Origin of the sequence: Caballeronia sp. GAWG2-1 (assembly GCF_023631405.1) — a bacterium.
Lineage (GTDB): Bacteria > Pseudomonadota > Gammaproteobacteria > Burkholderiales > Burkholderiaceae > Caballeronia.
The window spans coordinates 171,400-227,310 of record NZ_JALQDD010000007.1 but is presented as its reverse complement, the minus strand read 5'-3'; the positions used below and the strand labels follow the sequence as shown (position 1 = coordinate 227,310).

Below are 55,911 nucleotides of genomic sequence, written 5' to 3'. Positions count from 1 at the left end.
GCGAGAGCAAAAGGCCGTCTTGCGAGGCCACCGCCTGCACGTAGTTGGCCGACCACGGCGCGCCGTCGGACAGGATATTGATGGAGAGCTGCGCGTCGCACTGGGCGGCGAAGGCGTCCAGCTCGCGCGCCATGCCCACGGTTTCCATCATGTCCGGAAACTCGGGCGAACCGTCGATGGCATCGGCCAGACGCTGCACGCCGGTCACGAATTCGGAAAACTCGAGTTCGTTGAGCGGGCCACTGCGGTTTGCCAGTTGCGCGGCGGCACGCAACTCTTCATAACGCGCGCCGTTGCGCAGCAATTCCCAGGTCGAATCGCCCTCGGGCTTGCCTTCGATCGTCACGGGCTTGGTGCCCGCGCGACGCAGACGCTGCGCCAGCGGCAACACGCGGTCTCCCGCAACGGGTCCACCAAGGCGAATCGGCACGACGCAATCGATGCGGCGATCGACCAGCGCCGGCGGCGCCGACGAAATGGTGTTCGTGGCGGGCAAGGTCGGCTCGTTGCGTTCGTCTTCGTCGATGCTCTCGAGTTCCGCTTCATCAGCGGCGGTGGCTTCAGCCTGCAGATCGACGGCGGTATCAGCCGGAGCGATAGGCGCGGGCGCGACGGGCGCCGGCTCGGCCGCAAGACTCACGCCGCCAAAACTCGGCTCGACGCGCGCTTCGCTCTCGCTCGAAACCGGCTCGCGACGCGGCTGGCGCACCGGTTCGATAAACGGTTGCTCGTCGTCCGTCTCCTGACGCGCGAGCGCGTCGGCTGCCTCGTCGGGCATCGGACGCGGCATCTTGCGGCGCACCTTGGCGCTCTGCCACGCGTTGTACACCACCACGCCGCCCACCACCACGGCTCCTGCTCCGATTAAACCGAGTGTCAACTCGTCCATGCACGCTCCATCGTTCTTTTGGGTTACGAAGCGCCGCGCGATCTGTCGCACGCATCGGACCGCGTTCCGGCATCACGCCTCGGGTCTTTTGCGCACCACTCCGCGCCTGCGCGCCTGGCCGGATCAGCGTCCGGCCTGCCACTCATTCAAATCCTGGTGCTGCGTCGCGCGCTTCAGCCGTTTTGGGCGAAGCCCGCCGCCGACTCCATGTCCACCGCGACGATGCGCGATACGCCCTGCTCCTGCATCGTCACGCCGATCAGTTGCTGCGCCATTTCCATCGCGATCTTGTTGTGCGAGATGAACAGGAACTGCGTCTTGACCGACATCGCGCGCACGAGATTCGCGAAGCGTTCCGTGTTGGCGTCGTCGAGCGGCGCGTCCACTTCGTCTAGCAGACAGAACGGCGCCGGGTTCAACTGGAACATCGCAAACACGAGCGCGGTCGCGGTAAGCGCTTTCTCGCCGCCTGACAGCAAGTGAATGGTCGAATTCTTCTTGCCGGGCGGCTGCGCCATGACCTGTACGCCAGCGTCCAGGATTTCGTCACCCGTCATGATGAGCTTGGCCTGGCCACCGCCGAACAGCCGCGGGAACAGTTCGCCGAAGTGTCGGTTCACTTCGTCGAACGTGCCTTGCAACAGCGCGCGCGTTTCCTGGTCGATTCGCTGGATTGCATCTTCCAGCGTACCGATGGCGTCGTTCAGATCCGCCGATTGCGCGTCGAGGAACTGCTTGCGCTCGGTGGCCGCGACGAGCTCTTCGAGCGCCGCCATGTTGACCGGCCCAAGCGCTGTGATCGCGTTGTTCAGACGCGTGACTTCGCCTTGCAGATACGAAGGCTTCATGTCCGGCGTGAGCTTCGCCTGCAGTTCGGCTTCGTCGACGCCCGCTGCTTGCAACTGTTCGACGAACTGTTCGCCACTGATGCGCGCGGCCTGCTCCTTCAACTGCAATTCGTTGATGCGGTCGCGCAGCGGCTGCAGCGAGCGTTCGGCGAGTAGCCGCTGTTCGTCGGAGGCACGCAGACGCGCCGTCAGATCGTCCAGTTCGACGCGCGCGGCGTGCAGCGCTTCCTCGCGTGCCGCGCGGACTTCGAGCGCGTCCTGCAAGCCCGTCTGCGCCGTCTGTTCGTTGATGGTTTCGAGTTCGGCGCGCGCATCTTCGAGCGATGCCGCCACGCGTTCGCTTTGGTCGTGCGCCGTGTCGATGTTGCGCTTGTATTCCTCGATCTTCGCGGCAAGACCGCGCGCGGCGAAACCCGCGTCGCTCGCGGCGCGTTCCAGTTCGCGCAGTTCCTGACGGGCGGCCGTGAGCGTTTCGTCGAGCGCTTCGAACGCCATCTGGTTGTCCTCGAAGCGCGCCTGCAATTGCGCGAGCTCCGTGTCGTGGTGTTCGAACGCCGCCTCGGATTCGGCCCGCAGCGCGCGTTGTTCCTCGATCTGCGCGACGATTTCCTCGAGTTCCTCGCCAATCTGCGTGCTGCGCTGCGTGTAGCGCTCATGCGCCTGCGCGAGCTTCAGCACATCGAGTTGCAGCGCGTGGACGCGTTGCGTCGCGCGTTCGGCGGCGGCGCGGGCATCGGCAAGAGTTTGCGAGCCTTGGGTATGCGCGGCTTCTGCGCGTACCGCGTTGGCCTTTGCTTCGTCGGCGAGCAATGCCTGCGCGCGCACTTGCCGCGTGAGATTTTCGATATCCTGCGAACGCGCGAGCATGCCCGACTGCTCGGAATCGGCGGCGTACAGCTGCACGCCGACACGCGTCACCACATGCCCTGCCTTCACGATGAACGCGCCGCCTTCCGGCAATTGCGTGCGCGCCGCGAGCGCCTGGCCGATGTCGTCGGCGATGAAGGTCGTGGCGAGCCACTCGTTCAGCACCGCGCGCAAGCCCGGGTCGTCGATGCGCACGAGCGACAGCAACGGCCGCAAGCCTTGCGGCGTGTCGAGCGGCTTGCCGGCGACGGGCGGCGAATAGAACGCGAGCTTGGCGGGCGGCGCGTCGGCGGCGAAAGCCTTGATCCAGTCCAGATTCGATACTTCGAGCGCCGCCAGACGCTCACGCAGCACCGATTCGAGCGCCGCTTCCCAGCCCGCTTCGACATGCAGCTTCTTCCAGAGGCGCGGCAGCGCGCCGAGCTCGTGCTTGTCGAGCCACGGCTGGATCTTGCCTTCGGTCTGAACGCTTTCCTGAAGCTGCCGCAAGGCAGCAAGCCGCGCTTCGAGCTGATGATTCTGCGCGCTTTCGGCCTGTACGCGCTCCTGCGCCGCGCGGCGCTCGGCATCCAGACGCGGCACGGTTTCCTGCGCATCGGCGAGACGCGCCTGCGCTTCGCTCTGTACTTCCTCATGCTCGGCGAGCTGCATGCGCAGTTCTTCGAGTTGCGCTTCGTCGGGTGCGTCGAGTCCTTTCGATTCGGTCCTGAGCCGCTCCTCGCGCTGCTGCAACTGCTGAAGCTGCTGATCCGCGTTGCGCTGATGCGCCGCTTCGAGCTTCAACGCCTGCTCCGCGCGCGCGATGCCTGCGCGTTCTTCGTTCAGATGCGTCTGCGCGTCGCGCCAGCGGGCTTCGAGCGCCGGCAGTTCGTCATGCTTTGCGGCAGCGTTTTCCCGCGCGATGACTGCTTTCTCTTCGCCTTCCGCGAGCGCTTCCGATGCCGTGTCGATTGCGTCGCGCGCCTTTTGCGCCTGCATCTGCCATTGCTCGCGCTGCGCGTTGAGCGCGGCGATCTGAGCCTGCACGCGATTGCGCGATTCGACGATGAAGCGAATCTCCGCTTCCAGCCGGCTCACTTCGCCGTTGGCTTCGTAGAGCGCGCCTTGCGCGCCTTGCATGGCGTCGCTCGCGCTGTAGTGCGCGACACGCAGCGTCTCGAGTTGCGCTTCCACTTCGCGCAGACGCGCGGTCTGCGCTTCGAGTTCGATCTGCGCGTCGCGGATAGCGCGTTGCTGCCGCTCGGCTTCGTTGCCCGCTTCGTTCTTGCGCAAAAGCCACAACAGGCGCTGCTTTTCCTCGCCTTCGGCCTGCAGATCCTTGTACTTCGTCGCGACGACCGCCTGCGCTTCGAGCTTCTCGAGATTCGCGCCGAGCTCGCGGACGATGTCTTCCACGCGCGTCAGATTCTCGCGTGTATCGTGCAGACGATTCTCCGTCTCGCGGCGGCGCTCCTTGTACTTCGACACGCCCGCGGCTTCTTCCAGAAACACGCGCAGTTCTTCAGGCTTGGCCTCGATGATGCGCGCGATCATGCCCTGGCCGATGATCGCGTAAGCACGCGGACCTAAGCCCGTGCCGAGGAAGATGTCCTGGATGTCGCGGCGTCGCGCGGGCAGGTTGTTGATGTAGTAGCTGGAGGTGCCGTCGCGCGTGAGCACGCGCTTGACCGCGATCTCGCCGTAAGCGCTCCATTGCCCGGCGGCGCGGCCGTCGCCGTTATCGAAGATCAGTTCGACGCTTGCCCGGCTGCCCGGCTTACGCGCCGTGGAGCCGTTGAAGATGACGTCCTGCATCGATTCGCCGCGCAGTTCGGACGCGCGCGATTCGCCGAGCACCCAGCGCACGGCATCGATGATGTTTGACTTGCCGCAGCCATTCGGACCGACCACGCCGACTAACTGGCCGGGGACCTGGAAATGCGTGGGATCGACGAAGGACTTGAAGCCAGCGAGTTTGATCGAGGTCAGACGCACGGCGATTTCGCTGTTTGAGATGAATACGGAGGTAAATAGCAGACAGGCCGCACAGCGGCCCGTCGATCATGCTCGCCTTGAAGGCAGTCGAGGCCCGGGCATGAGCTTAAAGCCCTACCCGGCGAGCGGTCACCATCATACCATCGCCCGTCTCGATTTCTTTTTGCCTGCGCCTTCATCGCGCGATGTATTTTCAGCGGCTTCTTTTCGCTGCCGATGCACCCATGCCGACAGCACGCAAGCCGCCACGATGCACGCGCCGCCGGCCCACTCGCGCGGGCCCGGCACTTCATGCGCGAAGAGCCACGACGACAGCGCGGTGACGACGAGTTCGAACAGCATGATGATCGACGCGCGATTGGCGGGCACGCGCGCCAGGCCGATCTGCACGATCATGTTGTTCACCGCGAGCACGACGCCGAGGCCCAGCACGATCGACGCGACCGTGCCCAATTGCGCGGCTGAAGGCGGCGCGGGCATCGGCTCGAACACGGTGACGAGCGAAGCGACGATAGCCGCGCCGCCGAAGATCACCGCCGTGCGCATCTCCGGCTTCATTGCCGGAAGCGTGCGCGTGATGCGCACCACCAGCACGTTGCTGATGGAAAAGCCCATGCCGCCCATGAGCCCCGCCCATTCCGCGAGATTGGCGGGCAACGGCAGGCCGAGTTCGGGCGACCACAGCATGGTGACCGCGCCCGCGAGCGACAGCAAGGACAGCGCGGCATCCACGCGAGTCAGGCGTTCCTTCAGGATGAAGTGCGCGAAGATCGCGGTCCAGGCGGGCGTGAGATAGAACAGCAGCAGCACGCGCATCACCTGGCCGTGAATAGCGCCCCAGACGAAGCCGATGCTCGTCACGCCCGCCGCGAGTCCAAGCGCGACGAGCAGCCAATGCCACGAAAGGCTCTTGATCGAGCGATGCCGGAACAGCAGCACGAAGAGACAGGCGACCGCGCTCGTGCTTGCGCTGGCGGCGGTGCCGGAAAGGCCCATGGCGGCGAGCATGCGCATGGGATACCACACGAGGCCCCAGACCGATGCGCCGATCATGATGGCGAGCGTCGGGCCGGCGTCGTGGAAGCGGCTGCTCATCGTGTTACTCCGGCCGGCTGCGCGATTGCGCGCATCTCATCGTGATCAACCGGCTGTACCAGTGCGCCTTTCATGAGGCTCATTATTCGTTTGTCCTTTGCTGCAACGCGTCCGGCATAAGGCCGCGCGCTATAATATCGTGTTCTTGCGTGTGCATTTCGCGTGTTCGTCGTGTCGCGACGAAGCTCTTCTTCAAGCCCGCTGCACGCATGCGTCGGATGCCGTTCGCTCATACATACGTACAGACGCTTAACCGCAAAACCGGTCACGCCGTGAATCCACTACTCCAGAAACTTCAGTCGTATCCGTTCGAAAAGCTGCGTCTGCTTTTTCAGGGCATCGAGCCGCGCGCCGGATTCACGCCGATCAGCTTCGGTATTGGCGAGCCAAAGCATCCCACGCCCGCGCTGATACGCGACGCCGTCATCGATTCGCTCGACGGCATGGCGAGCTATCCGGCAACGCTCGGCAGCGCGCCCTTGCGCGAAGCCATCGCCAAGTGGGTGATGACGCGCTACGGTCTGCCTTCGATCAATCCCGCCACCGAAGTGCTGCCCGTTTCCGGTTCGCGCGAAGCCTTGTTCGCGCTGGCGCAGACCGTTGTCGACAGCCGCGGCGCGAGTCACGCGGCGGCGTCGGGCGAGCCGCCCATCGTACTCTGTCCGAACCCGTTCTATCAAATCTACGAAGGCGCGGCGCTGCTCGCGGGCGCCGAGCCTTACTTCGTCAATAGCGACCCGTCGCGCAACTTCGCGTGCGATTACTCGACGGTGCCCGAAGCAATTTGGGCGCGCACGCAACTGCTCTACGTGTGTTCGCCGGGCAATCCGACAGGCGCCGTGCTCACGCTCGACAACTGGCGCGAACTCTTCGCGCTGTCGGACAAGCACGGCTTCGTGATTGCCTCCGACGAGTGCTATTCGGAAATCTATTTCGACGAAGCCAATCCGCCGCTCGGCGGCCTCGAAGCCGCGCACAAGCTGAATCGCGGTTTCGAGCGTCTCGTCATGCTGTCGAGCTTGTCGAAGCGCTCGAACGTGCCCGGCATGCGCTCGGGCTTCGTCGCTGGCGACGCCGCTATCCTCAAAAGTTTCCTGCTGTATCGCACCTATCATGGCGCGGCGCTTTCGACGGTGTTTCAGAAAGCGAGCGTGGTCGCGTGGCAGGATGAAACGCACGTTCGCGACAATCGCGCGAAGTATCTGCGGAAGTTCGAAACCGTCACGCCCATGCTCGCCGAGGTGCTCGACGTGCGTCTGCCCGACGCCGCGTTCTATTTGTGGGCCAACGTCGCCAAGACCGGTCTCACGGATACCGAGTTCGCCGCACGTCTGTACGCCGACTATAATGTGACGGTCCTGCCGGGGTCCTTTCTCGCCCGCACGGCGCACGGCACGAATCCGGGCGAAGGCTTCGTGCGCATCGCGCTCGTCGCCGGCGTCGAGGAATGTGTCGAAGGCGCCCGCCGCATCGTCGAATTCTGCCGCACGCTGTCGCCGGTCACGGCACCCGCCTCGCCGTGACGGGCGCGGCCAGTCCATCTCTCCATCATCCTCGATACCAACTATGTCGCAACAACTTCAGAGCATCATCGATCAAGCCTGGGAAAACCGCGCTGAACTGTCGCCCAAGGCCGCGCCCGCGGAAGTCCGCGAAGCCGTTGCCCATGCCATCGAACAACTGGACAAGGGCGCGTTGCGTGTCGCCGAAAAGCGCGACGGCGACTGGGTCGTGAATCAATGGCTGAAGAAGGCGGTGCTGCTGTCGTTCCGTCTGGAAGACAACGCGCCGATGCCCGCCGGCGGCTACTCGCAGTTCTACGACAAAGTGCCCTCGAAGTTCGCGAACTACACGCCCGAAGACTTCGCGGCAGGCGGTTTCCGCGTGGTGCCGCCGGCCATCGCGCGGCGCGGCTCGTTCATCGCGAAGAACGTAGTGCTGATGCCCTCGTACACCAACATTGGCGCTTATGTCGATGAAGGCACCATGGTCGATACCTGGGCCACCGTCGGTTCGTGCGCGCAGATCGGCAAGAACGTGCATCTGTCGGGCGGCGTGGGCATTGGCGGCGTGCTGGAACCGTTACAGGCGAATCCGGTCATCATCGAGGACAACTGCTTTATCGGCGCGCGCTCGGAAGTGGTGGAAGGCGTGATCGTCGAGGAAAATTCGGTCATTTCCATGGGCGTGTATCTCGGCCAGAGCACCAAGATCTATGACCGCGAAACCGGTCAGGTGAGCTACGGCCGCATTCCGGCGGGCTCGGTGGTGGTTGCGGGCAACCTGCCTTCGAAGGACGGTTCGCACAGCCTGTATTGCGCGGTCATCGTCAAGAAGGTCGACGCCAAGACGCGCGCCAAGGTTGGCCTGAACGAACTGCTGCGAGGCGACTGATCGTGGCGAAGACAACGGTCGTGTACGGCATTCCCAATTGCGACACGGTGAAGAAAGCACGCGTGTGGCTGGAGGAACATGGCGTGCCGTTCGAGTTTCACGACTTCAAGAAAGCCGGCGTGTCGAACGCGCTGGTGCAGGACTGGCTGAAGGACGTGCCGCTCGACCAGCTCATCAACAAGCGCGGCACGACCTGGCGCGGGCTGTCGGACGTGCACAAGGCCGAAGCGGATACCACCGCGGGCGCCATTGCGCTCATGATCCACAAGCCGTCGATCATCAAGCGGCCGGTCGTCGTCGTGAACGGGCGCGTGAAGACGCTCGGCTTTTCGGCCGAGCAGTACGAGACGATCTTCGCATGATCGCGTGCGGTGACTTCGCTCTTCCGAGTCACTGACGCGCCACGAGTGCCGGCCTCCAGCGCCGGCATTTTTTATCGCATCAACGTCAAGACACCATGTCCGGCACCTTATCCCTCACCGAAGCATTGATCGAACGCGCGTCCGTCACGCCCGACGACCAGCATTGTCAGGCGCTGATGATCGAACGCCTCGCCGCGATCGGCTTTCACTGCGAAACCATCGCCTCGGGCGGCGTCACGAACCTGTGGGCGGTCAAGCGCGGCACGGACGGATCGCAAGGCAAGCTGCTTGCCTTCGCCGGCCACACCGATGTCGTGCCCACCGGCCCGCTCGAACAATGGACCTCTCCGCCGTTCGCCCCGGCGCAGCGCGACGGCAAGCTCTACGGGCGCGGCGCGGCGGACATGAAGGCCTCGCTTGCGGCGTTCGTCGTATCGAGCGAAGAGTTCGTCGCGAACCATCCGCTGCATCGCGGCTCGCTCGCCTTTCTCATCACGAGCGACGAAGAAGGCCCCGCCACCGACGGCACCGTGAAGGTCGTCGAAGCCTTGAAGGCGCGCGGCGAGCGACTCGATTACTGCATCGTCGGCGAGCCGACTTCGAACGCCACGCTCGGCGACATGGTCAAGAACGGCCGGCGCGGCTCGATGACAGGCAAGCTCGTCGTCAAGGGCGTGCAAGGGCATATCGCGTATCCGCATCTCGCGAAAAATCCGGTGCATGCGCTCGCACCGGCGCTTGCCGAACTCGTGGCGGAGCGCTGGGACGACGGCAACGAATACTTTCCGCCGACCACGTGGCAAGTCTCGAACCTGCATTCCGGCACCGGCGCGACCAACATCATTCCCGGCCACGCGGACCTGATGTTCAACTTCCGCTTCTCGACCGCGAGCACGGTCGAAGGTCTGCAAAGCCGCGTGCAAGCCATTCTCGACAAGCACGGCCTCGATTACGACCTGACCTGGACCGTGAGCGGCCTGCCCTTCTTGACGCCGCGCGGTGAACTCTCCGAGGCGCTCGAAAAAGCGATCCGCGACGAAACCGGCGTGGCGACGGAACTGTCGACCACGGGCGGCACGTCGGACGGGCGCTTCATCGCGCGCATCTGCAAACAGGTGATCGAATTCGGTCCGCCGAACGGCACCATCCATAAGATCGACGAACATGTCGAAGTGCGATTCATCGAGCCGCTGAAGAACATCTACCGCCGCGTGCTCGAACAACTCGTCGCTTAAAGCCTCTACCCGTCACACAAGGAGCCATTCGATGGCGCTGCCCTTCACCACCCTGCGCGACTTGCTGCGCTTTGGCGTTACGCGCTTCACAGAGGCCGGACTCTCGTTCGGCCACGGTTCGACCAACGCCTATGACGAAGCCGCGTATCTGATTCTGCATACGCTGCATCTGCCGCTCGACACGCTCGACCCGTTTCTCGACGCGCGCCTGCTCGACACCGAAATCGACGCCGTCATGAAAGTGATCGAGCGCCGCGCGAAGGAACGCGTGCCCGCGGCCTACATCACGCAGGAAGCGTGGATGCACGGACACCGTTTCTACGTCGATGAGCGCGTGATCGTGCCGCGTTCGTTCATCGGCGAATTGCTGCAGGACGGCTTGCAGCCTTACGTGGCCGACCCCGACCAGGTCACTCGCGTGCTCGAACTCTGCACGGGTTCGGGCTGCCTCGCCGTGCTCGCGGCGCAGGCGTTCGAAAACGCCGATATCGATGCCGTCGACATCTCCGCCGATGCGCTCGCGGTCGCGCGCCGCAACGTCGACGACTACGAACTCGACGAACGCATCTCGCTTTACGAAGGCGACCTGTATGCGCCGCTGCCGCAAGACGCGCGCTACGAAGTGATCATCACGAACCCGCCATACGTCAACGCCACCGCCATGCAGTCGCTGCCCGAGGAATATCGCCACGAGCCGGCACTCGCGCTCGCGGGCGGCGCGGACGGCATGGACGTGGTGCGGCGTATCGTGCACCAGGCGAGCAAGTGGCTGACCGAAGACGGCGTGCTCGTCGTCGAGATCGGCAACGAACGCGCCAATGTCGAAGCGGCGCTCGGCGGTCTCGATCTAATCTGGCTCTCGACCAGCGCCGGCGACGACAACGTGTTCCTGATCCAGGCCGCCGACCTGCCGGCCTGAGCCTTCAGCGGCGTTGTTTCAACGCAAGCGCGGTCCTTTTCGGGCCGCGACTTGCGCCCAAGGTTCGGTAATATGACGCATCCTCGCGGCAGCGCATTTGCTGTCGCGCCGTGCAGGCTGCACGCGTCGTCATCGGACCAACGGCATTCCATGCAAGCAGCAGACTGGCTACACCTCGGCACGCTCGTGATAGCCGCGCATGTGCTCGGCGTGATCGCGGCGATTCACGCCATCATCAATACGCGCACCTCGCAGGGCGCGGTGGCGTGGGCGGTGTCGCTCGTGGCCATGCCTTACTTCACGCTCATTCCTTATCTGTTTCTCGGCCGTAGCAAGTTCGCGGGTTATATCGACGCGCGTCGGCTCGAAATCGAGATTCTGCGCAGCCGCTCGAAACCCGCCGAATGGGACTCGACGGATCGCAGCGACGCGCCTCAGCCGCTCCCGATTCATCGCGACGAAGCCGGCGCGCTGCTCGACGCGTCGGGCGTGCGCGGCGAGATCGCGCCGGGACCGGCGAGCTATCTCGGCAATCCGACCATTCGCACTTTGCAGCGCCTCTCGGGCATGCCGTTCCTGCGCGGCAACTCGGTGCGCGTGCTCGTCAACGGCGACGCCACGTTCTCCGCGATTCTCTCCGCCATCGAAGCGGCCGAGCACTATGTCGTCGTGCAGTTCTTCATCGTGCGCGCCGATGCGCTCGGCGAGTTGCTCAAGGAAATGCTCATCGCGCGGGCGAAAGCGGGCGTGCGCGTCTATTTTCTCTACGACAGCATCGGCAGCTTCGACTTGCCGCATCGCTACGTGAATGCGCTGCGTGCGAGCGGCGTACAGGCGCATCCGTTCGCGGCCAAGCGCAAGTTCGTGCACCGCTTCCAGATCAACTTCCGCAATCACCGGAAGATCGTGGTGGTCGACGGCAAGCGCGCGTTCGTCGGCGGACACAACGTGGGCGTCGAGTATCTCGGCGGCAATCCACGCCTCACGCCCTGGCGCGATACCCACGTCGAGGTGCGCGGCCCCGCCGTGGCGAGCATCCAGTTCGTTTTCACGGAAGATTGGTACTGGGCCACGCAACGCCTGCCCGAGCTCGGCCCCGCGCCGCATTCGGACGAAAACATGCACTGCATGGTGTTGTCGAGCGGCCCGGCCGACAAACAGGAGACCTGTTCGCTCTTCTTCGTCGAGGCGATCAACGCGGCGCGCCAACGTGTCTGGATCACCTCGCCCTATCTGATTCCCGACGAAGCCGTGTTCTCCGCGCTGCGCCTTGCCGTGATGCGTGGCGTCGATGTACGCATCCTGATTCCGAGCCGGCGCGATCATCGCGTGGTGTTCGCGGCATCGAAGCTGTATGCCTACGATCTGTTGCAGGCGGGCGTGCGCATCTTCCGCTACAAGCCGGGTTTTCTGCATCAAAAGGTCGTGCTCGTCGACGATGTCGGCGCGGCCATAGGCAGCGCCAATCTCGACAACCGCTCCTTTCGCCTCAACTTCGAGGTCATGGTGCTGACCGTCGACAACGCTTTCGCGCGTGAAGTCGAAAGCATGCTGCTCGCCGACTTCGCGCTCTCGTATGAGATCGACCGCGAGGACTATCGCGGCGCGGCGTCCTGGCGACGCATGGCCATGCATGTCGCGCGCCTCTTCTCGCCTATCCTCTAAGGCGCTACAGCAGTTTTTCGATGTCCTCGGCAATCGACTCCGGTTTCGTCAGCGACGCGTAGCGCTTCAGGATGTCGCCGTTGCGGTTCACGAGAAACTTCGTGAAGTTCCACTTGATGACCTCGGTGCCGAGCACGCCCGGTTCCTTCGATGTCAGATATTTGAAGAGCGGATGCGCATGCGGCCCCTTGACGTCGATCTTCGCGAACATCGGGAACGTGACGCCGTAGTTCTTTTCGCAGAAGCTGCCGATCTGCGTGGCATCGCCCGGTTCCTGCGCGCCGAACTGGTTGCAGGGAAAACCGAGCACTTCGAAACCGCGCGCCGCGAAGCGCTCATAGACTTCCTGCAGACCCTTGTATTGCGGCGTGAAGCCGCATTCGCTCGCGGTGTTCACGATCAAAAGCACCTTGCCGCGATACTGGTCGATGTTCACCGTCTCGCCGCCCAGCGTCTCGGCCTTGAACGCGTAAATGTCGTCGCTTGCTGCACTCATGAGTTGCTCCCGCTGGAAAGATTCGAAGAAAGGCGATGCTACTACCGCGCGCCACTTACCGCCATTGGCCGAACGGACGAGCCCCGGCGCTTCGTGGCCGCAGTCTAAAATAGCGGTTTCCCTCATGCCGCGCCGCCATTTCCCGTGATTCGCTTCAACCAGTTCAGCCTCTCCCGCGGCACCAAGCCGCTTTTCGAAGAGACCAGCTTCACGCTCAATCCGGGCGAGAAAGCCGGTCTCGTCGGCGCGAACGGCGCGGGCAAATCCACGCTCTTCTCCGTGTTGCGCGGCGAGTTGCACGCGGACGGCGGCGATTTCGCGCTGCCGCCTTCGTGGCGCATTGCGCATGTCGCACAGGAAACGCCCGCCGTGGACCGCACGGCGCTCGACTACACGCTCGACGGCGACACGCGACTGCGGGCTATCGAGGCACGCATCGCGGCGGCTTCGGCGGCGCATGACGGCGCGGCCGAAGCCGAAGCCCACGCCGCTTTCGCCGATGCCGACGGCTACACCGCGCCCGCGCGCGCCGAAACGCTGTTGCTCGGCCTGGGCTTCACGCTCGCGCAGACACGCGAACCGGTGACGAGCTTCTCGGGCGGTTGGCGCATGCGCCTGAATCTGGCGCAGGCGCTGATGTGTCCGTCCGACCTCTTGCTGCTCGACGAACCCACGAATCACCTGGACCTCGATGCAATCATCTGGCTCGAAGACTGGCTCGGCCGTTATCCCGGCACGCTCGTCGTGATTTCGCACGACCGCGAATTTCTCGATGCGGTCTGCAATGTCACGCTGCATCTTGAGAATTGTCAGATCAAGCGCTACGGCGGCAACTACAGCCAGTTCGAAGTGCTGCGCGCGCAGCAGCTCGCCTTGCAGCAGAACGCCTACGAAAAGCAGCAGAGAACGGTGGCGCATCTGCAGAGTTTCATCGACCGCTTTAAGGCCAAGGCGACCAAGGCCAAGCAGGCGCAAAGCCGTGTCAAGGCGCTGGAGAAGATGGAGCTGATCGCGCCCGCGCATGCGAGCTCGCCGTTCACGTTCGAGTTCCGCGCGCCCGACGCCGCGCCCAATCCGATGATGGTCATGGAAGACGTGCGCTGCGGCTATCGCACCGAGGGCATCGAGATTCCGATTGTCGAAGGCGTGACGCTGTCGATTCAAAACGGTCAGCGCATCGGCTTGCTCGGCGCGAACGGGCAGGGTAAATCGACGCTCATCAAGACGCTCGCCGGCACGCTTGCCGCGCTGTCCGGCAGCGTGCGGCAAGGCAAGGGCTTGCAGATTGGCTACTTCGCGCAGCATCAGCTCGAAACGCTGCGTCCCGACGACTCCGCCATTCAGCATCTCGCGCGGCTTGCGCCCGACACGCGCGAGCAGGAACTGCGCGACTTTCTCGGCAGCTTCAACTTTTCGGGCGAAATGGCGACCGCGAAGATCGCGCCGTTTTCCGGTGGCGAAAAGGCGCGGCTCGCGCTGGCGCTCATCATTTGGCAGAAGCCGAATCTGCTGCTGCTGGACGAGCCGACCAATCACCTCGACCTCGAAACCCGCCACGCGCTCACCATGGCGCTCGCGCAGTTCGAAGGCACGCTGATCCTCGTGTCGCACGACCGGCACTTGCTGCGCGCGACGACCGACACCTTCATGCTGGTGGCGAAGCATCGTCTGAGTCCGTTCGACGGCGATCTCGACGATTATCGCGACTGGCTGCTGCAACACGCCGCCGAAACGCGCGCGGTGGCAAAGGACGCGAATGGCGCGTCGTCCACGAACGCAGACACGCAGGACAGCGCGCAGAACCGCAAGGAACAGCGCCGTCTGGAGGCGCAGGAGCGGCAGAAGCTCGCGCATCTGAAGAAGCCGCTGCAGTCGCGCATTGCGAAGATAGAAAAGGAAATGGATGCGCTGAATGCGGAGAAAGCCACGCTCGATGCGTTCGTGGCCGATCCCGCGAGTTACGAGGCCGCGATGAAAACGAAGCTAACCGACACCATTCGCCGGCAAGGCGAAGTCGGCGCGCGGCTGGAGGCGCTCGAAATGGAGTGGCTGGAAGCGCATGAAGAGCTTGAGCAGATCGGGTGATGACTTTGCGGCGTGCTGATCGAGCGGCAGGTTCACGTAGCTTCGCGTGCCTGGCGCGCCGCAAGCCTTCGAACGCCACCGTGCTTCGTAGGAAGCGCAACCCTTCACAGATCGACACGCAACACGTTCACCCACGCCGCCGCCACGAATTTCACCTTCGCGGCAAGGTCTGCCTTGGTTGCCGTTCGTCATCGACGAGCACGTGCTTGCGCCCCGTCACATGGCGGCGGATAGTCGCGACGACTTCGTCCTCGGTGGCATCGGCCGCGACGACACGGCGCGAAATCTGCCCTTCACCGTCGATCCATTCGACGATCCGGCATCCGCCACCGAAAGGCTGCTGCAGCGGCGCGGAGACACGGCACCCGCGCAGATGAAACGCGGGCTTGGGCCGCGTTGATTTGATGTGGTTCAAAGCGTGGTCCTCTCGATCCTTGCAATCACTTCGCCTGTGTCGAGACAGCAGACGAAGCCGGCCGGTTCCGTAGCCTTGTAAGGATAAGAAGATCGCGCGCGAATCAGGTTACATATCGACGCGACATTTTTACGCCGCATTACGAAGCTCTGACCAAGCGCGCCAGGAGCTCACTCCAGGTCGCGCACGCGGTCGATCGCTTCCTCGATCCGATCCACCGCGATCACGTTCAGCCCGTCGATAGGCTGCTTCGGCGCGTTGGCCTTCGGAATCAGCGCGGCCGAAAAGCCCAGCTTGGCCGCTTCCTTGAGCCGGTCTTGTCCGCGCGGCGAAGGCCGGATCTCGCCGGCGAGTCCCACTTCGCCGAACGTGATGAGGCCCTTCGGCAGCGGCTTGTTGCGCATCGACGAATGGATGGCGAGCAGCACGGCGAGATCGGCCGCGGGTTCGGTGATCTTCACGCCGCCGACGGCGTTCAGGAACACGTCCTGATCGAAACACGCGATGCCCGCGTGCCGATGCAGCACCGCGAGCAAGAGCGCGAGCCGGTTCTGTTCGAGCCCGACCGCGAGGCGTCGCGGATTGGGCACGTGCGCGGTGTCGACGAGCGCCTGTACCTCGACGAGCAAGGGCCGCGAGCCTTCCTGCGTCACCAGGACGCACGACCCCGGCACGCTCTGCTCGTGCTGCGACAAAAAGAGCGCCGAGGGATTCGCCACGCCGCGCAAGCCGCGCTCGGTCATGGCGAACACGCCGAGTTCGTTGACCGCGCCAAAGCGGTTCTTGAAGGCGCGCACGAGCCTGAACGACGAGTGCGTATCGCCTTCGAAGTACAGCACCGTATCGACGATATGTTCCAGCACGCGCGGCCCCGCGAGGCTGCCTTCCTTGGTCACGTGGCCGACCATGATGATCGCGGTGCCGGTCTGCTTGGCGATGCGCGTCAACTGCGCCGCGCACTCGCGAACCTGCGCGACCGAGCCGGGCGCGGAGGTGAGCGCTTCGGAATAGATGGTCTGAATCGAATCGATGACCGCGACTTCCGGCCGTTGCTCGTCGATGGTCGCCTGGATTTTTTCGAGCTGGATTTCCGCGAGCAAGCCGAGGTCGCCGACGGCGCTGTCCCGCGCGCCCGTCAGGCCGAGCCGCGCCGCGCGCAACGCGATCTGCGCGCCGGATTCCTCGCCGCTCACATAGAGCGCGCGCCGCTCGCGGGCGATTTCCGCAAGCGACTGCAAAAGCAACGTCGATTTGCCGATGCCCGGATCGCCCCCGATCAACACCACGCCGCCCGGCACGAGACCGCCGCCGAGCACCCGGTCGAACTCGCCGACGCCCGTGGTGAAACGCGGCACGTCGGAGGCCTCGATGTCGGCGAGCCGCTGCACCGGCGAACTCTTCGCGAGCGCCTGGAAGCGATGCGCCGAAGCGCCCTGCTCCACCGACTCCACGAGCGTATTCCACGCCCCGCACGCGGCACACTGGCCGGTCCATTTCGGCGCTTGTCCGCCGCATTCGCTACAGATATAGAGCGTCTTTGCTTTCGCTGCTTTTGCCACGCGCTGCCTTGCTATAAGTCCGGTTGAAGTTCGATGCCTGGGTCATTCCGCGCGCACCGGCACGCGTTGCGCGATCGCGCACATCAACTCATAGCCGATGGTGCCGCACGAAGAGGCGACATCGTCGATAGGCAGATTCGGGCCCCACAGTTCGACGCGCGAGCCGATGCCCGCATGCGGAACCGGCGTGAGATCGACCGTGAGCATGTCCATGGACACGCGGCCGACGAGTTTCGTCCTCACGCCATCGACGATAACGGGCGTGCCTTCCGGCGCCACGCGCGGATATCCGTCCGCATAACCGCACGCCACCACGCCGATGCGAATGGCCTGTCCCGCCGTGTAAGTGGAACCGTAACCGATGCTGCTGCCCGCCTCGACCGTCTGTACGGCGATCAGCTCCGACGAAAGCGTCATGGCCGGACGCAGCCCGAGATTCGCGACATCGGCCGTCACGCCCGACGGCGACGCGCCATACAAAATGATGCCGGGCCGCACCCAGTCGAAGTGCGCGGCCGGATGCCACAGGACCGCCGCCGAGTTCGACAGGCTGCGCGCCCCCGCAATGCCTTCCGCGCCGCGTTCGAACGCCGCCAGCTGATGCGCCACGCCGCGTTCGCTGTCGGCATCGGAAAAATGGGTCATGAGCGTGATCTGTCCGATGCCCTGCACCGCCCGCGCCCGCTCCCACGCGGCGCGGAACCGCTCGGGCACGTAGCCGAGCCGGTTCATGCCGCTATTCATCTTCAACTGGATATTGATCGGCTTGGACAGCCGCGCCATTTCCAGCATGCGCAATTGCTCGTCGCAATGCACGGCCGTGGTCAGGCTGTAGCGGTCGATCACGTCGATATCGGTCGGCCGGAAGAAGCCTTCGAGCAGAAGAATCGGCCCGGCCCAACCCAATTCACGCAACTTTACGGCTTCTTCGAGGTCCAGAAGCCCGAAGCCGTCCGTTGCCCGAAGTCCGGGGAACGCTCGCGCAAGTCCGTGGCCATAAGCATTGGCCTTGACGACAGCCCAGATTTTGGATTTCGGCGCGTGCTTTCGTGCGACGGAGAGATTGTTGGCGAGTGCGGCGGTGTGAATGGTGGCGGAAAGGGGGCGCGGCATGAGCGTGTGTGGAATTGCGGTTCGGGCAGTCGGAAGGGCGAGCATACGCCAGCGTGGCATTGCGTGCTGCGGGTCTCAAAGACGCCTTGCGAATCAGTATCTTAAGAACAAACTCGCGGACGATCGTCTGTTTTTCGAGCGTCATCGAGATTACTGCTAGTCAGAATGCGCCTATTTTCGTGTTATAAAGCCGTGCGCACAACCCATTTCGAAAGGCATAAGCCCGATCGCAAGACAAGCGGCATGTCCGGCGGGCGGGGCGGATCACCCGCAGTGAGGAAAGCTTCGGATCAGATGAAAAAAGGTTTTTACACCATCATGGCCGCGCAGTTTTTCTCATCGCTGGCTGACAACGCTCTCCTGATTGCTGCCATTGCACTGCTGAAAGACCTTCACGCCCCGAACTGGATGACGCCGCTCCTGAAGCTGTTCTTCGTGCTCTCCTACGTGGTACTCGCGGCTTTCGTCGGCGCTTTCGCGGACTCGCGGCCCAAGGGCCGGGTGATGTTCGTCACCAATTCCATCAAGGTCGTCGGCTGCATCACCATGCTGGTGGGCGCACATCCGCTACTGGCCTACGGCATCGTGGGCTTCGGCGCGGCGGCCTACTCTCCCGCGAAGTACGGAATTCTCACCGAACTGCTGCCCGCCGACCGGCTCGTTGCCGCCAATGGCTGGATAGAAGGCACCACGGTCGGGTCGATCATCCTGGGCACGGTCATGGGCGGCGCGCTCATCAGTCCGCATATCGCCGGGCATCTGCTCAGTCTGCACATTCCGAAAGTCAATACGCCCGCCGAAGCCGCCATGCTCGTGATCGTGCTGATGTATGTGATCGCCGCGATCTTCAACCTGCGCATTCCCGACACTGGCGCGCGTTATCCGAAGCAGGAAACGCGGCCGATCAAGCTCATCACCGATTTCGCCGGTTGCTTCGTGACGCTCTGGCACGACAAGCTCGGACAAATCTCGCTCGCGGTCACCACGCTTTTCTGGGGCGCGGGCGCGACCTTGCAGTTCATCGTGCTGAAATGGGCCGAAGTGTCGCTCGGCATGACGCTCTCGCAGGCCGCCATCTTGCAGGCGGTGATCGCGGTGGGCGTCGCGGTCGGCGCGGTGCTCGCGGCGGCGCGCGTGCCGCTCAAGCGCTCGCTCTCGGTGTTGCCGGTGGGCATCATGATGGGTATCGCCGTCATGCTGATGGCGTTCTACACGCGCCACCTCTTTCCCGCGCACTGGGGCATCTACTTCGGCAAGATGCACTTTCCGGGGTATCTGCTCGTCGCCTATTTGTTCCTGATGATCGTCGGCGGCTTGTCGGGCTTCTTCGTCGTGCCGATGAACGCGCTGCTCCAGCATCGCGGGCACGTGCTCTTGTCGGCGGGCCATTCGATCGCCGTGCAGAACTTCAACGAGAATCTCTCCGTGCTCGTCATGCTGTGCCTCTACGCCGTGCTGGTGTGGCTCGACGTGCCGATCCAGTTCGTGATCGTGCTGTTCGGCACCTTCGTGTGCCTGATGATGTACTTCGTCATGCGGCGGCATCAGGCGAATCAGCGCGCGTTCGATTCCGTCGCGCTGATCGGCGAAGCGCGGCATTGAAGGCGCGCGGCACGCTTTGCTCGTAGCATCGGCTAATCTTCTTCCATCATGCTTTCCGCCGATCTCTATTCCTTCGTCACGCGCGTGCGCGGTCATGCGCCGCTCGTGCATTGCCTGACGAATCTCGTCGTCACCAACTTCACGGCCAACGTGCTGCTTGCCATCGGCGCCGCGCCGGCCATGGTCGTCGCGCGCGAGGAAGTCGGTGAATTCGCGCCGATCGCGGGCGCGCTCTCCGTCAATCTCGGCACGCTCGATGTCCCGCAGTCCCGCGCGATTCGTGCCGCCGTCGATGCCGCCAACGGCGCCGGCACGCCGTGGGTGCTAGACCCGGTCGCGGTCGGCCCGCTTACGTTCCGCACGGAATTCGCGCTCGAACTGCTCGATCTCACGCCAGCGGTCATACGCGGCAACGCATCCGAGATCATCAGTCTCTCGGGCGGCGCTGCAAGCGGACGCGGCGTGGACAGCACCGCCGCCACCGACGCCGCGCTCGACGCCGCCCAGATCCTCGCGCTCAGGACGCAGGCAGTCGTCGCGGTGACGGGCGCCACCGACTACATCACCGATGGCCGGCAGGTCGTCGCGCTTTCGAACGGCTCGCCGCTGATGACGCGCGTAACCGGCGTGGGCTGCGCGCTCTCGGCGACGGTCGCGGCGTTCATCGCCACCGCGACATCGCGCGATGAACACTTCGCGGCGACGGTCGCGGCCATCGCCCATACGACGATTGCGGGCGAACTCGCCGCGCGCGATGCCGCCCTGCCCGGCAGTTTCGCGGTCGCGTATCTCGACCGGCTGGCCTCACTCGACGAGAACGCGTTCGGGCAGACGCTCGTCATGCGTGACGTCGCGCTTTCCTGATCGCTCGGCAAATGCGACCTTCCTTCGATCTTTCGCTTTATCTCGTGCTCGATCCCGTGCAGTGCGGCGGACACGCTGCGGCGCTTGCCGTGGCGCGCGCGGCGCTCGAAGGCGGCGCGACCATCTTGCAATTACGCGCGCCTGAGTGGCACAAGCGCGCGTGGTACGAGCTCGCGCGCGATCTGCTGCCGCTCACGCGTGCGCATGGCGTGCCGCTCATCATCAACGATCAGGTGGATGTCGCGCTCGCAGTCGGCGCCGATGGCGTGCATGTCGGGCAGCGCGATCTGCCGGCCGACGCCGTGCGGCGCTTGCTGGGCGCGGATGCGATCATCGGTTTGTCGGTGGCCGATCGCGCCGAACTCGACGCGGCGAACGCGCTACGAGGAACCGTCGATTACCTCGGCGCGGGACCGGTGTACGCCACGCCGACGAAGACCGATGCATCGGCGCCATGCGGTATCGATGGCCTGGCTGCGCTCGTCGCCGATGCGCGTTTGCCCACGGTGGCGATCGGCGGCATTCAGACGCACAATGCCGCGGATGTCATGCGCGCGAAACCCGCGGGTCTTGCCGTCGTCTCCGCAATCTGCAAGGCGGCCGATCCCCGCGACGCGTCGCGCGTCTTGCGCGAGATCATCGAACGCGCCTGAACCTCACCGTCACCTTATGGCCGATACGAAAACCATCCCCAACGTGCTCACCATCGCCGGTTCCGACTCGGGCGGCGGCGCGGGTATCCAGGCCGATCTGAAAGCGTTCTCCGCGCTCGGCGCGTACGGCGCAAGCGTCATCACGGCGCTCACGGCGCAGAACACGTGCGGCGTCACGGCCGTGCATGCGCCGGAAGCGGCGTTCATCACCGCGCAACTCGATGCCGTGTTCGACGACATTCGCATCGACGCGGTGAAGATCGGCATGCTGGCGAACGCGGATATCGTGCGCGCTGTCGCCGATGCGCTCAGGCGGCATAAGCCGACGCATGTCGTGCTGGATACCGTGATGATTTCCAAGAGCAATCACGCGCTCCTCGCGCCGGAAGCGGTGGCGGCGTTGCGCGACGAACTGCTTCCGCTTGCCACGCTGGTGACGCCGAATCTGCCGGAGGCGGCGGCGCTGCTCGGCTCGACGCCGGCCGTCGACGAAGACGAAATGGTCCGTCAGGGCGAAGCGTTGCGCTCGCTCGGCGCGCGCGCGGTGCTGATGAAAGGCGGCCATCTTGTTTCGGCCGATAGTCCCGACTGGCTCGTCGAGGCAAGCGGTTCGATGCGGCTTAACGGTGTGCGCGTGCCGCTCAAGAATACGCACGGGACGGGATGCACGTTGTCGTCGGCGATTGCGGCGCTGATTCCGCAAACGGACGATCTCGCGAGCGCGGCGGCTGAAGCGAAGCGCTATCTCACGGGCGCGATCGAAGCGAGCGCGCGGCTCGATGTCGGGCACGGCGTCGGGCCGGTGCATCATTTTTATCGCTGGTGGTAGCGGTCGGCGCGCGCCTGAACGCTCTATAACCGCGCCGCCGCAAAGATCCGCGCGCGCTCCGGCCAGTCGTCCGGCACGATGAAGCCGCGCGATTCCTCGCTCCAGTTGCCCGCTTCATCGCGTCGATAAGCCGCGATCATCGTCGGCATGGCAATCTCTTGCAGACGCGCATGAATCACCGATGCCTCGGCCAACAACGCGTTCGCATCGTCTGCGCGGAGCCGCCGCGAAGCCAGCCACGCGAGTCGTGGCTGCACGATCCACGCGCGCTCATCGTGGGCATTGCTTGCCGTGCCACGCTTCTCGCGCCAGTCGGATGCCGTCATCCACCAGCCGCGCAAATGCTGCTCGCCGATCTCAGGCGCGCTCGCGACGCCTTCATCACGATAAAAGAGACGCCCCTTGATGAACAAGCGCGGCTCCCACGGTCCTTCGTAACCCAGCGCGATGAACTCAGGGCGCGCCGTCAGCGTGGACTGATGCGTCAGCAAGCGCGCATGTTTCAGATCGAAGCGATCCTGCAAGTTCGGTCCCACGTAGTCGGAGAGTCGTGAACTTGGCGACGCGGCGTCAGCGTCGCCGTTTTGCGCGGCGCGTTCACCGACGATGCGATCCGGCAGACGCGCACCGGACGGCGCGTCGATCTCGCCACCGCCTGGCGCGGCGCGTTCACCGACGAAGCGATCCGGCAGACGCGCACCGGACGGCGCGTCGATCTCGCCACCGCCTGGCGCGGCGTGTTCACCGACGAAGCGATCCGGCAGACGCGCGCCGGACGACGCGTCGATCTCGCCACCGCTTTGCGCGACAGGTTTGCCGATATGCAGATAAAACTTCACCGCGAGTTCCCAATGCAGCCGCGCGCCGTCCGCCGTTTCGAGCAGAAAATCGCATTCGCCGATGGTGCGACGCTGGCGCCGTATCTGCACGTTCGCGGCGATCAGGCGCGCCGCCGGCCCGTGCGCCAGGAAGAATTCCAGCAGGCTTTCCGCATAGATGCCGAGCCGCGTGCTCTTTGGGTTGCGCGTGTGGGTGTGGAGCGCGTCGGGCGCGGCATCGAGTTCGGCGAGCCACGCGAGCGTCGTTCGCCGCATTGCTTCCGAGTCGAAGGGATGAGCGAGCCGCGCGCCCGCATGATGCTCGTCGAGCAAGTCCGGCGAGAGTAGCAGCCACGCCAGATCCCGCACCGTCGTGTCGCCGAAACCATCGACGATGCGCGCGAAATCCGGCGATGGCGCCGACATCAGCGGCCGCCCTTTCGTCCTTCCTGCGCGCCCGCCTCGACGCCGAGCGCGGCGAGCGCATCCCGGTACGTGCCGCGCGCGAGGCACAGATCCGCCCAGGCCTTGGCCTTGTCGGGCAGGCTGCGCAGCAGATACGCGGGGTGATACGTGACCACCACCGGCACGCCGCGATATTCATGCACGCGGCCGCGCATCGACGCGATGCTTCCGTCCGTCTTGAGAAGACTCTGCGCCGCAAAGCGCCCGAGCGCGACGATGATCTTCGGCTTGACGAGCTCGACCTGACGTTGCAAATAAGGCTCGCAGCGCGCGACTTCCTCGGGTTCCGGATTGCGATTGCCGGGCGGACGGCACTTCAACACGTTGGTGATGAAGACGTTCGACTCGCGCGACAGTTCGAGCGCGCGCAGCATGTTGTCGAGCAGCTTGCCGGCCTGGCCGACGAACGGTTCGCCTTCCTTGTCCTCGTTCTCGCCGGGCGCCTCGCCGACGAGCAGCCAATCCGCTTCGCGGTCGCCGACGCCGAACACCGTGTTGGTGCGGCGCTCGCACAGGCGGCAACGTTCGCAATCGGCAACGCGCGCGGCGAGCGTGTCCCAATCGAGCGTATGGATGTCGCTCGGGGCGTCGGCTGCGGCGGGCGACGGTGCGTAAAACGGCGCATCGTCGGTCCACGGGAGATCGTCGTAGGCTTCGAAAGGGGCTTCGTGGTCTTGAGGCGGGCTTGGTTCGCGTGCGGCGCGTGCCGGTTCGCGATCGGCGCGAGTGACGGCTTCGGCTTCGGCTTCGGCTCCGGCTTCGCGTAAGCGCGGTTGGTGGGCCAAGGCATCAGGCGATGCGTCTTGCGCAAGACCCTCAGGCGCTTGATTCGGCAGCGAATCGCGCGAAGTTGGGCTCGCCACATCTCCCCGACGCGCCGCTGATGCGTCGCGTGGATTGGCCGCCGGAAGAGGCGTCAACCGCGCCTCCGATGTTTTCGAAGCCAACGATGCCGCCTCGTCCGCATCCGGACTTGCCACTTCGCCACGCGACGAACGCGAAAGCCGCGCCTCGACTGCAACTTCCGATGGCAACGTCAAGGAAGCCGAAGACGCGCCACCCGCGTCGCTCACCCGCCGCCGCACCCACACCGGCCCGAAGCCGAGTTCTTCCACAAGCAGATCATCGAGCGCCATGCGCACTCTCCTTCGGAAACGACAGACGCATGACGATTGCGTCCTCGCGCGAACGGTGCCGCGCGGGATAATAATTTTTCCGGCGCCCAATGGCCACGAAGCCAAAGCGCTCGTAAAGCTGAATGGCACGCGGGTTCGACGGCCGCACTTCGAGCAACACGCCTTCGAGCTTTTCCGTACGCGTGATGCGCACCGCCTCGCGCAACAGCGTGAGCCCCGCTCCAGCGCGCTGCGCACTCGGCGCGACGCACAGGTTGAGCAGATGCATTTCATCGACGACCGGCATCAGCACGCAATAGCCGATGAGCGTGCCCGTCACATGCCGCAAGCACACGCCGTAATAACCATTGCGCAACGAGTCCTGAAAATTGCCGCGGCTCCACGGAAACTCGTACGCCATCTTTTCGACGGCGGCGACTTCGTCGAGATCGGCCTCGGTCATCGGCGTCAGATACCGGTCCGCCAGCAGCACGCCGCTCACCGCAGCGCCCCCTCGCCCGATGCGGCGCGCGCCTGCATGCGCTCCGCCGTCGTTTGCGCCACCTTGTCGCGGATATAGTCGGGCGCGGCCAGTTCAGGTGCAATCGCCCGTCCCGCGCGCCATTCGCGAAACGCGATCAGCGCGACGGGAAGCGCGTGCGGCAAGGCATGACGATCGACGACCGTCGCGGCTGCAAGCGCGGGAAAACGTTCGCCAAAAGCCGTTGCGGCGTTGCCCGCGAGCGCAAAGGGGACATCGGGAAGCGGTACGGCCGCCGGTGCATCGAGCGATGCGGGATGCAGCGTGCGCCATGCGCCCGTTGCATCGTCGAACTCGAAGTCGGCCCAGTAGACTTCGTCCATGCGTGCATCGAGTGCGACGAGCACGCGCGCTGGCAGCGCTGCGTCGTGCAGGCGCGCCGCTTGTGCGCATGCGAAGAGCGTGTTCACGGGCACGACCGGCACGTTCAAGCCGAACGCCAAACCCTGCGCGACGCCTGTCGCGGTGCGCAATCCCGTGAAGGAGCCCGGACCCGCGCCGAACGCGATCGCCGAACATTCGGCAAGCGTGACGCCAGCGTCCTCGCACAACTCGCGCACCGCAGGCAGCAGCCGCGTGCTGGATACCGCGCCCGTCGCCTCGTGGCGATACCAGACGCGTAGATCGTCGTGTGCGTATTGCGGGGCGACGGTATCGGAAGGAGAAGAAGAATTGGCGAGCAAGAGCGCAACGGAGCAGAACTCCGTCGAGGTATCGAGGGCGAGCAGAACGGTGCGTGTCATAGCCGGTATTGTAATGCGGGACCCGCGACGCTTTCGCGCCATCTGAATCGGCGCGACGCGTTTCGGCGATGCGTGGGCTCTGGAGGCTTCGCTCGGTTCGAAGAAAACCTCGACCCATTCGGGAGAATGCGCTTGCTAAGATCGGCAGCCCAAAGACTCGCAGGAGAAACGCGCATGACCGAGATCGATCAGCAATTCGCCCAGGCGCAGAATGATGTCACGCAGTTGACCGAGCGCCCCGGCAATCTCACGCTGCTGCGCCTGTATGCGCTATTCAAGCAAGGCAGTCTCGGCGACGTTCAAGGCGACAAGCCAGGCTTCACCGATATCGCCGGCAAGTACAAGTACGAAGCCTGGGCCGCGCTCAAAGGCACACCCGCCGACGACGCCAAGCGGCGTTACGTGGAATTGGTCGATTCGCTCAGACGCGGCGACGCTGACTAATTCACGAACCAAGTATGCCGGCGCGCTTCGATGCCCGAAATTGGCGCGCAGGTGCTTCATCATGTGGCGCGGTGCAACAAACTACGATATACTAGCGGTCAGCGCTTGACTGTAAGTTGCATCACCCGAGAAAGACCCAAGCAAGATCGGTGATCCTCCGAGCAACAAAGCGTTTCGTAGCGTTTTGCCCCAATCCAGTTTAGAAACTGTCCCCTCCCTGCCAGGCCGTCTGCGTGTTGTATTAGCGCGTTGTGTTGTTCGCATCTATCGGCCCGTCATGCATCAGGCTGACGTCAGCGCCCCTCGGGTCTGCCGTATCCTATACAGCTTCTAAAAAGATTCTCGCCGCTTATGCGTGCGAGTGGCCCCCGTTTTTCGATTTGCTCGCTGTTTCTTCGCTCGCTGAATCCAACGACCTGGGTATGCCGATTGGCGCCGACGCCTCATTTCCCGTTTCAAGGATCGACATGACTTCGAGCATTACCCCCAGCCCGTTGGACAACATCGCAGCACAAGCACTAGACCTCCCCGCAGTACAAGCCGTGGCACAACCCGAAGGCCCGACGTTCGAGTCGCTTGGCCTGTCCGCCGACATCGTCTCCGCGCTGACCGCCGCAGGCTATCAGTCGCCGACGCCGGTTCAGCAGCGCGCGATTCCCGCAGCGCTCGCCGGCCGCGATCTGCTCGTCTCCAGCCCGACCGGTTCGGGCAAGACGGCCGCGTTCATGCTGCCCGCCATCGAAAAATTCGCGCAAATGGAAAAGCTCCAGGCGCAGCAACCGCGCGCCCCGCGTGACCCGAACGCCAAGCCGGTGCGCCGTCAGCAACCCGTCGCGCGCCCGCGTCTGCTCGTGCTCACGCCGACCCGCGAACTTGCCATGCAGGTTTCCGCTGCCGCGACGACCTATGGCCGTCATCTGAAGCGTCTGCGCACGGTCAGCATTCTCGGCGGCGTGGCTTACGGCCAGCAATTGATGCTGCTTGCGAAGAACCCTGAGATTCTCGTCGCTACGCCGGGTCGTTTGATCGATCACCTCGAACGTGGCCGTATCGACCTGTCGACTCTCGACATGCTCGTGCTCGACGAAGCCGACCGCATGCTGGACATGGGCTTCATCGACGACATCGAAACGATCGTTGCCGCCACGCCAGCTTCGCGTCAGACGCTGCTGTTCTCGGCCACCATCGACGGCAAGATCGCTTCACTTACCGGCCGTCTGTTGAAGGACCCTGAGCGCATCGAGATCGTTCAGAAGCTCGAAGCGCGCGACAACATCGCGCAACACGTGCATTACGTCGATGACCGCGATCACAAGGATCGTCTGCTCGACCATCTGCTGCGCGACGAAGGCCTCGATCAGGCAATCGTCTTCACGGCGACCAAGAGCGACGCGGATCTGATCGCCAACCGTCTGTCGGACGCTGGCTTCGATTCCGCCGCATTGCACGGCGACCTGCCGCAAGGTGCACGCAATCGCACGATCCGCGCGCTGCGCGAAAAGCGCGTTCGCGTGCTGGTCGCGACCGACGTGGCTGCACGCGGTATCGACATTCCCGGCATCACGCACGTGTTCAACTACGATCTGCCGAAGTTCGCGGAAGACTACGTGCACCGTATCGGCCGCACGGGTCGCGCGGGCCGCAGCGGCATCGCGGTGAGCCTCGTGCATTACGCTGAAATCGGCGCGCTGAAGCGTATCGAGCGCTTCGTGCGTTCGCCGCTGCCGGTGAACGTCGTGGTCGGCTTCGAGCCGCGCAAGTCGCCGCCTAAGGGTGGTTTCGGTGGCGGCGCTGGCGGCCGTGGTCGTCCGGGCGGCGGCAATGGCGGCGGTCGTCGCTTCGGCAGCGGCGGTGGCAATGGCGGCAGCGGTAACGGCGGTGGCCGTGGGTACGGCGCATCCAACGCCAGCGGATACGGTAACAAGCCGAGCACCGGTTCGCGCGAAGGCGGGTATCGCGGTGAAGGCGGCGGCTATCGCGGCACCAACGCCGGCGGCAGCGAAGGCGGTTATCGTGGCGGTTCGCGCGATGGCGGTTTCGGTGGCCAGCGCGACGGTTTCGCCCGCCGCAGCGATGGTCCGCGCGCCCCGCGCCGCGGCAGCTAAGCCTTGATCGCTTAAAGGGCAGAGCGGCTATAAAAGCCCTTTGCCCGATTGCACAAAAAAAACCGATGCCTCGCGCGTCGGTTTTTTTTCGTCCGCTCGCCATATTTCACGATGTGCAATGATCTTTTGCGTCGCAAAAGACGTGCTGCGCGGCACAACGTCGGGCATTGCAAGATGGAAAACCGTATTCCGCATCGTGAAAATATTGCTACATCTCATTGTATTTTAACGAAAATTATTATCCGAAAATCTCTCTGCAGGGACTGTGCTGCGCGCGGCAATTTGCCTAGACTCTTATATAAGAGTTGAGCAAACGAAACCGCCGACGTCGGCGCACGAAGCTCAAATCGCCAAGGAACTCAGTTCAATCTCAAGGAGAAACGCCATGACCTCACGTCAACAGCAAGCCCAACAACTCCATCAGGAATGGGAAACGGATTCGCGCTGGAAAGGTGTCAAGCGCAGCTATTCGGCGGAGGACGTGGTGCGTCTGCGCGGCTCCGTGCCGGTCGAGCACACGCTCGCGCGGCGTGGCGCTGAAAAGCTGTGGGCGTCGATTCATGAAGAGCCGTTCGTTAACGCGCTTGGCGCATTGACTGGCAATCAGGCGATGCAGCAGGTGAAAGCCGGCCTCAAGGCCATCTACCTGTCCGGCTGGCAAGTCGCGGGCGATGCCAATGTCGCGGGCGAGATGTATCCGGATCAGTCGTTGTATCCGGCGAACTCGGTGCCCCTCGTCGTGAAGCGCATCAACAACACGCTTACGCGCGCCGATCAGATCCAATGGTCCGAAGGCAAGAATCCGGGCGATGCCGGCTACGTCGATTACTTCGCGCCGATCGTCGCGGATGCCGAAGCCGGTTTCGGCGGCGTGCTCAACGCCTTCGAACTGATGAAGGCGATGATCGAAGCCGGCGCAGCGGGCGTGCACTTCGAGGACCAGTTGGCGTCGGTGAAAAAGTGCGGCCACATGGGCGGCAAGGTGTTGGTGCCCACGCGTGAGAACGTCGCGAAGCTGACGGCCGCGCGTCTTGCCGCCGACGTCTGCGGCACGCCGACGCTCGTCATTGCGCGCACGGATGCCGAAGCCGCCGATCTCGTCACGTCCGACATCGACGACAACGACAAGCCGTTCCTGACCGGCGAGCGCACCGTGGAGGGCTTCTATCGCACGCGTCCGGGGCTGGATCAGGCAGTGTCGCGCGGCCTCGCCTACGCGCCGTATGCCGACCTCGTATGGTGCGAAACCGGCAAGCCGGACCTGGAATACGCGAAGAAATTCGCCGAAGCCATCCACAAGCAGTTCCCGGGCAAGATGCTCTCGTACAACTGCTCGCCGTCGTTCAACTGGAAGAAGAATCTGGACGACGCGACCATCGCCAAGTTCCAGCGCGAACTCGGCGCAATGGGCTACAAATTCCAGTTCATCACGCTCGCGGGTTTCCACGCGCTGAACTATTCGATGTTCAACCTCGCGCACGGCTACGCCCGCTCGCAGATGAGCGCCTTCGTCGAACTGCAGCAAGCCGAATTCGCTGCCGCCGACAAGGGTTTCACGGCGGTCAAGCATCAACGCGAAGTGGGCACCGGCTATTTCGATGCCGTCACGCAAACGGTCGAACGCGACGCATCGACGACCGCGCTGCATGGATCGACGGAAGACGAGCAGTTCTTCGACAAAAAGGTCGCGTAAAAGCGGCAGGCTGAATCAGGGAGCGCAGTGAAACCGACGGCGGCCGTGGCGACATGGCCGCCGTTTTTCATTTCACCGTGACCTGTCACCGATAGACGATGACCGGAATCTTGGTATGCGTGAGCACGCGCTGTGTCTCGCTGCCGATCAGGAGACTGCCAAGCCCGCGTCTGCCGTGCGAGGCCATCAGGATCACGTCGCAGCCGTTGCCCTCCGCCGCCTCGATGATGCCGATATACGGCGCCGCGTCGATGCTCGTCACGCTGTCGCACGCCACGCCTGCCGCGATCGCCGCGCGTTCGACGGCGCGCAGATGATCGCGGGCTTCGCGTTCGGCGCGCGTGTGGAAGTCGTCGGGTGGTTCGACGGCGACATCGGCGAAAGGCGAATAAGGGTATTGCGGCAGGCACGCGTAAGCCGTGATGCGTGCGCCAACGGATTGCGCGAGGTCGATCGCGCCGTCGATGGCCTTTTGCGACAGTTCGGAACCGTCCGTCGGCACAAGGATGTGTTTGAACATGGCGTCCTCCTTCGGGCGTCGGTGCGTGTTTTCATTCTAGTGCCGCAAACGCGCGATCAAGGGCGGTTCATCCCCAGTATCCCGAAGCGTTATACGTATGCTTGAGCAGATCGAGAAAGAGACGCACGCGCAACGGCAAGTGCCGGCGTTGCGGAAAAACGGCGTGAATGCCGATAGGCGGCGCGGCGAACGCATCGAGCACGCTCTCGAGGCGTCCCGCGCCGATATCGTCGCCCACCTCCCACCACGACCGCCACGCGAGCCCGCGCCCTTCCATGCACCACTCGTGCAGCACGGCGCCGTCCGAGCACTCCATCGTGCCGGAGACTTTGATCGTCACTACCTTGCCATCTTGCTGAAACACCCAGCCGCGCTGCTGATTTGCCGATGCCCCAAGCGCGAGACAGTTGTGATGCGCAAGCGCCGCGAGGTCCGCGGGTTCGCCGAATTTCGCGAGATAGTCGGGCGACGCCACGCACACGCGCCGGTTCTCGCCGAGTTTGAGCGACACGAGCGACGAATCCGGCAACTCGCCGAGACGCACGGCGCAGTCGAAGCCTTCGTTGACGAGATCGACCATGCGGTCGGTGAGATCGAGGCTCACGGAAACCTCCGGATGCAGCGACGTGAATTTCGGCACGAGCGGCGCGACGTGACGCCGCCCGAAGCCCGCCGGCGCCGACACGCGCAGATGCCCGCTCGCCTTCACGCCGCCCGCCGACACGCTCGATTCCGCGTTCTGCATGTCGTTGATGATGCGCTGGCAGTCTTCGAGGAACGCCGAGCCTTCGAACGTCAGCGTGATCTTGCGCGTCGTGCGCACGAGCAGCTTGACGCCGAGCCGTTCTTCCAGCGCGTCGAGCCGCCTGCCTATTACCGCGGGCGCGATGCCTTCCGCCTGCGCCGCCGCCGACAAGCTGCCTTTTGCCGCGACGGCCGCGAACGTCTCAATCTGCTTGAATCGATCCATGCGTTTTTTTCGTCAAATGCGGGACTCGCGCTCAGATTAGGTATTAAAAAGTAAAAGATCAAGTGATCCGGCGATGCTTTTTCCTTCACTACGATCACCAATACAATCCAACCCGACCTCTACATGGAGCGCACGGCTATGTCGGCCATAACGACACACCCATCTCCCCGCGCAGTGATTTTCGACGCCTACGGCACGCTCTTCGACGTTCACTCGGTCGTCTCGGTGGCCGAGCAACTGTTTCCCGGCAAGGGCGAGCCGCTCTCGCAGCTCTGGCGGCAAAAGCAGATCGAATACACGCAGTTGCGCACGCTCGCCGATCCGTCGGGTAGCCATTACGCGCCGTTCTGGGACATCACGATCGATGCCCTGCGCCACGCCGCCGCCCGCCTCGGTCTTGCTGATGCCCTCACCAGCGCCGCCGAGAAGCGTCTGATGGACGAATACGCCTGCCTGTCCGCGTTCCCCGATACCGTGACCGCGCTCAAACAATGGCGCGAGCGCGCAGGCATTCCCCTCGCGATCCTGTCCAACGGCAATCCGCCGATGCTCGATATCGCCATCAAAAGCGCGGGCATGACGGGCCTCTTCGACCACGTGCTTTCCGTCGATGCGGTGCGCGCCTACAAGCCCGCCGCCGCCGCGTACGAACTCGGCACGCGCGCTTTCGGCGCGGCGGCGCGCGAGATCGTGTTCGTGTCGTCGAACGGCTGGGATATCGCGGGCGCGACCTGGTTCGGCTACACAACGTTCTGGATCAATCGCGCCGGCTTGCCGGTGGAAGAACTCGGGCTCGCGCCACGTGCAACGGGACGCGGCATGGCCGAACTGATCGAATTCATCGAAGGTGGATGCAAGCCACAGGACATTCCCTTACGTGGTGCGCGCCGGGCGCCGCGCAACTGATTTACCGCTTCACCGCTACAAGCAAAACCGTCTGACCGACCAAGGAGATTTGAACATGACGCAGACATCGCAATCGCATCCGCTCTCGTTGCCCGAAGGCATGCGCATCGCGGCCGAGATCAAGCCGGGCTTCGAAACCGTCCTCACGCCCGAGGCGCTCGCGCTCGTTGCATCGCTGCATCGCCGTTTCGAGCCGCGTCGCCGCGAACTGCTCGCCGCGCGTATCGACCGTACCCGGCGGCTCGATGCAGGCGAGCGTCCCGACTTCCTCGCATCGACCGAATCGATTCGCGCAGGCGACTGGAAAGTGGCGCCGTTGCCGAAGGACCTGCAATGCCGTCGTGTGGAGATCACCGGTCCGGTCGAGCGCAAGATGATCATCAACGCGCTCAACTCCGGCGCGGATTCGTACATGACCGACTTCGAGGATTCGAACGCGCCGAGTTGGGACAACCAGATCACCGGCCAGCTCAATCTGATGGAGGCCGTGCGCCGCACCATCTCGCTCGAACAGAACGGCAAGTCATACAAGCTCAACGACCAGGTCGCCACGTTGATCGTGCGTCCGCGCGGCTGGCATCTGGATGAGAAACACGTGACGGTCGATGGCGAGCGCGTCTCGGGCGGCATCTTCGACTTCGCGCTGTTCCTGTATCACAACGCGAAGGAACTGATCGCGCGCGGCAGCGGCCCCTACTTCTATCTGCCGAAGATGGAGAGCCATCTCGAAGCGCGTCTGTGGAACGACATCTTCATCGCGGCGCAGGAAAGCGTGGGCATTGCGCGCGGGACGATTCGCGCGACCGTGCTGGTCGAAACCATTCTCGCCGCCTTTGAAATGGACGAGATTCTGTACGAACTGCGCGAACATAGCTCCGGCCTGAACGCAGGCCGCTGGGATTACATCTTCTCCGCGATCAAGAAGTTCAAGAACGATCCAAACTTCTGCCTCGCCGATCGCGCGAAGATCACGATGACCGTGCCCTTCATGCGCGCATATGCGCTCGAATTGCTGAAGACGTGCCACAAGCGCAATGCGCCGGCTATCGGCGGCATGGCGGCGCTGATTCCGATCAAGAACGATCCCGCCGCGAACGAAAAAGCGATGGGCGGCGTACGGTCCGACAAGGCGCGCGATGCCACCGACGGTTACGACGGCGGCTGGGTCGCGCATCCGGGACTCGTGCCCATTGCGATGGAAGAATTCGTGAAAGTGCTCGGCGACAAGCCGAATCAGATCGCGAAGCAACGTGACGACGTACAGGTGAGCTCACACGATCTGCTCGATTTCCGTCCCGAAGAACCGATCACCGAAGCCGGTTTGCGCAATAACGTGAACGTGGGCATCCACTATCTCGGTTCGTGGCTCGCGGGCAATGGCTGCGTGCCGATCCATAATCTGATGGAAGATGCCGCGACCGCCGAGATTTCGCGTTCGCAAGTGTGGCAGTGGATTCGTTCGCCGAAGGGCAAGCTCGACGATGGCCGCAAGGTCACGGCAGCGATGGTGCGGGAGATCACCATCGACGAACTCGAGAAGGTCAAGCAGTTGGTCGGCGGCGCGGGCAGCGATACCAAGCCTTACGAACGCGCGGCCAAGATCTTCGAAGAGATGTCGACTTCGGCGCAGTTCACCGAATTTTTGACCCTGCCGCTTTACGAGGCGATCTGACCCGCGAAGGTTGAGTCGTTCATCGCGAAACGTGCATTGCGAACAAACGGCCTGCGGGCCGTTTGTTCATTGAAACGTGGCGAACGAATCGCGCATGGCGTGTGCTACATTGCGCATCGTCTTTTTAACGATTCAACCGTGGAGCGCACTGACCGTGCGAACGACAGCATGAGCAATATCCAGCTCGATATCGAATGGACCGAGGCGGCATCGCGCAAAATCGAGAAACTGATGCCGCGCAACGCCAGCAAGGACGCCTATCTGGCACTGCCGCCGGTCGAATGTCTGCCGATGGAAGGCGATGTGCTTTTCCTTGGGCCGTCGGGCAAGCAGCAACCGTTTATCGTGGCCGAGCGTCAATATCATCACGACGGCGATGCGGACTGGACCATCATTCTGATCCTCGACGTCCCGCACGAAACGCACTAACGACCCAACGGCATCCGCGCCGTTCATTCACGCCGCAGTTCAGAGAATCTTGCCTGCGACGTGAACCTCGCCGTGCTCGGCCAGTTCCGGCGACTTGGCGCGAAACGCCTGGATATGCGCGGACTTGCCGTGCTCGGCGAGTGCCTCTTCGCTTTCCCAACGCTCGACGAAGATGAAGCGGCGCGGTTCCTTCACATCGCGATGCAGGTCGTATTGCAACGCGCCGCGTTCCTTGCGAGTCGGCTCGACATTCGCTTCGAGCACTTTCCTGAGTTCCTCTTCCTTGCCTGGCTTCGCGACAAAAATAGCGACGACAGCGACTTCCGACATAAGTGTTCTCCTCGTTTCAATGTTGGGATGGAACGCGAAGCATAACCGCGCGCGGTGCACTCTGCCGTTTTCGATCCACAAAGAAAAAACCCGCGTTCCGAATGAAACGCGGGTAAAAACCGTCGCCCTACGAGGATAGGCGACGGGGCCATCGGGGTTCGCGAGAACGCGAACCATTATTCGTTTGTCCTGTATCGGCGCTTCGCTGCACCGTGTTCGCCGATGACGTAATGTACTGTCCACTCGGTCGTTTTCTATAAGCTTTTGCGCACATAGCGCGATAGAAAGAATCCTCTGCGCAATAAGCGCGGAACGCTCGCATATGCGTTCAATCGCACGACCCATTTTTTCGCTATCGGCTTAACTTGTCGCGCCGAGAAAGGTTGACGAAAAAAAACCGCCTCGATGACGAGGCGGTTTGCACACGATGAGAGCCCGAAGGCTGCGAACGCGATGTTCAGCCGATCTGACCGGCCAACAAGGCCATGATCTGACGCGCTTGCGGCGACGAATCGAGCTGACCTTTGTCGTCGACGATTGCGACGCGTGTTTGCTGTTCGGTGACCGCGCGCACGTTGACCTGATATTGCTTCGCGACCATTTCCTTGCGGCCGTGGAACACTTGGCTCCAAAAGCCCTGCTCGGCCGATGTCTTGTCGTTCGGATCGACGTAACGCACGTAGTAGACGCCACGCCCACGGTCGCGATCGTCCACGGTGAAGTTCGCCCGATCCAGCGCGATGCCCACGCGCAGCCACGCGCGGTCGTAGGCTTCGGGCAGGGTCAGTTCCGATGTCGTGGCTTCGGGTACGGCTTCGTTGCGAATGGGGCTGTTGCCTGCGTTGACCGCGTTCTGCGCGGCAACCGATGCAGCCTTCTTGTCGCCAGCCTTGGCGCTCGCCGCCGCGGCGGTCGCGCCCGGCAAAGACGTGCCGCCCGCTTGACGCGTGTCCGCGTTGGTAAGCGAAGTCATCAAACGGCGCAGGTATTCGTTTTCAAGCGCGGGGTCGTTCGGACGCGCCTGCCACTGGCTCGTGTCGTTGTTTACGCCGGTCAACGCTTCACGCATGCCCTTCTGGCTGATGAACACGTACGTGCCGCCGTTGGGCGCCGCTTCGAGACGCGTGCGGTATTTGTTGCGCTCGGCCGTGACATAGGAATTGCCCGTGGCCTTGGAGAGCGTGTCGCGAATCAGGCCATCTGAAATTTGCGGATGCGTTTCGTTCCAGTCGGTTTCCATCACGCCTTTATCGCGTTGATCGACGACGAGCAAGAAGCCCTGCTCTTGCCAGAACCGGCGGATCTGCGGCCAGACCTGATCGGGCGCGCGGTCGTCGACGACGAGCCAGCGCTCGGCGCCATCGCGCTGAATGCGCATGCCCGTGATTGGCGGCACCACCGTGGGCGCGGTGGGTGCGACCTTCTGGACTTGCTGCAGATCGGAAAGGGATGTCTGCCCGCCCTGTGGCGGCAGCGAACGCTGATCGACGGCTTCGTCGAGCAGGTTCGGCGGATTCGCGAGGGTTTCCTGCTTGGAGCGCTGATCGCTCTTGTAGTTGATCGCGTTAGGTGAAGACGTGCCGCAACCCGCCACGATTCCTGCCACTGCGACGACCGCAGCAACCCGCCTGGTTACACGAAAATCTGTCATGTCTGGAAAGTCCTTCCGCAACGCCACGGGTTCTTCCGTGGATCAACCCAGCATTTTACCGGTCTGGCGGTGTCTCTGGCAAAAAGAGGCCGGTTTCGTTTTCCGCCACGCTCGTCGCGATATTGATCCACGGAAACTGGATGCTTTTTGTCGCCGAGATTTGTTGGCAATTCGCCATCGGCAGCGAATGCGCTTTTGTTGCGGTCAAAAGGCATGGATGCACCCAAGCCATTAAATCGTCTTCGCCTCGAAATGACAATTTATGACAGTCTCGAAAATAGGCGATTTGGCTTTTCGAGCTTCGTAACGTACTGATTTTCAAGGCACCACGCCCGTCTTTCGAAGGCTTTTCGCGGCTTTCGAGTGCCTCGGGCGACGGTATCGCCCATCCCCTTCTTCCCTCTAGAATCGCTCTCAAAATTAAGACTTATCTGAGTGAAACTGAGAGAGGAACACGTGACTACGCCAAGACATACGCTAAGAAATCCTCATTACCTCGCGGCGGCCTGCATCGCGCTCGGCGGATCGATGGCCGCGCCTGCACAAGCGCAACTCGGCGCGATAGCGCGCAGCGCCGTATTTTCGCCAGGTGTCGTCGCGCATCGATCGACGCACGGCCTGCTCGATTACGTCGAAACGACGGACGCGAACGGCATCGTCGTGCGCGAATACGTCGCGGCCAGCGGCGCCGTGTACGCAATCTCCTGGCGCGGACCGGCCATGCCCGACACAGAAGCGCTGCTCGGCGCGTACTTTCAGCGCTTCAAGGACGGCGCGAACGCTTCGTCGGGCGATGCCGGTCTGCACGCGACGCGCATCGCGAATGGCGATCTCGTCGTCGAAAATCACGTGCGGCTGCGTGAGTTCAGTGGCCGCGCATGGCTCGTGAGCGCGCTTCCAGTTGGCGTATCCACCGCCGATATTCAATGACGATGGAGGCACGCATGCCTATTCGCACGCATCTCACGCTTCTTATGGTCACCGCACTGACCTTGACCGCATGCGGCGGTGGCGGCGTTTCCGACAGCGCCACGCCGGCACCCGCGGCACCTGCACAAGCCAGCGCGCCCGCGACGGCCAGCGCGCCGGGCACGGCAAGCGTCCCGGCCGCGGCAAGCGCCGCCAGCAGCGCCAGCGCGGCATCCGCACCGAGCGCCGACTCCACCACCGTCGTGCAATCGACCACGCCGAACGTGCAGACCATCACCGTCACCAGCACGCCAACTCGCACGCGCAACATGCTGCAGACGAGCGTCACTATCTGCGTGCCGGGCACGAATACTTGCCAGACCATCGACAACATCCAGGTCGATACCGGCTCGCACGGGCTGCGCGTGCTGGCGTCGGCACTGAACTCGCAAATCGCGCTGCCGCTCGTCGCGGCAAGCGGTTCGAACGGGTTCGTCGCCGAATGCTCGGTGTTTGGCACGGGCTACACATGGGGCGCCGTGCGCACCGCCGATGTGCGGCTCGCCGGCCAAGTCGCGGGGGCAACCTCCGTGCAGTTGATCGCCGATGCATCGACGCCCACGGCGCCCGCCGATTGCGCACAGTCCGGCCTGCCGATGCTCGACGCATCGAAGCTGCGCGGCAACGGCATTCTCGGCGTCGGTCCGTTCACCGCCGATTGCGGCGCGGGCTGCGCCGCCTCCGCCATGCCGCGCTGGTACTACACCTGCAACGCGGGCGGCGGTTGCACGGCGAGCAGCTTGCCGGTTGCGCAGCAGGTGACCAATCCGGTCGCCAACTTCGCCGCCGACAACAACGGCGTGCTGATCGAACTCCCCGCCATTCCAGCCGCAGGCGCATCCGCGGTCACGGGGACGATGACCTTCGGCATCGGTTCGCAGGCGAACAATCTACTCGGCTCGGCGACGGTGTTGAAATCGAGTTCGTCTTCCGGCTATGTGTCGACGAGCTTCGGCGGCAGTCAGTATGGGACGAGCTTCATCGACAGCGGATCGAATGGGTTGTTCTTCCCTTCGACGAGCATCACGACATGCGGCGCGTGGTATTGCCCGGCGGCGACGCAAGCCTTGAGCGCGACCGTGCGTTCGACGAGCGGCATCACGACCGACGTCTCGTTCAGCGTCGCGCAATCGACCACGTTGATCGCAAGCGGCAATTTTGCGTTCAGCAATCTCGCCGGACCGTCGAGCGGATACTTCGACTGGGGCTTGCCATTCTTCTTTGGTAGACGCGTGTTCACGGCGCTCGAAGGACGCGCGACGCCCGCAGGAAACGGGCCGTATTACGCGTTCTGAAAAGCCGAGGGCCGTTCGCGATGAACGGCCCTCGGCTTGACATGCCGCAACAGGCGGAAAGCTACTTACTTCTTCTGCGCCTCTTCCTCGAAGATCTTCTGCGCCAGATGGAACGCTGAGTTCGCGGCCGGCACGCCGCAATACACGGCCGTCTGCAACAGCACTTCCTTGATCTCGTCCTGCGTCACGCCGTTGTTCTTCGCGGCGCGCAGATGCAACGCGAGTTCCTCGCCACGATTGAGCGCGACCATCATCGCGATGGTGAGAAGGCTGCGCGTATGACGCGGCAAGCCATCGCGCGTCCAGATTTCGCCCCACGCATAGCGCGTGATGAAGTTCTGGAAATCCGTGGTGAGATCGGTGCGGTTGGCAAGCGAGCGGTCCACGTGCGCATCGGACAGCACCGCGCGGCGCACCTTCATGCCGGCTTCGTAACGTTCGTCATCAGTCATGGTTGTTCTCCGAGAAAGTCGAGCACGGCGCGCGTGTAATCGTCGCGCTTCTCGATGTTCGACAAATGCGCCGCGTCCAGTTCGACGTAGCGCGCGCCTTCGATATAACCCGCCAGTTCGCGGCCCTGCTCGGCTGTCGTCGACAGATCGTGCGTGCCTGCGATCACGAGCACCGGCAGCGCGATGGTCTTCGCTTCGGCGCGCAGGTCGGCGTCGCGGATCGCTTCGCAATTCGACGCGTAGCCTTCGCCCTCCGTATGCCGGAAGACATCGCGGATGTTGGCGAGCACGAGCTGTTCGCGCTCGATGAACGGCGCAGTGAACCAGCGCGCGATCACGGCGTCGGTCAGCGACGGCATGCCGCCTGCTTCACGCGCTTTCGCGGCGCGCGGCGTCCACACCGCATCCGAGCCGATGAGCGCCGCCGTGTTCGACAGCACCACGCGCGAGAAACGTTCGGGATGACGCGCGGCGAGCCCGATGCCCGTGAGTCCGCCCATCGACAGACCGCAGTAATGCGCGCGTTCGATACCGAGATGATCGAGCAGCCCGACGACATCGCTGATCAACTGATCGATGGTGTACGGCCCCGCTGGCGCGTCCGAATGGCCGTGGCCGCGCGTGTCGTAACGCACCACGCGGTAGTGCTCGGCGAACGCTTCGACTTGCGGCGTCCACATGGAGACATCGGCGCCGAGCGAATTCGACAGCACGAGCCACGGGGCGTCATGGCCCGCGCGGGCATCGACTCGATAGTGAATCCGGGTACCGTTGATAGCGGCAAGGGGCATGCTGTATCGCTCCTGAATCTTGTGCGCTCACGCGTTCGCGCGATGAAGCTCGAGCGCGGCCTCGACGAAGGCCTGTGCCTGACCGGCGTAGTTCGCCGGATCGAGCAAGGATTTCAACTGTTGTTGCGAAAGATGCTGCGTGACGGTTTCGTTCGCGGCGAGCACTTCGAAGAGAGACTGGCCGCTTGCCACCGCCGCCTTCGACGACTGCTCGACGAGCTTGTGCGCATCCAGCCGGCCGATGGCGTCGCCGAGCGCGAGCATGACCGCTTCGCCGAGCACGAGACCGTTGGTCGCGTCGAGATTCCGCGCGAGCCGCGCGACGTTCACTTCGAGACCCGGCACGATGCCCTTGATATTCGACAACGCGCCCGCCGTAAGCCGCGCGAGATCGGGCAGCGCTTCCCATTCCGCCTGCCAGCCGCCGAGCGCGCGTTCGTGTTCCTGCACCATGCCCGCGAAAACCGTCGCGACGAGATTGGGCGCGCGCGTCGCGGCAGTCAGCACCGCCGCGCAACTCACGGGATTGCGCTTGTGCGGCATGGTGGACGACCCGCCCTTGCCTGCCGCGGCCGGCTCGGCGAGTTCGCCGAGTTCGGTCTGCATCATGAGCGAGATGTCGCGCGCGATCTTGCCAAGCGTGCCCGTGAGCATGCCGAGAAACGCCGCCGCCTCCGCGATGCGATCGCGTTGCGTATGCCAAGGCAGCGCGGGCAGGGCGAGCTGAAGTTCATCGGCGAGCGACTGCGCCACCGGCAAGGCCTTGTCGCGCAGACTCGCCAGCGTGCCCGCCGCGCCGCCGAATTGCAGCACGAACACGCGCGATTTCAGTTCGTACAGACGCCCGCGATGACGCGTCACCGCATCCAGCCATTGCGCGAACTTGAGACCGAGCGTGATTGGCAGCGCCTGTTGCAACCATGTGCGGCCGATCATCGGCGTCGCGTGATGCTTCTGCGCTTGCTGCGCGAGCGATGCCGCGAGTTCGCGCAGATCGGCATCGATCAGTTCGAATGCGGCGCGCAGTTGCAGCATGACGCCCGTGTCGATGATGTCCTGACTCGTCGCGCCCCAATGCACGTACTTCGCGGCCTCGGCGTCGCCGGCCTTCACCACGGCGGTCAATTGCTTGACGAGCGGAATCGCGAGATTGCCGCCAGCGGCCGCGCCGGTCATCAACGCGCCGGCGTCGATGTTGTCGGCATTGCACCCGGCGACGATCGCATCGACCGCGCTCGCCGGAACCACGCCATGCTCCGCCGACGCACGCGCGAGCGCCGCTTCGACATCGAGCATGGCCTGCACCGTCGCGCGCGCCGACCATAGCGCGTTGGCGGCCTCGTTGCCGCAGATGAGATCCGTGAGACGACCGGTCGAGGCGAACATGTCCTTAGACACGCTCGATGACCATCGCAATGCCCTGGCCCACGCCGATGCACATGGTGCAGAGCGCGAAGCGCCCGCCCGTGCGCTGCAACTGATAGCTCGCGGTCGTCACGAGCCGCGCGCCGGACGCGCCGAGCGGATGTCCGAGCGCGATCGCACCGCCGTTCGGGTTGACGCGAGGATCGTCGTCGGCAATGCCGAGCATGCGCAGCACGGCGAGCCCTTGCGAGGCGAAGGCTTCGTTCAGTTCGATCACATCGAACTGGTCGATCGTCATGCCAAGGCGCGCCAACAGCTTCTGCGATGCGGGCGCCGGTCCGATACCCATCACGCGCGGTTCGACACCCGCGGTCGCGATGCCGAGAATGCGCGCGCGCGGCGTGAGGCCATGACGCTTCGCGCTTTCTTCGTCGGCGATCAGCATGGCGACGGCGCCATCGTTCACGCCCGACGCGTTGCCCGCCGTCACCGAGCCGTCCGGACGCACCACGCCCTTCAGCTTCGCGAGCGTTTCGAGACTCGTCTCACGCGGATGCTCGTCCTGCGACACGACGAGCGCGTCGCCCTTCTTCTGGGCGATGCTGACCGGCGTGATTTCCTGCGCGAGCGTGCCGTCCTTCTGCGCGCGCGATGCTTTCTGCTGACTGCGCAACGCGAACGCGTCCTGATCGGCGCGGCTCACCTTGTAGTCGTCGGCGACGTTCTCGGCGGTTTCGGGCATCGAGTCGACGCCATAGAGCTTCTTCATCAGCGGATTGACGAAGCGCCAGCCGATGGTCGTGTCGTAAATCTCGGCCTGACGCGAGAACGCGCTCGTCGCCTTGCCCATCACGAACGGCGCACGGCTCATGCTCTCGACGCCGCCCGCGATCAAAAGGCTCGCCTCGCCCGACTTGATGGCGCGCGCCGCGATGCCGACCGCATCCATGCCCGAACCGCACAGGCGGTTGACCGTCGAACCGGGCGTGCCCACAGGCAAGCCGGCAAGCAACGCCGACATGCGCGCGACGTTGCGATTGTCTTCGCCCGCCTGATTCGCGCAGCCGTAGATCACTTCCTCGACGGCTTCCCAGTCCACTTCCTTGTTGCGTTCGACGAGCGCGCGCAGCGGCACGGCGCCCAGGTCGTCGGCACGCACGGAAGACAGCGAACCGCCGTAACGGCCGATCGGCGTGCGGATGGCATCACATACGAAAGCTTCTTTCATCGGTCAACTCCAGTTATCTCTCAGGCGAAGCGTTTATGCAGCCTCGGACAGCGGCACGTATTGCAGCGGCACCTGGGCCAGCTTTTGCAGTTCGTCGAACGACAGACCTTCCACCATCTCGCGCACGACAAAGCCTTCCGGCGTCACGTCGAACACGGCGAGGTCCGTATACACGCGATCCACGCACTGTACGCCCGTCACCGGATAAGAACACTCGGCCACGAGCTTGCTCTCGCCTTGCTTCGTGAGCAGTTCCATCATCACGTACACCTGCTTGGCGCCGATGGCCAGGTCCATTGCGCCGCCGACGGCGGGAATCGCATCGGGTGCGCCGGTGTGCCAGTTGGCGAGGTCGCCCGTCGCCGAGACCTGGAACGCGCCGAGCACGCAGAAATCGAGATGGCCGCCGCGCATCATCGCGAAGGAATCGGCGTGATGGAAGAACGCGCCGCCCGTCAACAGCGTGACGTGCTGCTTGCCGGCGTTGATGAGTTCGTCGTCCTCTTCGCCCTTCGCGGGCGCGGGACCCATGCCGAGCAGGCCGTTTTCGCTATGGAGGAAGATTTCGCGATCCGCCGCGAGATGATTGGCGACGAGCGTCGGCACGCCGATACCGAGGTTCACATACGCGCCTTCGGGAATGCCCGCGGCCACGCGGCGGGCCATTTCGTCACGGGAAAGTTTCTTCATGGCTTCGATCCTTCAGGATGCAAGTTCAGCTTCGAGTTCGGCGGCATGCACCGCCTGCGGCACTTCGACGACACGTTGCACGAAGATGCCCGGCGTCACGATGTTCTCGGGGTCAAGCTCGCCGAGCGGCACGACCTTCGACACCTGCACGATGGCGGTCTTCGCGGCGCTCGCCATGATCGGCCCGAAGTTGCGCGCCGTCTTACGATAGACCAGATTGCCCCAGCGGTCGCCCTTATAGGCCTTCACGAGCGCGAAGTCGGCGTGTAGCGGCGCTTCGAGCACGTAGTGCTTGCCGTCGATCACGCGGGTTTCCTTGCCTTCGGCGAGCTTCGTGCCGTAGCCGGTCGGCGTGAAGAATCCGCCGATGCCCGCGCCCGCCGCTCGAATGCGCTCCGCGAGATTACCCTGCGGCACGAGTTCGAGTTCGATTTCGCCCGCGCGGTAGAGCGCGTCGAAGACGTGCGAGTCGGTCTGACGCGGAAACGAACAGATGATCTTGCTGACGCGCTTCGCCTTCAGCAAGGCGGCGAGACCCGTGTCGCCATTGCCCGCGTTGTTGTTGACGATGGTGAGATTGCGCGCGCCCTGTTCGATGAGCGCGTCGATCAGTTCCGAGGGCATGCCCGCCGTGCCGAAACCGCCGATCATGATGGTCGCGCCGTCCTGCACATCCGCCACCGCCGACGCGAGCGAGTCGAAAATCTTGTTGATCATTGCCGTACTTTCTCCTGTGTCGAACCGACTTGCGTGTCAGCGGCTGCTTGAAGCAAACGCATCTCGGGGTTTACCTGTGCGCCGACAAGCTTGCTTCGAAATGTTCGATATGCGAACATGGATTCGTTAAGCGAACATCGGCATGTTAGTCCCCGGTTCTTTGTCGTGTCAACGAAGCATGCGCGAAGTGCGGGTTTGTACGGGTCTTCACGCTTTCAATATGTCCACTCCAACGAATGCCGACGCGGATTCATCCGATAACCCCGCGCGTCCCGGCGACGCCTACGTGCAATCGTTCGCGCGCGGGCTCTCGGTCATCCGCTCGTTCGACGCGAACCGCCCGGCGCAGACGCTCACCGATGTCGCCGCCGCGACCGGCTTAACGCGCGCGGGCGCGCGGCGCATTCTCCTTACGTTGCAGGCGCTCGGTTATGTCGAAGCCGACGGCCGCCTCTTCCAGCTCACACCGAAGATTCTCGACCTGGGCTTCGCCTATCTCACGTCGATGCCGTTCTGGAATCTCGCCGAGCCGGTCATGGAAGAACTCGTCGCGCAAGTTCACGAAAGCTGCTCGGCGGCGGTGTTGAACGGCGCGGAGATCGTCTACGTGCTGCGCGTGCCGACCCACAAGATCATCACGCAAAATCTGTCGATCGGCAGCCGTCTGCCCGCTTTCTGCACGTCGATGGGCCGCGTGCTTTTCGCCGCGCTCGACGACGCGCAACTCGACGAAGCACTCGATGCCAGCGAACTCGTCGCGCGCACGCCGCACACCATCGTCGACAAGACTGCGCTCAGGGAATCGATCGCGCTCGTGCGGCGCCAGGGCTGGGCTATCGTCGATCAAGAACTGGAAGAAGGATTGATCTCGCTATCGGCGCCCATTCGCGACCGGCAAGGCCGCGTGATCGCCGCGCTGAACCTCTCCGGCAACGCGCAGCGCAAGAGCGCGAAGCAAATGGTGAAGTCGTTCCTGACGCCGCTGCAGGAAGCGGCGCAGCGCGTGTCGGACATGGTTGCGCGGCGTGGATGATCCGCGAGACACTCCACTATCCGCGAGGCGAATGCCGCATGACGCACTATTTCGCCGGACGATAACGACGGCCGCATGACCGACCTCGACCTGAATCTGATCCCGTTCCTCGTCGCGATAGAGGAGACGCGCAACGTGAGCCGCGCCGCCGAGCGACTCGGCGTGAGTCAGCCGCGCGTGTCGACGGCGCTCGGACGGTTGCGCGAATATTTCAACGACCCGCTGTTCGTGCGGACCTCGCGCGGCATGGAGCCGACGCCGCGCGCCCTGGCGCTCGTGCCGGCGGCGCGCGAGGCGCTCGGGCGGATCGAACGCGGTTTGCTCGATACGCAGCACTTCGATCCCTCATCGAGCACCGACACGTTCTCGATAGCGCTGTCGGATGTCGGCGAGATCGTGTTTTTGCCGCGCTTGTTGCAGGCGTTCGCAACCGAGGCGCCGCAAGCGAATCTGCGGTCTGTGTCGGCTTCACACGGCGATGTCGAGCGCGGACTCGAAGCCGGCTCGATCGATCTGGCGGTCGGCTATTTTCCCGATCTGCGCGGCAACAACTTCTTCCAGCAGCGGCTCTTTTCGCACCGGTTCATCTGTCTCATGCGGCGCGATCATCCCTTCGCGCGCGAGCCTCTCACGCTCGAACGCTTCTGCGCATGCGGCCACGCGGTCGTGCGCGCCGAGGGACGCAGTCAGGAGATACTCGAAAATCATCTCGACAAGGAACGCGTGCGGCGCCGCGCCGTGCTGGAAACGCCGCACTTCATGAGCTTGCCGTTCATTTTGTCGCATACGGATCTCATCGCGACGGTGCCGCATGCGATCGGCTTCGCTTATGTGGCCGAACACGCGTCGATCACGCTCGCCGAGCCGCCGCTCGCGCTGCCGAGGTTCGATCTGCGGCAGCATTGGCATCGCAAGTTTCAAAACGATCCACGCACGAGTTGGCTGCGCGGCGTCGTTGCCTCGCTCTTCAACGACGCACTCGACGAATGGCCGAAGTGACGGGCAGCTTTCCCCCGACGTGCGCCGATGTCTAAGACGCCCGCTCCGGCTTGCGTCCAAGCGGCTCTCATCCGCAGATAAATCCGGCTAACATTGGCGTTTTGTTTCCTCGGAGGAAATGATCGATGGATGCGCTCACCAGTCTTCGCGTATTCCGCGAGGTCGTCGAAGCCGGGAGTTTCGTGAAGGCGGCCGAACGGCTAGACATCTCGACCGCGATGACGAGCAAACACGTCGCCAACCTCGAACGCCATTTGAACGTGCGGTTGCTGAATCGAACGACGCGGCATCTCAGCCTGACCGAAGCCGGCAACGTTTATTACGAACAGTGCAGCGAGGCGCTCGACATCCTGCGCGCGGCAGAAGCCGCGGTCGGCACGCAGACGGCGCAGCCGCATGGCGTGCTCAAGGTGACCGCGCCGGGCTGGTTCGCCAATCGTAAGTTCGCGGATTTGCTGGTGGCTTATCAGGCGCGTTATCCGGATGTGCTCGTCGATCTGCGTCTTGAGAACCGCTTCGTCGATCTGGTCGAGGAAGGCTACGACATGGCCTTGCGCGCGACGTCCGAGCCGTCGCCCTCGCTCATCGTACGGCCGTTGTGCCGGATGCCGTTCGTGCTGGCGGCATCGCCTGCGTATATCGAACGGCATGGGCCGGTGCGGCATCCCAACGACATGGCGCGGCATCGCGTCGTGCTGCCGACTTACACCACTATCGAGACGGTTACGCTGACGGGCGCGGACGGCGCGTTCACGGTCAGGAATCAGCCGGTGCTGAAGACCAACGATACGTCGATGGCGCTCCAGCTCGTGCGCGCCGGGATGGGCCTGGCGTATCTGCCGGCGTGGATCGTCGATCCCGAACTGGGCGCGGGCAACTTGCTGCGCGTGCTGCCGGGCTACGAAGCGTTCGCGCCGTCGGTGTATGCGGTGTACACGAGCCGCAAGTACATGACGACGAAGGTCAGAACCTTCATCGATTTCTTGTCGGACTCGCTGAACGATCAAGAACCAAGGAAGACCGAATCACGACAGAATTCGGATTAGTCGTAGATTAAGAATACTCGTATTCAAGCGCTGCTTGCCGTGTGTGAATATCGCGCCCAATTCCCGGTTTGGCCTTCCACGATCTGGTTATCACGGATTGTGACGATCGCCGCTGGGGAGGTTGGCTCTTTCACGCATCATCATTGGCATAGCGCACATGGACTTCTTTCCCTGGCTCCCCTTGTTGTTCAACCTCTTGCTTCTGTGCGCGGTGATGTTCGTCTGCCGCACGATCAACGCAAGTCACGGCAAGCTGCTGTGGAATGGCGCACTCGTGTTCTTCATCTTCTGCTTTCTGGCAATGGCTCTCGACTTCGTACTGACGATGGTCTTTGCGTCCGCGAGTTTTCATGATCACACGCAGTATGAAAGCATCGCGACGCGGAGCAAGTGGAGCGAACGCGTGCTGAGTTACCTGATTCCTTGTGTCGTGTCGGCGTTGTTGGCACAGCGCTTTCGCAAGCGTCAGCGCGCAGCGCTTGCGCGCAAGCGGCGCGTGCCGACGCTGCGTAACAATGACGCCCCTGTTTCGATCAAGACTTCCCCTTACACGCAGTCTGAACTCAGGCTGTGAGCATTTTCGAGTAGATTCGACGAGTCCGAACACGAATTTCGTCGAAGCAGTTCTACTATTCGTTTCGCTCTGATATACTTTCGCTCTTTCGGGGCGTAGCGCAGCCTGGTAGCGTACCTGCATGGGGTGCAGGTGGTCGGAGGTTCAAATCCTCTCGCCCCGACCAAATTAAGCCCGCGTAATCTTTCGATTACGCGGGTTTTCTCATTTGTATGCCCATGGCGGAAGAAGCGATTCTGACGGCTTCCAAATGAACGCCGCCGAAGCGCATTGCGTACAGTCAAGATGAAACTCCTGCGCGGCTGAATCGTCATCTCGTCTTGCGCGCGCGTGGCGTGTGCTACGGCGGACTGAAGGGCGTCGATGTAGTGGTCGCGCTTTCTCTGCATCCGTTATCGCTTTCGCCCGAATGTCTTAGACCGCGTACGAAATGGAGCTGAAGTCGGCGCGACTTTTCGCCCGCTCAGGCCACTGAACCTCAGTCACGGTCTTCAGAACCGTTCTCGACATCGGGCCGCTATTCGCCGCACCTCTCGGCTAGCCATGCGCGGATCGTTTATGGACGTAGCACGGTATGCCTGCCGTCCTGTCTATTCCTTGCTCTCCGGAAACATACATCCGCCATTCCGAACCAGCGTCTTCACCTCTTCGCTCACCAGCAGGGGGCTTTGTCTTAATCGGGCAATGAAAGCCTTACTTCGCCGAACGTACGACTTTGAATCGTACTTCGCGCTCCATAGGACGATGTTGAGCACGACAGGGATGAGGTCCAAGCCCTTCTCGGTCAGCGTGTAGAAGTCACGGCGCCCATCGTCGGGGCTGGGCGCCCTCGAGAGAATTCCTTGTTCCTCAAGAAACGCAAGGCGGGACGCAAGGACATTGGTCGCGATTCCCTCTTCCGATCTCAGAAACTCGCCATACGTCTTCTTGCCAACAAAGACGATGTCGCGAATGATCAAGAGCGACCACCGGTCGCCAAAGATCTCCACGCCGTAGTTCACCGCGCAATGGGATCGAAGGTCTTCTTTGGATGTCGTCTTCATGGCCGAATATTAACATCGCTTGCATGAAGCAAGTAAATTTCCTCGTTTACTTGTTTTTTGCAAGTTATGTGAATAGGATGGTTGCCAGTGGTTACGAGCACCACCCAACTCACCAGGAGACTGCATGAGCACGATCAGCATCATTGGCACAGGCGGCATGGCCGCAGCGATCGGCGGCCTTGCCGCCAATGCGGGTCACATAGTCGAGGTAATGAGTCGCGACGCTACCAAGGCGCGGGCGCTTGCCGAAGAGTTTGGAGCCAACGCGACGACAGGAACGTTCGGCGTCGCCCCGGCCGGGGACATGGTCATCCTGGCGCTTCCCTACCCAGCCGTTCTCGACGTGGTGAAGCAATACGGGAACGAGCTTGCAGGCAAGGTTCTCGTGGACATCACCAATCCCATCGCCTCCGATCACGTGAGCTTCGTGACTCCGGGCGACAGCTTCGGCGCGCGGGAGATCGCCAAGGCCGCGCCTACCGACGCGAAAATCGTCAAGGCGTTCAACACCCTGTTTTCTCACGTCCTGGCTGCCGATCCAGTAGAGGGCCGCCTGTTGGACGTGTTCATCGCCGGGGACGACGCACAGGCGAAAGCACGCGTCTCGGCATTCGTCGCGAGCCTCGGACTGCGCCCGATGGATACCGGGCCGCTGCTCATGGCGAAGACGCTGGAGCACGTCAGCCTGCTGTCGCTGGGACTCCTCACTCACTCCGTCAAGCACGCCAACTTCTCAATCGGCGTCAGCCTGCTCGGCTGATTGCATCGGTGCCACGACATCTCGCATCACATCTTCTGGAGGGAGCAATAACATGCACGTTTTCGTCACGGGCGGAACCGGCCATATCGGTTCGTACATCATTCCCGAGCTCATTGCCGCCGGCCATGAGGTAACCGGCCTCGCCAGGTCGGACAAATCAGCGGCGGCGGTGTCCGCGCTCGGCGCAAAGGTGCGTCGCGGCGATATATCCGATCTTAGTGAACTGAAGGCCGCGGCGTCGGAGTCAGACGGTGTCATCCATGTCGCGCATAGACAAGACCTGCTTCCCTCTGGCGGGCTCGATGCCGTGGCCGCCGCGGAACTCAAGATCATGCTCGCGTATGGCGACGCACTGGCCGGAACCGGCAAGCCGCTGGTCGTGTCGGCGAGCATCGGCTCACCCGGATGGGAAAGCCTCGGCCGGCCCGTCAGCGAGGACGACCCTGCCCTTCCGGCCGGCGATGCATACAAAGGAACGCTGCGAGTTCGTAACGTCGTGGAGCTCGCCGTGATCGCACTCGCGCAGCGGGGCGTGCGGTCTTCGGTCGTGCGGATTCCTCCCATCGCGCACAGCACGAGCGATGCCGGCTTCCTCCCGTTGCTGATTGCGCTCGCAAAGGACAAGGGCGTCATCGGTTATCCGGGAGACGGCGCAAACTTGTGGCCGGCCGTGCATGGCCGCGACCTCGCCACCTTGTTCCGTCTCGCGCTGGAGAAAGGTCCGGCTGGCAAAAGTTGGCACGGCATCGAGGGCGAGGGCATCGCTTTGCGCGAGATCGCCGAGGCCATCGGCAGCCGCCTGGGCCTGCCGGCCGTGAGCATTCCCATCGACGTGCTGATGCTGCCGGGATACTTTGGCTTCCTGACAAACCTGGTCACGCTGGACCTTCCGGCGTCCAATCTCATCACGCGCCAGGCTCTCGACTGGAAGCCTGCCCAGCCCGGCCTGATCGAGGACCTCGACAATGGCCACTACTTCCCTGCTCTTTGAGTGGCGAAAACAGCGCGGGCACGTTTTGATAGCGCGTTAAACGTGGATGTCGGCTGTCTTCTATTTCAACCTGTCGCGCTCAGCGAGCATGTTCACCATTTCGGCCATATTCTCGGTTCCCCAAGTGCACAGCGGGACGATCTTGTCGGCCAGGCTTCGACCGAGCGGCGTCAGCGTGTAGTCCACGCGCGGTGGCACCTCCTGATAGTCGGTCCGCGCGAGAACGCGATCGGCTTCGAGTTCCTTCAATTGCTGGATCAGCACCTTGGCGCTGACGCCGTGGACATTGCGCTTGAGTTCGCCATAGCGCTTCGGGCCGTCGAGCAGGAAGTACAAGATCAGTGGCTTCCATTTGCCCGCGATGATGCTGAGGGTCGCGGCTAGCCCGTAAGAGTAGCGGCCACCGCAGGTCGGAGAACAGTCGGTCATTTTCGTGCTTACCAAAAGGTGCATACTTGTTCTTAGGTTAGTCCAACTGCATACTTGTTTCAAGCAAGCAATTCCTGCTTCCGTACAACTTGAAAGAAGGATGCACGACATGACCAGACTTAACGGAAAGACGGCTGTCATCACCGGTGGCGCCACGGGCATTGGCCGCGCGGCAGCAAAGCGCTTCATCGAGGAAGGCGCTTTCGTCTTCATCTTCGGCCGTCGGCAAGACGCACTCGACGATGCCGTGGCCGACCTCGGGCCCAATGCCCGCGCGGTAAAGGGCTCGGTCTCGGATGAGGCCGACCTCGACCGACTTTATGCTGCGGTGAAGGACGAGCGCGGGACCCTCGATATCGTCTTTGCGAATGCCGGCGCGGGAAGCCAGCTAGCGCTCGGCAAGATCACCGCCGAGCACATCGACGAAGCCTTCGACACCAATGTGAAGGGTTCGATCTTCACGGTCCAGAAGGCGTTGCCGCTGATGCGCGATGGCGGTTCTATCATCCTGACCGGATCGAGCGCCGGCACTACGGGCGCTCCTGGAATGAGCGCCTACAGCGCGAGCAAGGCGGCCGTGCGCAACCTCGCGCGAACGTGGGCGGAGGACCTGAAAGGCACCGGCATCCGTGTGAACGTGTTGTCACCCGGGGCGACGGCAACCGAACTCGCGAAGGAAGCGCTGGGCGAGGAAGGCCAGAAGATTTTCGCCTCGATGACTCCGCTTCAGCGCATGGCCGATCCGGCCGAGATCGGAGCGGTGGCTGCCTTTCTCGCGTCGTCGGACAGCAGCTTCATGACCGCCAGCGAGGTGGCCGTCGACGGCGGCTTGGCGCAACTTTGATGTGTTGTGGCGGCTCTGGCTAACGTCGTTCGCAGTGCCCCTTCAGTGGGCTTGTCGGTCGACGGCGGAAAGCGTGGGTCCTAAGTGCCGCGTGTTGGACTGCAAAACGCGCGGCACATCGATCGAGCAGCGGCCGTCCGACGTAAAAGCGCGACCTGTTCCAGTTGCGGGCTTGTGTCACAAACATGGAGAGATACCGATGAGCACACGAGCGAACGTCCAGGTCGTGAAGGATTTCTTTGCCGCGCTGGGCAGCGGCGATAAGCAAGCTTTGCTGGCCATTTCCGCAGAAGACATCGAGTGGATCGTTCCGGGCGAGTGGGCGCTGGCCGGCACCCACCGTGGACACGCGGACTTGGCGAACCTGTTGCAGAAGGCTTCCGAGATGGTGGATACGTCCTACCCCGCCCCGCCCGAATTCGTTGCTCAGGGTGACCGGGTTCTGGTCGTCGGCTTCGCGACGGGCAGAATCAAAGCCACGAACAAGACCTTCGAAGACCACTGGATCTTTGCCATCACCGTTCGCAATGGCAAGGTCGCGAGCATCCGCGAGTACATCGACACGCTTGCACTGGCCCGGGCCTCCGAACTTTAAGGCTAGTCGTTGTGTTGGGCGACGGAAGATCAGCAAGTCGCTGCGTTCGTAGTCTTTGCTCAATTGCTCAGGGAGCAACATTCGTGTTAGGCGGCGAGCATCCGAAGCTTTCGTTGTCTACGAACACGACGCTGCATCAAATAAATGCTTCCAATAGATGGAAGGGAGACGTCGTCATTGGCAACGATGTCTGGGTCGGCGCAAACACCACCATCCTTTCAGGCGTTACGATCCACACCGGAGCGATCATCGGGGCGGGCGCCACGATCAGCAAAGATGTTCCTGCTTACGCGATAGTCGTCGGTAATCCGCAGCGCGTTCTGCGTTATCGCTTCGAGCCAGACGTGATAGCCCGATTACTCGACTCACGTTGGTGGGAACACAATCCGGAGACGTTGAATCCGCTCTTGATGAAGAGCACAGATATAAATGATTTTCTGATGCTGTTTGAGAATTCGGTTTGAGGGATGGCGAATTCGTTTGGCGTCTTGTTCATTCGCTTCTCGTTCAACGATGAGGAATGCGTCTCTAAAGGACCACGGGTGATGAAGCCGCACTGTCCTCTCTACAAACTCCTGTAGGCGTGTCCGATACCGGCTCCGCTTGCGGCATCGACGCTTTGCCGATCCTAGCTGTACTCTCTTGTGCGGAAACGCCTTGCCCGTTATCGCCGAGCAGATCCTAATGCCAAAAATCATTTGACCCATGCTTCGATGCGGACAACCGCTTCTTCGCGCAATCTATCGACAAATCATCGGATCAGTTCGAGCGGCCACGATTGTTAGGCACACGCAGTGTTTGCCGTTGCACCTTGATCGCCACCTAAAAGACTGCGAGGCACGCGAGTGTCATGCAAATCACGCCAAACTTTCGACAGACCTGACGCTGATTGCGGCGTTTCGTTAAGTGGCGCACTCAACTTCTAACCAGACTGCCTCATATTCCGATCATGATCATTAAATAAAAAATCGGGGCGTGCCGTGTCAGCCATTCTCTCAGTTGTCGTCCGCGGTGCCACCGCCAGCCTCCACTATCTCGGGCGTCGAGACAAGAAGCCGGAGGTGACAGCGGATGCACTCGCACATGTCTATCGTGAAGTGCTCGGAACGCTCGCCGAGCTTTCGGGCGTTGTGTTCCGAGTCATGTATCAGACTGATCCTGAACGGCCTTGGCCCAAGGCCGTGCTTGAGGAACTAGAACGCAAGCACGCTGAAATCAAAGACCTGGCAAACACGTCCGGCCATCTGCTGCAAGTGGATGCTCTTGAAGCCTTGCAATTCATCGCCAATGGCGAGGCACGTCAGGCAGGCATGCAACAGTTCCTGGAAGCTATCGACGCCGCACATCAGGTGGTCAGTCGACAGTGCCGTCTTGCTCAACAGAGCTGATCTAGCGATTGCAAGCGTTGTCGTAATGCAATGGTCACTCGGCGCCAGGCGCCTGTAGTGATGATGCCTCTTGCTCCGCGAATACCGTCCTTTGTCAATCGACCGTCGGACAGGGACCACCGTCGCACATCCTGGACTTTACGAATGCATCGCCGCCAGAGAATTGCCGTGCTGCTCGAGATGGGCCGACTCGTCGTGCGAAATCCGAGAGTTGCTTATCCTCTTCTGACCATGCTCTCCCGCACGTGTGCAGAAAAATGGGCGGCAGTCGCCACGCCGAAGTTCATACGCGAAAATGGGCGCGCTAAAACGTTCAGATAGGTTTGCGCGCTGCATGCAATGCAAAAAACACTGAACTCGCGGCGTTCGCGATGATTGGCCGTGCCTGCCTTAACGCGATTTTGACGCGACGCTCAACGACCCGCTCACCGCATAAAAAAAGCAAGGCACCGAACCAGCGGGTAGAAGCTCGACGGACTATTCCGCCGTTAGTCCGCACAGAAGCGCTATTTTGTCCGGTCGATGCATCGCGATTTCTGCGGCGTATGGATAACGAAGAACAGTCGACGCATTTGACAATAGTGTCGCCCTAATCAAACTTTCCGAAGCGGTATGGCACCGCTTGCTTCACAGCACGTGAAAGCTAATCGCTGCTTTTCTCAATTGCGCATGACTCTGCACGCTGAAAAGTAGTTCGCAAAGCAAACGTTTGCGGTATGCTCGCCGAAACCGTCTGGAGTTTGTTCCGAAGCGCTTGGATTCGTCGGTTTTCACTGCAGATCAGAAACGAGAAAGTATCGTCTCCCTAAAGCATTGCCCGCTTTTACTCAGACTTAAAAGGCACAAAAACCACTTGTAACTCAGGCCCTTAAGCTCTAATCTTAAAGTGACGTATAAGGAACGCCGCCTGATGCCTTCGCTTGCTCTCGCGCCTGTCGTTCAAAGGCAACCGCTGTCATCCCGAACTTCCAGCTTGCGTCTCGAAGTCGCAAGATGGTTCGTTTCGGTGTCATCCGCGCGCGTTACACGGTTCGGCCGCATCTATCTGGGCGGGAGCCGTTATGTATGTGTGAGCGCATACAAGAATGGCGGGCGCTTTGCGCTGTACTTCTTCCATCACGGACCTGATGACTGGCGTATCTATCCGCCTATGGGTATGGGGCCGAGCCTTGTGTACTGGTCGGTTGGTGTAGAGGCTCCAAGCGCGAACTTGACCGTCGGCTGATAGATTCAACCCATGCTTTGTGATTCGCCATTGCGTGGGTAGACCGGCACGATACAGCCCATGTTCCTCGCGCAGTCGCACTCGGAACGCAATGCACACAGACCAAAAAAATGCCGCGAGTCCATTGCGGCATTGGTCATTTCTACAAGACAAGCGGCATTCAGCCACCGAGCAAATCGATCACCTGCGTGATCTCCTTGCGCAACTGATCGACATCGACGCCCGCTGAAGGCGCAGCCGCTACGCCCTCGATATCTTCGGCTTCGGCGTCATCGCTGATCGGGCGGCCTTGCGAATCAAGCCGATTACGCGCGCCGTTGATGGTGAATCCCTGCTCGTATAGCAGTTCGCGAATCCGCCGGATCAGCAGCACTTCATGATGCTGATAGTAGCGCCGATTGCCGCGCCGCTTGACCGGCCTCAGCTGCGTAAACTCCTGCTCCCAATAGCGCAGAACGTGCGGCTTGACACCGCACAGCTCGCTGACTTCGCCAATCGTGAAATAACGCTTGGCCGGGATCGGAGGCAAGACGACTTTTTCCATCGTCGATCAACCATCTTGGTGAGTGATGTCGATGAAGCACGGCAAGCAAAAGCGATTCGCGCGATGTTCAGCGCATGAGCGAATTCAACGTGTGAGACCTGACTCCGCTCCCGTTTCCACCAGCGCCTTCAACTTCTGACTTGCATGAAATGTGACGACCCGCCGTGCCGCGATAGGAATGGCTTCGCCAGTCTTCGGATTGCGTCCCGGACGCTGCGGCTTGTCGCGCAACTGGAAGTTGCCGAAGCCGGAGAGTTTGACGCTATCGCCGCTTTCGAGCGCGTCGCGAATGACTTCGAAGAAGGCTTCGACCATGTCTTTCGCTTCGCGCTTGTTCAAGCCGACGTGGTCGAACAGCATCTCGGCCAGTTCGGCTTTCGTGAGCGTGGGCGTGTCATTGGACACGGCGCCCGAAGTCGGGATATCTCGGGTCATGGCGCTACGCTGCGCCGAAAGAAGGGCTTCGAAATCACTCGAGTTCATTTGGTTCATATCGGTAAAACGGCGGACGACGATGAAGACGGACTAAGCCAACTGCAGGCCAACTACATGCCCAACCGCAGGCTATCCGCGCAACCGCGCGCCGTGTACTCGAGCCAGGCGATCCACCAGCGTTTTGATGGCCGTATCGACCGTTTCATCCTGAAGCGTGCCGCCAGTATCTTGC

Annotated in this window: 56 protein-coding genes and 1 tRNA gene (2 of these 57 cut by a window edge); 30 read left to right on the top strand and 27 right to left on the bottom strand. The window is 62.8% G+C overall.

The window, feature by feature from the left end; translation table 11 throughout:
- From NCR98_RS05930 to NCR98_RS05920, 3 genes are all read right to left on the bottom strand, one after another.
- A protein-coding gene (locus NCR98_RS05930; RefSeq protein ID WP_250525743.1) for a cell division protein ZipA C-terminal FtsZ-binding domain-containing protein crosses the window boundary here: on the bottom strand, window positions 1–889 show its 5' portion. It extends 356 nt beyond the left edge of the window; only the first 889 of its 1,245 coding nucleotides appear in the window; its start codon is at window positions 887–889; its stop codon lies off the left edge, out of view.
- A 173-nt stretch (window positions 890–1,062) separates the two neighbouring features.
- Window positions 1,063–4,578: a chromosome segregation protein SMC gene (gene smc / locus NCR98_RS05925; RefSeq protein ID WP_250525742.1), complete on the bottom strand. Its 3,516-nt coding sequence runs from the start codon at window positions 4,576–4,578 to the stop codon at window positions 1,063–1,065.
- Between the two features lie 135 nt (window positions 4,579–4,713).
- The gene (locus tag NCR98_RS05920) at window positions 4,714–5,673 is read right to left on the bottom strand and encodes a DMT family transporter (protein WP_250525741.1); all 960 of its coding nucleotides are present in this window, start codon (window positions 5,671–5,673) and stop codon (window positions 4,714–4,716) included.
- A gap of 272 nt (window positions 5,674–5,945) precedes the next feature.
- Between NCR98_RS05920 and dapC the strand changes: the two genes are divergently transcribed.
- The 6 genes from dapC (at window position 5,946) to cls (ending at window position 12,248) form a co-directional block, all read left to right on the top strand.
- Window positions 5,946–7,196 carry a succinyldiaminopimelate transaminase gene (gene dapC / locus NCR98_RS05915; protein WP_244827750.1) on the top strand — a complete coding sequence of 417 codons (1,251 nt, stop codon included), beginning with the start codon at window positions 5,946–5,948 and terminating at the stop codon, window positions 7,194–7,196.
- A gap of 43 nt (window positions 7,197–7,239) precedes the next feature.
- Window positions 7,240–8,067 (top strand): 2,3,4,5-tetrahydropyridine-2,6-dicarboxylate N-succinyltransferase, encoded by an 828-nt coding sequence (dapD, locus tag NCR98_RS05910; protein WP_244827749.1) that lies wholly within the window; start codon window positions 7,240–7,242, stop codon window positions 8,065–8,067.
- 2 nt (window positions 8,068–8,069) lie between these two features.
- A complete protein-coding gene (locus tag NCR98_RS05905; RefSeq protein ID WP_404989191.1) occupies window positions 8,070–8,429 on the top strand; it encodes an ArsC family reductase in 360 nt (119 codons plus the stop codon).
- 95 nt (window positions 8,430–8,524) lie between these two features.
- The gene (gene dapE / locus NCR98_RS05900; protein ID WP_250508921.1) at window positions 8,525–9,664 is read left to right on the top strand and encodes a succinyl-diaminopimelate desuccinylase; all 1,140 of its coding nucleotides are present in this window, start codon (window positions 8,525–8,527) and stop codon (window positions 9,662–9,664) included.
- Between the two features lie 31 nt (window positions 9,665–9,695).
- A complete protein-coding gene (gene prmB / locus NCR98_RS05895) occupies window positions 9,696–10,583 on the top strand; it encodes a 50S ribosomal protein L3 N(5)-glutamine methyltransferase (RefSeq protein WP_250525740.1) in 888 nt (295 codons plus the stop codon).
- A 150-nt stretch (window positions 10,584–10,733) separates the two neighbouring features.
- Window positions 10,734–12,248 (top strand): cardiolipin synthase, encoded by a 1,515-nt coding sequence (cls, locus tag NCR98_RS05890; protein WP_250492264.1) that lies wholly within the window; start codon window positions 10,734–10,736, stop codon window positions 12,246–12,248.
- Between the two features lie 4 nt (window positions 12,249–12,252).
- Here the strand turns inward: cls and NCR98_RS05885 are convergent, their stop codons facing one another.
- Window positions 12,253–12,744 (bottom strand): glutathione peroxidase, encoded by a 492-nt coding sequence (locus NCR98_RS05885; protein ID WP_250525739.1) that lies wholly within the window; start codon window positions 12,742–12,744, stop codon window positions 12,253–12,255.
- Window positions 12,745–12,888: 144 nt separating this feature from the next.
- Here NCR98_RS05885 and NCR98_RS05880 point away from each other — a divergent pair, with 144 nt between their 5' ends.
- Window positions 12,889–14,829 (top strand): ATP-binding cassette domain-containing protein, encoded by a 1,941-nt coding sequence (locus NCR98_RS05880; protein WP_250525738.1) that lies wholly within the window; start codon window positions 12,889–12,891, stop codon window positions 14,827–14,829.
- Between the two features lie 151 nt (window positions 14,830–14,980).
- Here the strand turns inward: NCR98_RS05880 and NCR98_RS05875 are convergent, their stop codons facing one another.
- The 3 genes from NCR98_RS05875 to alr all read right to left on the bottom strand — a co-directional run bounded on the left by NCR98_RS05875 (window position 14,981) and on the right by alr (window position 17,916).
- Window positions 14,981–15,244, bottom strand: coding sequence for a DUF2866 domain-containing protein (locus tag NCR98_RS05875; protein ID WP_244827743.1), 264 nt, complete (start codon window positions 15,242–15,244; stop codon window positions 14,981–14,983).
- Between the two features lie 170 nt (window positions 15,245–15,414).
- A complete protein-coding gene (gene radA, locus NCR98_RS05870; RefSeq protein ID WP_244827742.1) occupies window positions 15,415–16,803 on the bottom strand; it encodes a DNA repair protein RadA in 1,389 nt (462 codons plus the stop codon).
- A gap of 42 nt (window positions 16,804–16,845) precedes the next feature.
- The gene (gene alr / locus NCR98_RS05865) at window positions 16,846–17,916 is read right to left on the bottom strand and encodes an alanine racemase (protein WP_244827741.1); all 1,071 of its coding nucleotides are present in this window, start codon (window positions 17,914–17,916) and stop codon (window positions 16,846–16,848) included.
- A gap of 294 nt (window positions 17,917–18,210) precedes the next feature.
- Here alr and lplT point away from each other — a divergent pair, with 294 nt between their 5' ends.
- The 4 genes from lplT to thiD are packed head-to-tail and all read left to right on the top strand — an operon-like array spanning window position 18,211 to window position 21,864.
- The gene (gene lplT, locus NCR98_RS05860) at window positions 18,211–19,518 is read left to right on the top strand and encodes a lysophospholipid transporter LplT (RefSeq protein WP_244827740.1); all 1,308 of its coding nucleotides are present in this window, start codon (window positions 18,211–18,213) and stop codon (window positions 19,516–19,518) included.
- 48 nt (window positions 19,519–19,566) lie between these two features.
- Window positions 19,567–20,382 (top strand): hydroxyethylthiazole kinase, encoded by an 816-nt coding sequence (thiM, locus tag NCR98_RS05855; protein WP_250464468.1) that lies wholly within the window; start codon window positions 19,567–19,569, stop codon window positions 20,380–20,382.
- 11 nt (window positions 20,383–20,393) lie between these two features.
- Window positions 20,394–21,035, top strand: coding sequence for a thiamine phosphate synthase (gene thiE, locus NCR98_RS05850; protein ID WP_250525737.1), 642 nt, complete (start codon window positions 20,394–20,396; stop codon window positions 21,033–21,035).
- A gap of 16 nt (window positions 21,036–21,051) precedes the next feature.
- Complete coding sequence (gene thiD / locus NCR98_RS05845; protein ID WP_250525736.1) at window positions 21,052–21,864, top strand: bifunctional hydroxymethylpyrimidine kinase/phosphomethylpyrimidine kinase; 813 nt, start codon at window positions 21,052–21,054, stop codon at window positions 21,862–21,864.
- Window positions 21,865–21,887: 23 nt separating this feature from the next.
- Here the strand turns inward: thiD and NCR98_RS05840 are convergent, their stop codons facing one another.
- Genes NCR98_RS05840 through tsaB form a run of 4 tightly spaced genes read right to left on the bottom strand, consistent with a single transcriptional unit; the run spans window position 21,888 to window position 25,546 of the window.
- The gene (locus tag NCR98_RS05840) at window positions 21,888–23,108 is read right to left on the bottom strand and encodes a DUF1853 family protein (protein WP_250525735.1); all 1,221 of its coding nucleotides are present in this window, start codon (window positions 23,106–23,108) and stop codon (window positions 21,888–21,890) included.
- Window positions 23,108–24,283, bottom strand: a complete 1,176-nt coding sequence (locus NCR98_RS05835; RefSeq protein WP_250525734.1) for a uracil-DNA glycosylase family protein — start codon at window positions 24,281–24,283, stop codon at window positions 23,108–23,110. Before NCR98_RS05835 ends, NCR98_RS05840 begins: the two co-directional genes overlap by 1 nt.
- Window positions 24,270–24,764: a ribosomal protein S18-alanine N-acetyltransferase gene (gene rimI / locus NCR98_RS05830; protein WP_244827734.1), complete on the bottom strand. Its 495-nt coding sequence runs from the start codon at window positions 24,762–24,764 to the stop codon at window positions 24,270–24,272. Before rimI ends, NCR98_RS05835 begins: the two co-directional genes overlap by 14 nt.
- Entirely contained in the window at window positions 24,761–25,546 is a 786-nt protein-coding gene (gene tsaB, locus NCR98_RS05825) for a tRNA (adenosine(37)-N6)-threonylcarbamoyltransferase complex dimerization subunit type 1 TsaB (RefSeq protein ID WP_250525733.1), read from the bottom strand. Before tsaB ends, rimI begins: the two co-directional genes overlap by 4 nt.
- A gap of 174 nt (window positions 25,547–25,720) precedes the next feature.
- On the opposite strand from tsaB, the gene NCR98_RS05820 reads away from it, so the two are divergent.
- The 3 genes from NCR98_RS05820 to aceA all read left to right on the top strand — a co-directional run bounded on the left by NCR98_RS05820 (window position 25,721) and on the right by aceA (window position 29,788).
- The gene (locus NCR98_RS05820) at window positions 25,721–25,990 is read left to right on the top strand and encodes an acyl-CoA-binding protein (protein ID WP_244827732.1); all 270 of its coding nucleotides are present in this window, start codon (window positions 25,721–25,723) and stop codon (window positions 25,988–25,990) included.
- Between the two features lie 467 nt (window positions 25,991–26,457).
- Window positions 26,458–28,095, top strand: coding sequence for a DEAD/DEAH box helicase (locus tag NCR98_RS05815; protein ID WP_250525732.1), 1,638 nt, complete (start codon window positions 26,458–26,460; stop codon window positions 28,093–28,095).
- Window positions 28,096–28,480: 385 nt separating this feature from the next.
- The gene (gene aceA / locus NCR98_RS05810) at window positions 28,481–29,788 is read left to right on the top strand and encodes an isocitrate lyase (RefSeq protein WP_244827730.1); all 1,308 of its coding nucleotides are present in this window, start codon (window positions 28,481–28,483) and stop codon (window positions 29,786–29,788) included.
- An 85-nt stretch (window positions 29,789–29,873) separates the two neighbouring features.
- Here aceA and NCR98_RS05805 read toward each other — a convergent pair whose 3' ends face one another.
- Window positions 29,874–30,308, bottom strand: coding sequence for a universal stress protein (locus NCR98_RS05805; protein ID WP_244827729.1), 435 nt, complete (start codon window positions 30,306–30,308; stop codon window positions 29,874–29,876).
- A 67-nt stretch (window positions 30,309–30,375) separates the two neighbouring features.
- Window positions 30,376–31,278: a LysR family transcriptional regulator gene (locus NCR98_RS05800; protein WP_250525731.1), complete on the bottom strand. Its 903-nt coding sequence runs from the start codon at window positions 31,276–31,278 to the stop codon at window positions 30,376–30,378.
- Between the two features lie 138 nt (window positions 31,279–31,416).
- On the opposite strand from NCR98_RS05800, the gene NCR98_RS05795 reads away from it, so the two are divergent.
- The 3 genes from NCR98_RS05795 to NCR98_RS05785 all read left to right on the top strand — a co-directional run bounded on the left by NCR98_RS05795 (window position 31,417) and on the right by NCR98_RS05785 (window position 34,285).
- A complete protein-coding gene (locus NCR98_RS05795; protein ID WP_244827727.1) occupies window positions 31,417–32,184 on the top strand; it encodes a haloacid dehalogenase type II in 768 nt (255 codons plus the stop codon).
- A gap of 55 nt (window positions 32,185–32,239) precedes the next feature.
- On the top strand, window positions 32,240–33,856 hold the full coding sequence (aceB, locus tag NCR98_RS05790; RefSeq protein ID WP_250464451.1) for a malate synthase A: 1,617 nt from the start codon (window positions 32,240–32,242) through the stop codon (window positions 33,854–33,856).
- Window positions 33,857–34,024: 168 nt separating this feature from the next.
- A complete protein-coding gene (locus tag NCR98_RS05785) occupies window positions 34,025–34,285 on the top strand; it encodes a DNA-binding protein (protein ID WP_244828011.1) in 261 nt (86 codons plus the stop codon).
- Between the two features lie 39 nt (window positions 34,286–34,324).
- On the opposite strand, the gene NCR98_RS05780 is transcribed toward NCR98_RS05785, so the two are convergent.
- From NCR98_RS05780 to NCR98_RS05770, 3 genes are all read right to left on the bottom strand, one after another.
- Window positions 34,325–34,615, bottom strand: coding sequence for a putative quinol monooxygenase (locus tag NCR98_RS05780; RefSeq protein ID WP_244827725.1), 291 nt, complete (start codon window positions 34,613–34,615; stop codon window positions 34,325–34,327).
- A 457-nt stretch (window positions 34,616–35,072) separates the two neighbouring features.
- Window positions 35,073–36,266, bottom strand: coding sequence for an NlpB/DapX family lipoprotein (gene bamC / locus NCR98_RS05775; protein ID WP_250508909.1), 1,194 nt, complete (start codon window positions 36,264–36,266; stop codon window positions 35,073–35,075).
- Between the two features lie 55 nt (window positions 36,267–36,321).
- Window positions 36,322–36,588, bottom strand: a complete 267-nt coding sequence (locus tag NCR98_RS05770; protein ID WP_250525730.1) for a hypothetical protein — start codon at window positions 36,586–36,588, stop codon at window positions 36,322–36,324.
- Between the two features lie 134 nt (window positions 36,589–36,722).
- Here NCR98_RS05770 and NCR98_RS05765 point away from each other — a divergent pair, with 134 nt between their 5' ends.
- Both NCR98_RS05765 and NCR98_RS05760 read left to right on the top strand, forming a co-directional pair.
- A complete protein-coding gene (locus NCR98_RS05765) occupies window positions 36,723–37,196 on the top strand; it encodes a DUF2844 domain-containing protein (RefSeq protein ID WP_244827723.1) in 474 nt (157 codons plus the stop codon).
- A 14-nt stretch (window positions 37,197–37,210) separates the two neighbouring features.
- The gene (locus tag NCR98_RS05760) at window positions 37,211–38,530 is read left to right on the top strand and encodes a DUF3443 domain-containing protein (RefSeq protein ID WP_250525729.1); all 1,320 of its coding nucleotides are present in this window, start codon (window positions 37,211–37,213) and stop codon (window positions 38,528–38,530) included.
- A 65-nt stretch (window positions 38,531–38,595) separates the two neighbouring features.
- Here NCR98_RS05760 and pcaC read toward each other — a convergent pair whose 3' ends face one another.
- Genes pcaC through NCR98_RS05730 form a run of 6 tightly spaced genes read right to left on the bottom strand, consistent with a single transcriptional unit; the run spans window position 38,596 to window position 43,773 of the window.
- A complete protein-coding gene (gene pcaC / locus NCR98_RS05755; RefSeq protein WP_244827721.1) occupies window positions 38,596–38,982 on the bottom strand; it encodes a 4-carboxymuconolactone decarboxylase in 387 nt (128 codons plus the stop codon).
- Window positions 38,979–39,773 (bottom strand): 3-oxoadipate enol-lactonase, encoded by a 795-nt coding sequence (pcaD, locus tag NCR98_RS05750; protein ID WP_250525728.1) that lies wholly within the window; start codon window positions 39,771–39,773, stop codon window positions 38,979–38,981. The genes pcaC and pcaD overlap by 4 nt, the downstream gene beginning before the upstream one ends.
- A gap of 27 nt (window positions 39,774–39,800) precedes the next feature.
- Complete coding sequence (locus NCR98_RS05745) at window positions 39,801–41,159, bottom strand: 3-carboxy-cis,cis-muconate cycloisomerase (RefSeq protein WP_250525727.1); 1,359 nt, start codon at window positions 41,157–41,159, stop codon at window positions 39,801–39,803.
- 4 nt (window positions 41,160–41,163) lie between these two features.
- Window positions 41,164–42,366, bottom strand: a complete 1,203-nt coding sequence (gene pcaF / locus NCR98_RS05740; RefSeq protein WP_250525726.1) for a 3-oxoadipyl-CoA thiolase — start codon at window positions 42,364–42,366, stop codon at window positions 41,164–41,166.
- 33 nt (window positions 42,367–42,399) lie between these two features.
- Window positions 42,400–43,056 (bottom strand): 3-oxoacid CoA-transferase subunit B, encoded by a 657-nt coding sequence (locus tag NCR98_RS05735; protein WP_250525725.1) that lies wholly within the window; start codon window positions 43,054–43,056, stop codon window positions 42,400–42,402.
- 12 nt (window positions 43,057–43,068) lie between these two features.
- Window positions 43,069–43,773, bottom strand: a complete 705-nt coding sequence (locus tag NCR98_RS05730; protein ID WP_244827716.1) for a 3-oxoacid CoA-transferase subunit A — start codon at window positions 43,771–43,773, stop codon at window positions 43,069–43,071.
- A 220-nt stretch (window positions 43,774–43,993) separates the two neighbouring features.
- Between NCR98_RS05730 and NCR98_RS05725 the strand changes: the two genes are divergently transcribed.
- The 5 genes from NCR98_RS05725 (at window position 43,994) to NCR98_RS05705 (ending at window position 47,591) form a co-directional block, all read left to right on the top strand.
- Window positions 43,994–44,806: an IclR family transcriptional regulator gene (locus NCR98_RS05725; RefSeq protein ID WP_250492240.1), complete on the top strand. Its 813-nt coding sequence runs from the start codon at window positions 43,994–43,996 to the stop codon at window positions 44,804–44,806.
- A gap of 75 nt (window positions 44,807–44,881) precedes the next feature.
- Entirely contained in the window at window positions 44,882–45,805 is a 924-nt protein-coding gene (locus NCR98_RS05720; RefSeq protein ID WP_250525724.1) for a LysR family transcriptional regulator, read from the top strand.
- Between the two features lie 125 nt (window positions 45,806–45,930).
- Entirely contained in the window at window positions 45,931–46,851 is a 921-nt protein-coding gene (locus NCR98_RS05715) for a LysR family transcriptional regulator (protein ID WP_250525723.1), read from the top strand.
- A gap of 157 nt (window positions 46,852–47,008) precedes the next feature.
- A complete protein-coding gene (locus NCR98_RS05710; protein WP_244827712.1) occupies window positions 47,009–47,425 on the top strand; it encodes a hypothetical protein in 417 nt (138 codons plus the stop codon).
- A gap of 89 nt (window positions 47,426–47,514) precedes the next feature.
- Window positions 47,515–47,591 (top strand) — tRNA-Pro (locus tag NCR98_RS05705).
- A gap of 424 nt (window positions 47,592–48,015) precedes the next feature.
- Here NCR98_RS05705 and NCR98_RS05700 read toward each other — a convergent pair.
- Window positions 48,016–48,468, bottom strand: coding sequence for a winged helix-turn-helix transcriptional regulator (locus NCR98_RS05700; RefSeq protein WP_244827711.1), 453 nt, complete (start codon window positions 48,466–48,468; stop codon window positions 48,016–48,018).
- A gap of 124 nt (window positions 48,469–48,592) precedes the next feature.
- On the opposite strand from NCR98_RS05700, the gene NCR98_RS05695 reads away from it, so the two are divergent.
- Both NCR98_RS05695 and NCR98_RS05690 read left to right on the top strand, forming a co-directional pair.
- Window positions 48,593–49,228 carry an NADPH-dependent F420 reductase gene (locus tag NCR98_RS05695; protein WP_250525722.1) on the top strand — a complete coding sequence of 212 codons (636 nt, stop codon included), beginning with the start codon at window positions 48,593–48,595 and terminating at the stop codon, window positions 49,226–49,228.
- A gap of 52 nt (window positions 49,229–49,280) precedes the next feature.
- The gene (locus NCR98_RS05690) at window positions 49,281–50,219 is read left to right on the top strand and encodes an SDR family oxidoreductase (RefSeq protein WP_250525721.1); all 939 of its coding nucleotides are present in this window, start codon (window positions 49,281–49,283) and stop codon (window positions 50,217–50,219) included.
- A gap of 60 nt (window positions 50,220–50,279) precedes the next feature.
- Here the strand turns inward: NCR98_RS05690 and NCR98_RS05685 are convergent, their stop codons facing one another.
- Window positions 50,280–50,648 carry a winged helix-turn-helix transcriptional regulator gene (locus NCR98_RS05685; RefSeq protein ID WP_250525720.1) on the bottom strand — a complete coding sequence of 123 codons (369 nt, stop codon included), beginning with the start codon at window positions 50,646–50,648 and terminating at the stop codon, window positions 50,280–50,282.
- 109 nt (window positions 50,649–50,757) lie between these two features.
- Here NCR98_RS05685 and NCR98_RS05680 point away from each other — a divergent pair, with 109 nt between their 5' ends.
- From NCR98_RS05680 to NCR98_RS05665, 4 genes are all read left to right on the top strand, one after another.
- Complete coding sequence (locus NCR98_RS05680; RefSeq protein WP_250492282.1) at window positions 50,758–51,492, top strand: SDR family NAD(P)-dependent oxidoreductase; 735 nt, start codon at window positions 50,758–50,760, stop codon at window positions 51,490–51,492.
- Window positions 51,493–51,691: 199 nt separating this feature from the next.
- A complete protein-coding gene (locus NCR98_RS05675) occupies window positions 51,692–52,087 on the top strand; it encodes a nuclear transport factor 2 family protein (protein ID WP_250525719.1) in 396 nt (131 codons plus the stop codon).
- Between the two features lie 83 nt (window positions 52,088–52,170).
- On the top strand, window positions 52,171–52,551 hold the full coding sequence (locus NCR98_RS05670; protein ID WP_250525718.1) for a CatB-related O-acetyltransferase: 381 nt from the start codon (window positions 52,171–52,173) through the stop codon (window positions 52,549–52,551).
- 516 nt (window positions 52,552–53,067) lie between these two features.
- Window positions 53,068–53,475: a hypothetical protein gene (locus NCR98_RS05665; RefSeq protein ID WP_244827705.1), complete on the top strand. Its 408-nt coding sequence runs from the start codon at window positions 53,068–53,070 to the stop codon at window positions 53,473–53,475.
- A 1,385-nt stretch (window positions 53,476–54,860) separates the two neighbouring features.
- On the opposite strand, the gene NCR98_RS05660 is transcribed toward NCR98_RS05665, so the two are convergent.
- From NCR98_RS05660 to pheT, 3 genes are all read right to left on the bottom strand, one after another.
- A complete protein-coding gene (locus tag NCR98_RS05660; protein ID WP_244827704.1) occupies window positions 54,861–55,244 on the bottom strand; it encodes a MerR family transcriptional regulator in 384 nt (127 codons plus the stop codon).
- 84 nt (window positions 55,245–55,328) lie between these two features.
- Window positions 55,329–55,736, bottom strand: a complete 408-nt coding sequence (locus tag NCR98_RS05655) for an integration host factor subunit alpha (RefSeq protein ID WP_244827703.1) — start codon at window positions 55,734–55,736, stop codon at window positions 55,329–55,331.
- Window positions 55,737–55,808: 72 nt separating this feature from the next.
- Window positions 55,809–55,911 carry the 3' end of a phenylalanine--tRNA ligase subunit beta gene (gene pheT / locus NCR98_RS05650; protein ID WP_250525717.1) on the bottom strand. It continues 2,330 nt past the right edge of the window, so only the last 103 of its 2,433 coding nucleotides appear in the window; its start codon lies off the right edge, out of view; its stop codon occupies window positions 55,809–55,811.

What these genes read in the sequence shown, in the direction of transcription:
- NCR98_RS05920 (WP_250525741.1), bottom strand. Translation starts at nt 5,673, where the DNA reads ATGAGCAGCCGCTTCCACGACGCCGGCCCGACGCTCGCCATCATGATC.
- dapD (WP_244827749.1), top strand. Translation starts at nt 7,240, where the DNA reads ATGTCGCAACAACTTCAGAGCATCATCGATCAAGCCTGGGAAAACCGC.
- dapE (WP_250508921.1), top strand. Translation starts at nt 8,525, where the DNA reads ATGTCCGGCACCTTATCCCTCACCGAAGCATTGATCGAACGCGCGTCC.
- prmB (WP_250525740.1), top strand. Translation starts at nt 9,696, where the DNA reads ATGGCGCTGCCCTTCACCACCCTGCGCGACTTGCTGCGCTTTGGCGTT.
- cls (WP_250492264.1), top strand. Translation starts at nt 10,734, where the DNA reads ATGCAAGCAGCAGACTGGCTACACCTCGGCACGCTCGTGATAGCCGCG.
- NCR98_RS05885 (WP_250525739.1), bottom strand. Translation starts at nt 12,744, where the DNA reads ATGAGTGCAGCAAGCGACGACATTTACGCGTTCAAGGCCGAGACGCTG.
- alr (WP_244827741.1), bottom strand. Translation starts at nt 17,916, where the DNA reads ATGCCGCGCCCCCTTTCCGCCACCATTCACACCGCCGCACTCGCCAAC.
- lplT (WP_244827740.1), top strand. Translation starts at nt 18,211, where the DNA reads ATGAAAAAAGGTTTTTACACCATCATGGCCGCGCAGTTTTTCTCATCG.
- thiM (WP_250464468.1), top strand. Translation starts at nt 19,567, where the DNA reads ATGCTTTCCGCCGATCTCTATTCCTTCGTCACGCGCGTGCGCGGTCAT.
- thiE (WP_250525737.1), top strand. Translation starts at nt 20,394, where the DNA reads ATGCGACCTTCCTTCGATCTTTCGCTTTATCTCGTGCTCGATCCCGTG.
- thiD (WP_250525736.1), top strand. Translation starts at nt 21,052, where the DNA reads ATGGCCGATACGAAAACCATCCCCAACGTGCTCACCATCGCCGGTTCC.
- NCR98_RS05840 (WP_250525735.1), bottom strand. Translation starts at nt 23,108, where the DNA reads ATGTCGGCGCCATCGCCGGATTTCGCGCGCATCGTCGATGGTTTCGGC.
- NCR98_RS05835 (WP_250525734.1), bottom strand. Translation starts at nt 24,283, where the DNA reads ATGGCGCTCGATGATCTGCTTGTGGAAGAACTCGGCTTCGGGCCGGTG.
- tsaB (WP_250525733.1), bottom strand. Translation starts at nt 25,546, where the DNA reads ATGACACGCACCGTTCTGCTCGCCCTCGATACCTCGACGGAGTTCTGC.
- NCR98_RS05820 (WP_244827732.1), top strand. Translation starts at nt 25,721, where the DNA reads ATGACCGAGATCGATCAGCAATTCGCCCAGGCGCAGAATGATGTCACG.
- NCR98_RS05815 (WP_250525732.1), top strand. Translation starts at nt 26,458, where the DNA reads ATGACTTCGAGCATTACCCCCAGCCCGTTGGACAACATCGCAGCACAA.
- aceA (WP_244827730.1), top strand. Translation starts at nt 28,481, where the DNA reads ATGACCTCACGTCAACAGCAAGCCCAACAACTCCATCAGGAATGGGAA.
- NCR98_RS05805 (WP_244827729.1), bottom strand. Translation starts at nt 30,308, where the DNA reads ATGTTCAAACACATCCTTGTGCCGACGGACGGTTCCGAACTGTCGCAA.
- NCR98_RS05800 (WP_250525731.1), bottom strand. Translation starts at nt 31,278, where the DNA reads ATGGATCGATTCAAGCAGATTGAGACGTTCGCGGCCGTCGCGGCAAAA.
- NCR98_RS05795 (WP_244827727.1), top strand. Translation starts at nt 31,417, where the DNA reads ATGTCGGCCATAACGACACACCCATCTCCCCGCGCAGTGATTTTCGAC.
- aceB (WP_250464451.1), top strand. Translation starts at nt 32,240, where the DNA reads ATGACGCAGACATCGCAATCGCATCCGCTCTCGTTGCCCGAAGGCATG.
- NCR98_RS05785 (WP_244828011.1), top strand. Translation starts at nt 34,025, where the DNA reads ATGAGCAATATCCAGCTCGATATCGAATGGACCGAGGCGGCATCGCGC.
- NCR98_RS05780 (WP_244827725.1), bottom strand. Translation starts at nt 34,615, where the DNA reads ATGTCGGAAGTCGCTGTCGTCGCTATTTTTGTCGCGAAGCCAGGCAAG.
- bamC (WP_250508909.1), bottom strand. Translation starts at nt 36,266, where the DNA reads ATGACAGATTTTCGTGTAACCAGGCGGGTTGCTGCGGTCGTCGCAGTG.
- NCR98_RS05760 (WP_250525729.1), top strand. Translation starts at nt 37,211, where the DNA reads ATGCCTATTCGCACGCATCTCACGCTTCTTATGGTCACCGCACTGACC.
- pcaC (WP_244827721.1), bottom strand. Translation starts at nt 38,982, where the DNA reads ATGACTGATGACGAACGTTACGAAGCCGGCATGAAGGTGCGCCGCGCG.
- pcaD (WP_250525728.1), bottom strand. Translation starts at nt 39,773, where the DNA reads ATGCCCCTTGCCGCTATCAACGGTACCCGGATTCACTATCGAGTCGAT.
- NCR98_RS05745 (WP_250525727.1), bottom strand. Translation starts at nt 41,159, where the DNA reads ATGTTCGCCTCGACCGGTCGTCTCACGGATCTCATCTGCGGCAACGAG.
- pcaF (WP_250525726.1), bottom strand. Translation starts at nt 42,366, where the DNA reads ATGAAAGAAGCTTTCGTATGTGATGCCATCCGCACGCCGATCGGCCGT.
- NCR98_RS05735 (WP_250525725.1), bottom strand. Translation starts at nt 43,056, where the DNA reads ATGAAGAAACTTTCCCGTGACGAAATGGCCCGCCGCGTGGCCGCGGGC.
- NCR98_RS05730 (WP_244827716.1), bottom strand. Translation starts at nt 43,773, where the DNA reads ATGATCAACAAGATTTTCGACTCGCTCGCGTCGGCGGTGGCGGATGTG.
- NCR98_RS05725 (WP_250492240.1), top strand. Translation starts at nt 43,994, where the DNA reads ATGTCCACTCCAACGAATGCCGACGCGGATTCATCCGATAACCCCGCG.
- NCR98_RS05720 (WP_250525724.1), top strand. Translation starts at nt 44,882, where the DNA reads ATGACCGACCTCGACCTGAATCTGATCCCGTTCCTCGTCGCGATAGAG.
- NCR98_RS05715 (WP_250525723.1), top strand. Translation starts at nt 45,931, where the DNA reads ATGGATGCGCTCACCAGTCTTCGCGTATTCCGCGAGGTCGTCGAAGCC.
- NCR98_RS05710 (WP_244827712.1), top strand. Translation starts at nt 47,009, where the DNA reads ATGGACTTCTTTCCCTGGCTCCCCTTGTTGTTCAACCTCTTGCTTCTG.
- NCR98_RS05700 (WP_244827711.1), bottom strand. Translation starts at nt 48,468, where the DNA reads ATGAAGACGACATCCAAAGAAGACCTTCGATCCCATTGCGCGGTGAAC.
- NCR98_RS05695 (WP_250525722.1), top strand. Translation starts at nt 48,593, where the DNA reads ATGAGCACGATCAGCATCATTGGCACAGGCGGCATGGCCGCAGCGATC.
- NCR98_RS05690 (WP_250525721.1), top strand. Translation starts at nt 49,281, where the DNA reads ATGCACGTTTTCGTCACGGGCGGAACCGGCCATATCGGTTCGTACATC.
- NCR98_RS05685 (WP_250525720.1), bottom strand. Translation starts at nt 50,648, where the DNA reads ATGACCGACTGTTCTCCGACCTGCGGTGGCCGCTACTCTTACGGGCTA.
- NCR98_RS05680 (WP_250492282.1), top strand. Translation starts at nt 50,758, where the DNA reads ATGACCAGACTTAACGGAAAGACGGCTGTCATCACCGGTGGCGCCACG.
- NCR98_RS05675 (WP_250525719.1), top strand. Translation starts at nt 51,692, where the DNA reads ATGAGCACACGAGCGAACGTCCAGGTCGTGAAGGATTTCTTTGCCGCG.
- NCR98_RS05660 (WP_244827704.1), bottom strand. Translation starts at nt 55,244, where the DNA reads ATGGAAAAAGTCGTCTTGCCTCCGATCCCGGCCAAGCGTTATTTCACG.
- NCR98_RS05655 (WP_244827703.1), bottom strand. Translation starts at nt 55,736, where the DNA reads ATGAACCAAATGAACTCGAGTGATTTCGAAGCCCTTCTTTCGGCGCAG.